At 72.5% G+C, this 45,310-nt stretch carries 37 protein-coding genes and 1 pseudogene; 15 read left to right on the forward strand and 23 right to left on the reverse strand.

The window, feature by feature from the left end:
* The 6 genes and pseudogenes from ABZ793_RS14310 to ABZ793_RS14335 all read left to right on the forward strand — a co-directional run.
* Positions 1 to 594, forward strand: a pseudogene (locus tag ABZ793_RS14310) (transposase); the annotation flags it as partial.
* On the forward strand, positions 510 to 746 hold the full coding sequence (locus ABZ793_RS14315; RefSeq protein WP_357457077.1) for a DUF4158 domain-containing protein: 237 nt from the start codon (positions 510 to 512) through the stop codon (positions 744 to 746). The pseudogene ABZ793_RS14310 and the gene ABZ793_RS14315, both read left to right, overlap by 85 nt.
* Positions 743 to 1,114 carry a DUF4158 domain-containing protein gene (locus ABZ793_RS14320; RefSeq protein ID WP_357456853.1) on the forward strand — a complete coding sequence of 124 codons (372 nt, stop codon included), beginning with the start codon at positions 743 to 745 and terminating at the stop codon, positions 1,112 to 1,114. Before ABZ793_RS14315 ends, ABZ793_RS14320 begins: the two co-directional genes overlap by 4 nt.
* Before the next feature lie 14 nt (positions 1,115 to 1,128).
* Entirely contained in the window at positions 1,129 to 2,373 is a 1,245-nt protein-coding gene (locus ABZ793_RS14325; RefSeq protein ID WP_357457079.1) for an SLC13 family permease, read from the forward strand.
* Positions 2,374 to 2,378: 5 nt separating this feature from the next.
* On the forward strand, positions 2,379 to 2,864 hold the full coding sequence (locus ABZ793_RS14330; RefSeq protein WP_357456855.1) for a universal stress protein: 486 nt from the start codon (positions 2,379 to 2,381) through the stop codon (positions 2,862 to 2,864).
* A 25-nt stretch (positions 2,865 to 2,889) separates the two neighbouring features.
* A complete protein-coding gene (locus tag ABZ793_RS14335) occupies positions 2,890 to 3,474 on the forward strand; it encodes a hypothetical protein (protein ID WP_357456857.1) in 585 nt (194 codons plus the stop codon).
* A 245-nt stretch (positions 3,475 to 3,719) separates the two neighbouring features.
* Here the strand turns inward: ABZ793_RS14335 and ABZ793_RS14340 are convergent, their stop codons facing one another.
* From ABZ793_RS14340 to ABZ793_RS14355, 4 genes are all read right to left on the reverse strand, one after another.
* On the reverse strand, positions 3,720 to 5,900 hold the full coding sequence (locus ABZ793_RS14340; protein WP_357456859.1) for an MMPL family transporter: 2,181 nt from the start codon (positions 5,898 to 5,900) through the stop codon (positions 3,720 to 3,722).
* 270 nt (positions 5,901 to 6,170) lie between these two features.
* Positions 6,171 to 7,739 carry a multicopper oxidase family protein gene (locus ABZ793_RS14345; RefSeq protein WP_357456861.1) on the reverse strand — a complete coding sequence of 523 codons (1,569 nt, stop codon included), beginning with the start codon at positions 7,737 to 7,739 and terminating at the stop codon, positions 6,171 to 6,173.
* Positions 7,736 to 8,218: a hypothetical protein gene (locus ABZ793_RS14350; protein ID WP_357456863.1), complete on the reverse strand. Its 483-nt coding sequence runs from the start codon at positions 8,216 to 8,218 to the stop codon at positions 7,736 to 7,738. Before ABZ793_RS14350 ends, ABZ793_RS14345 begins: the two co-directional genes overlap by 4 nt.
* 11 nt (positions 8,219 to 8,229) lie before the next feature.
* Complete coding sequence (locus ABZ793_RS14355; RefSeq protein WP_357456865.1) at positions 8,230 to 9,393, reverse strand: amidohydrolase family protein; 1,164 nt, start codon at positions 9,391 to 9,393, stop codon at positions 8,230 to 8,232.
* Between the two features lie 196 nt (positions 9,394 to 9,589).
* Here ABZ793_RS14355 and sigJ point away from each other — a divergent pair, with 196 nt between their 5' ends.
* The 4 genes from sigJ to ABZ793_RS14375 all read left to right on the forward strand — a co-directional run bounded on the left by sigJ (position 9,590) and on the right by ABZ793_RS14375 (position 14,394).
* Positions 9,590 to 10,507 (forward strand): RNA polymerase sigma factor SigJ, encoded by a 918-nt coding sequence (gene sigJ / locus ABZ793_RS14360; protein WP_357456867.1) that lies wholly within the window; start codon positions 9,590 to 9,592, stop codon positions 10,505 to 10,507.
* Positions 10,508 to 10,819: 312 nt separating this feature from the next.
* Entirely contained in the window at positions 10,820 to 11,848 is a 1,029-nt protein-coding gene (locus tag ABZ793_RS14365) for a helix-turn-helix domain-containing protein (protein WP_357456869.1), read from the forward strand.
* Between the two features lie 32 nt (positions 11,849 to 11,880).
* Complete coding sequence (locus ABZ793_RS14370; protein ID WP_357456871.1) at positions 11,881 to 12,468, forward strand: hypothetical protein; 588 nt, start codon at positions 11,881 to 11,883, stop codon at positions 12,466 to 12,468.
* A 3-nt stretch (positions 12,469 to 12,471) separates the two neighbouring features.
* Complete coding sequence (locus ABZ793_RS14375; RefSeq protein WP_357456873.1) at positions 12,472 to 14,394, forward strand: BTAD domain-containing putative transcriptional regulator; 1,923 nt, start codon at positions 12,472 to 12,474, stop codon at positions 14,392 to 14,394.
* A 58-nt stretch (positions 14,395 to 14,452) separates the two neighbouring features.
* On the opposite strand, the gene ABZ793_RS14380 is transcribed toward ABZ793_RS14375, so the two are convergent.
* From ABZ793_RS14380 to ABZ793_RS14395, 4 genes are all read right to left on the reverse strand, one after another.
* Positions 14,453 to 14,794, reverse strand: a complete 342-nt coding sequence (locus tag ABZ793_RS14380) for a hypothetical protein (protein ID WP_357456875.1) — start codon at positions 14,792 to 14,794, stop codon at positions 14,453 to 14,455.
* 8 nt (positions 14,795 to 14,802) lie between these two features.
* Positions 14,803 to 21,444, reverse strand: coding sequence for an RHS repeat-associated core domain-containing protein (locus ABZ793_RS14385; protein ID WP_357456877.1), 6,642 nt, complete (start codon positions 21,442 to 21,444; stop codon positions 14,803 to 14,805).
* 15 nt (positions 21,445 to 21,459) lie between these two features.
* Positions 21,460 to 25,713, reverse strand: coding sequence for a LamG-like jellyroll fold domain-containing protein (locus ABZ793_RS14390; RefSeq protein WP_357456879.1), 4,254 nt, complete (start codon positions 25,711 to 25,713; stop codon positions 21,460 to 21,462).
* Between the two features lie 381 nt (positions 25,714 to 26,094).
* Positions 26,095 to 28,944 carry a DEAD/DEAH box helicase gene (locus ABZ793_RS14395; RefSeq protein WP_357456881.1) on the reverse strand — a complete coding sequence of 950 codons (2,850 nt, stop codon included), beginning with the start codon at positions 28,942 to 28,944 and terminating at the stop codon, positions 26,095 to 26,097.
* A gap of 86 nt (positions 28,945 to 29,030) precedes the next feature.
* On the opposite strand from ABZ793_RS14395, the gene ABZ793_RS14400 reads away from it, so the two are divergent.
* Positions 29,031 to 29,804: an HAD-IA family hydrolase gene (locus ABZ793_RS14400; RefSeq protein WP_357456883.1), complete on the forward strand. Its 774-nt coding sequence runs from the start codon at positions 29,031 to 29,033 to the stop codon at positions 29,802 to 29,804.
* A gap of 60 nt (positions 29,805 to 29,864) precedes the next feature.
* On the forward strand, positions 29,865 to 30,581 hold the full coding sequence (locus tag ABZ793_RS14405; RefSeq protein WP_357456885.1) for a TetR/AcrR family transcriptional regulator: 717 nt from the start codon (positions 29,865 to 29,867) through the stop codon (positions 30,579 to 30,581).
* A 42-nt stretch (positions 30,582 to 30,623) separates the two neighbouring features.
* On the opposite strand, the gene ABZ793_RS14410 is transcribed toward ABZ793_RS14405, so the two are convergent.
* Positions 30,624 to 31,556 carry a diacylglycerol kinase family protein gene (locus tag ABZ793_RS14410; protein WP_357456887.1) on the reverse strand — a complete coding sequence of 311 codons (933 nt, stop codon included), beginning with the start codon at positions 31,554 to 31,556 and terminating at the stop codon, positions 30,624 to 30,626.
* Positions 31,544 to 31,708, reverse strand: a complete 165-nt coding sequence (locus ABZ793_RS14415) for a hypothetical protein (RefSeq protein ID WP_357456889.1) — start codon at positions 31,706 to 31,708, stop codon at positions 31,544 to 31,546. Before ABZ793_RS14415 ends, ABZ793_RS14410 begins: the two co-directional genes overlap by 13 nt.
* 165 nt (positions 31,709 to 31,873) lie before the next feature.
* Here ABZ793_RS14415 and ABZ793_RS14420 point away from each other — a divergent pair, with 165 nt between their 5' ends.
* On the forward strand, positions 31,874 to 32,008 hold the full coding sequence (locus tag ABZ793_RS14420; RefSeq protein ID WP_357456891.1) for a hypothetical protein: 135 nt from the start codon (positions 31,874 to 31,876) through the stop codon (positions 32,006 to 32,008).
* A gap of 136 nt (positions 32,009 to 32,144) precedes the next feature.
* Here ABZ793_RS14420 and tatC read toward each other — a convergent pair whose 3' ends face one another.
* From tatC to ABZ793_RS14445, 5 genes are all read right to left on the reverse strand, one after another.
* Entirely contained in the window at positions 32,145 to 33,095 is a 951-nt protein-coding gene (tatC, locus tag ABZ793_RS14425) for a twin-arginine translocase subunit TatC (RefSeq protein ID WP_357456893.1), read from the reverse strand.
* A gap of 17 nt (positions 33,096 to 33,112) precedes the next feature.
* Positions 33,113 to 33,400, reverse strand: coding sequence for a Sec-independent protein translocase subunit TatA (tatA, locus tag ABZ793_RS14430; RefSeq protein WP_357456895.1), 288 nt, complete (start codon positions 33,398 to 33,400; stop codon positions 33,113 to 33,115).
* A 198-nt stretch (positions 33,401 to 33,598) separates the two neighbouring features.
* Positions 33,599 to 33,847: a hypothetical protein gene (locus ABZ793_RS14435; RefSeq protein ID WP_357456897.1), complete on the reverse strand. Its 249-nt coding sequence runs from the start codon at positions 33,845 to 33,847 to the stop codon at positions 33,599 to 33,601.
* A gap of 10 nt (positions 33,848 to 33,857) precedes the next feature.
* A complete protein-coding gene (locus ABZ793_RS14440; RefSeq protein WP_357456899.1) occupies positions 33,858 to 34,922 on the reverse strand; it encodes a YafY family protein in 1,065 nt (354 codons plus the stop codon).
* Positions 34,919 to 35,917: a WYL domain-containing protein gene (locus tag ABZ793_RS14445; protein WP_357456902.1), complete on the reverse strand. Its 999-nt coding sequence runs from the start codon at positions 35,915 to 35,917 to the stop codon at positions 34,919 to 34,921. The genes ABZ793_RS14440 and ABZ793_RS14445 overlap by 4 nt, the downstream gene beginning before the upstream one ends.
* A gap of 123 nt (positions 35,918 to 36,040) precedes the next feature.
* Between ABZ793_RS14445 and ABZ793_RS14450 the strand changes: the two genes are divergently transcribed.
* Together ABZ793_RS14450 and ABZ793_RS14455 are read left to right on the forward strand one after the other, a co-directional pair.
* Positions 36,041 to 37,003 carry a cation diffusion facilitator family transporter gene (locus ABZ793_RS14450; RefSeq protein ID WP_357456904.1) on the forward strand — a complete coding sequence of 321 codons (963 nt, stop codon included), beginning with the start codon at positions 36,041 to 36,043 and terminating at the stop codon, positions 37,001 to 37,003.
* Between the two features lie 139 nt (positions 37,004 to 37,142).
* Positions 37,143 to 38,228, forward strand: a complete 1,086-nt coding sequence (locus tag ABZ793_RS14455; protein WP_357456906.1) for a DUF3866 family protein — start codon at positions 37,143 to 37,145, stop codon at positions 38,226 to 38,228.
* Positions 38,229 to 38,282: 54 nt separating this feature from the next.
* On the opposite strand, the gene ABZ793_RS14460 is transcribed toward ABZ793_RS14455, so the two are convergent.
* The 8 genes from ABZ793_RS14460 to dop all read right to left on the reverse strand — a co-directional run bounded on the left by ABZ793_RS14460 (position 38,283) and on the right by dop (position 45,123).
* Positions 38,283 to 38,831: a carboxymuconolactone decarboxylase family protein gene (locus ABZ793_RS14460; RefSeq protein ID WP_357457081.1), complete on the reverse strand. Its 549-nt coding sequence runs from the start codon at positions 38,829 to 38,831 to the stop codon at positions 38,283 to 38,285.
* 161 nt (positions 38,832 to 38,992) lie between these two features.
* Positions 38,993 to 39,178 (reverse strand): hypothetical protein, encoded by a 186-nt coding sequence (locus ABZ793_RS14465; RefSeq protein ID WP_350704269.1) that lies wholly within the window; start codon positions 39,176 to 39,178, stop codon positions 38,993 to 38,995.
* A 69-nt stretch (positions 39,179 to 39,247) separates the two neighbouring features.
* Positions 39,248 to 40,606: a Pup--protein ligase gene (gene pafA / locus ABZ793_RS14470; RefSeq protein WP_350685647.1), complete on the reverse strand. Its 1,359-nt coding sequence runs from the start codon at positions 40,604 to 40,606 to the stop codon at positions 39,248 to 39,250.
* Positions 40,607 to 40,959: 353 nt separating this feature from the next.
* The gene (prcA, locus tag ABZ793_RS14475; protein ID WP_357456908.1) at positions 40,960 to 41,790 is read right to left on the reverse strand and encodes a proteasome subunit alpha; all 831 of its coding nucleotides are present in this window, start codon (positions 41,788 to 41,790) and stop codon (positions 40,960 to 40,962) included.
* 62 nt (positions 41,791 to 41,852) lie between these two features.
* Positions 41,853 to 42,692, reverse strand: a complete 840-nt coding sequence (prcB, locus tag ABZ793_RS14480; protein WP_350704275.1) for a proteasome subunit beta — start codon at positions 42,690 to 42,692, stop codon at positions 41,853 to 41,855.
* Positions 42,611 to 43,228, reverse strand: coding sequence for an endonuclease VII domain-containing protein (locus ABZ793_RS14485; protein ID WP_357456911.1), 618 nt, complete (start codon positions 43,226 to 43,228; stop codon positions 42,611 to 42,613). Before ABZ793_RS14485 ends, prcB begins: the two co-directional genes overlap by 82 nt.
* Before the next feature lie 57 nt (positions 43,229 to 43,285).
* Positions 43,286 to 43,501, reverse strand: coding sequence for a ubiquitin-like protein Pup (locus tag ABZ793_RS14490; RefSeq protein WP_088993750.1), 216 nt, complete (start codon positions 43,499 to 43,501; stop codon positions 43,286 to 43,288).
* A 104-nt stretch (positions 43,502 to 43,605) separates the two neighbouring features.
* Complete coding sequence (gene dop / locus ABZ793_RS14495; RefSeq protein ID WP_350704279.1) at positions 43,606 to 45,123, reverse strand: depupylase/deamidase Dop; 1,518 nt, start codon at positions 45,121 to 45,123, stop codon at positions 43,606 to 43,608.
* Between the last annotated feature and the right edge of the window lie 187 nt (positions 45,124 to 45,310).

Raw genomic sequence — 45,310 nt, forward strand, 5'->3', positions numbered from 1 at the left:
TGGGTCGACGCGGCCAAGGTGTTACCGGTCATCGAGGGAACGGTCATCCGCCTGGAGGTCGAGCACCTGCCCAGCGGCGCGACCCCGAAGCCGGTATGGCTGTGGTGGTCCGGCGTCGACGCCACCAACGCTGATGTCGATCGGCTCTGGCAGACGTTCCTGCGCCGCTTCGACATCGAGCACACGTTCCGCCTGTTCAAGCAGACCCTCGGCTGGACCTGCCCAAAGATCCGCACCCCACAAGCCGCCGACCGATGGACCTGGCTGATCCTGGCCGCCTACACGCAGCTGCGTCTGGCCCGCGCCCTGGCCGTCGATCTGCGCCGGCCCTGGGAAAAACCAGCACCACCACAGCGTCTGTCACCCGCCCGCGTCCGCCGAGGATTTCGGCACCTCCGCGCCAAAGCCACCTGCCCGGCCAGCACACCGAAATCATCCCGGCCAGGACCAGGGCGGCCAATCGGCCGCCGCAACAGCCACCCCACCCCACGCCACGACGTCCACACCGCATCCGGCGCGACCAGCACCTCGACAGGAAAGGCGAAAACGAAACCGAAGACGACCCGCAAACCACGCCCAAGCCAAACAGGTTAAAGGCTGAGGCGTACGGGAAGTTCGCTGAGGAGCCGGCGAGGCCCGAGCTGGAGCGATTCTTCTTTCTCGACGACGAGGACCGGAAGCTGATCGCGAACCGGCGCGGTGACCACAACCGTCTCGGCTTCGCGCTTGAGATGTGCACGGGGTGAGGTACATCGGGCTGTTCCTGGAGGACTCCCTGGCCGTTCCGTGGCCGGTGGTGGAGCGTCTGGCCGAGCAGCTGGAGATTGAGGACGTCTCCTGCGTCAAGGAGTACACCGAGCGGCTGAAGACGGCGTATGAGCACGCGTGGGAGATCCGTGACGCGTACGGCTACCACCCGTACGAGGACCATGCCCAGGGCCGGCGGTTCAGGGCGTTCCTGCACGGCCGGGCGTGGACGGCGCACGCGGAGGGGCCGAAGGCGCTGTTCGATCACTCGGTGGGCTGGCTGCGCCGGAACCGGGTGCTGCAGCCGGGGGTGAGCGTGCTGGCCCGGCAGGTCTCCGAAGTCCTTACCATCGCGGAGAAGACCTGATCGTGAACTCCTCGCTGGCGGAGGCTGTCTCCGTCGTTCTGCTCCTGGCGGTGCTGGCGTGCGCCGTTATCCGCCCGTTCGGCTGGCCGGAGGCGGTCGTCGCCGTCCCGGCCGCAGGCGTGGTCATTGCCACCGGAGCGATCTCGCTGGACCATGCCCGCGACGAGGCCGCGCGGCTCGGACCGGTGATCGGCTTCCTCGCCGCCGTCCTGGTCCTGGCCCAGCTGTGCGACGACGAGGGCCTGTTTCACGCGTGCGGAGCATGGATGGCCCGTACCGCGGCAGGTCGCCCGCGCCGCCTGCTGGTCCAGGTGTTCGCAGCCGCATCAGTGATCACCGCGGTGCTCAGCCTGGACGCCACCATCGTGCTCCTCACCCCGGTGGTCTTCGCCACCGCCGCCCGGCTCGGTGCCCGGCCCAAACCGCACGTCTACGCCTGCACCCACCTGTCGAACACCGCCTCGCTGCTGCTGCCGGTCTCCAACCTCACGAACCTGCTCGCGTTCGCTGCCAGCGGACTGAGTTTCACCCGCTTCGCCGCCCTGATGGTCCTGCCCTGGCTGGCCGCCATCGGTACCGAGTACGTGGTCTTCCGCCGGTTCTTCGCCACCGACCTGGACGCCGGAGCCCAGGCCCCACCCACCGCCGAACCCCGTAAGCTGCCGGTGTTCGCCCTGGCCACCGTGGCCTGCACACTGGCCGGGTTCGTCCTGACCTCCGCGCTCGGAGTCAATCCTGCCTGGGCGGCCTTCGCCGGCGCCGTCGTACTGGCCGTGCGTGCTCTGGCGCAGCGCCGCACCAGGCCCACCGCCATCGTGCGCGCCGCCGCGGTCCCGTTCCTCGCCTTCGTTCTGGCCCTGGGCATCGTGGTCCGCGCGGTCGTCGACAACGGCCTCGCCACCGGCCTGGGCCATCTGGTCCCCGGCGGCACCGGCTTTGCGGCCCTGCTCGCTATCGCGGTGCTGGCCGCGGTGCTGGCGAACGTCATCAACAACCTGCCCGCCGTGCTGGTGCTGCTGCCGCTGACCGCACCGTCCGGGCCCGCTGCCGTCCTCGCGGTGCTGCTCGGGGTGAACATCGGACCCAACCTCACCTACGCCGGTTCCCTAGCCACCCTGCTGTGGCGGCGCATCGTGCACGAACACGACAGTGACGTCGAGCTCGGTGAGTTCACCCGGCTCGGCCTGTTCACCGTGCCTGCCGCCCTGCTGCTCGCGGTGGTGGCACTGTGGGCCTCGCTCACCGTTATCGGAGGCTGATCACCGTGAGAGTCATCGCCTGGATCACCGAGGGCACCTGGCCCTCCTGCATCGACGCCGCCCGCAGCCACGCACCCGAGGCCGCCGACATCGTGCTGCTGCATGTCACCGGCCCCGAAGCCCCCGGCGCCGCGCACGGCGCCTTTGCCGGGCTGCTCGGCCGTGGCCATCCCGAACGCGACCCCGGCACCGCGGTCGAGCACCTGGCCACCACCTCCGCCGAACGACTCCTCGCCGAAGCCGCGCAGCGCCTGGGGCGTCCCTGTAAGCGTGTTGAGCGCACCGGCCGCGTCGAGCGGGAGGTCGTGGCCGCCGCCGAGGGCGCCGACCTGCTCATCCTCGCCCGCGATGGCGGCCGTAACCACCTCGGGCCTCGCAGTATCGGCCCCGCCAGCCGCTTCATCGTCGACCATGCCCCCTGTCCCGTCCTGCTCGTCTGGCCCGAAGCCGCCCCCGGCGTTTCATCACCGAGTGGCTCTGACCGGCTATGAAACACGCCTTAGTAGGCTCGCCGGGGTGGAACCCCGCAACCGTCGAGCGACGCTGGTCCTGCTGCTGGGGGCGGCGGCCGTGATCGGTGCCGGCGCGGCCACCGGGACCCTCTTCGGCTACGGGCTCGCGTTCGCCTGGGTCGTGCACTTCGCGCTGATGGCCTGGATCGCCGGGTGGATGCAGCACGCGCAGCCTGCGCTGTCGGGCGGTTACTGGCGGGCTCGGCCCTGGGAGCCTGCTCTCCACCGACGGCTCGGCGTCTGGTGGTACGCGCGCCTGCTGCGACTGCTGGGCTGGGAACGGGTCATCCGCAACCAGCGTGCCTTCGACGGCAGCCGGTCCGGTCTTGCGGCGCTGACGCGCGACACCCGTCGCTCCGAGTTCGCCCACCTGGTGCTCGCCTTGATCGGGGTGGGTCTGGCCGGGGTTGCCCTGCTGCTGGGGGCCCGGGGCGCGGCGGGGTGGCTCGCGGTCCTCACCGGGTTGCTGCACGTGTACCCGGTCCTGCTGCAGCGGGCGTTGCGGGCCCGGGTCGAGCGGATCGCCACCGCTGCCGAGCGGATCGCCACCGCTGCCGAGCGGATCGCCACCGCTGCCGAGCGGGTCTGACGGCCTGCTCGGCCGGGCCCGCGCCGGATCGCACGTGGTCTCGCTTCCGGGCTTCTGGCGAGAGCCCGAGTTCGTCGAGTTCAGGCTGCGTGAGCGCGCAGACGTGAATGTCGACACCGGTGACGCGTAGCCCTGCCGAAGCACGCGTGTGCGGTGGACGGCGGCGCGCCGCCGGCGGTCTGAACGGGCAACAGGGAGACCGGAGAACGGCGTCGGCCGGTGTCCCCACCCGGCCGCGCGGGACGTCAGTGCTTTTCCAACTCCACCTTCGGCAGCAGCCTCGCCAGCGGCTCGGGCATCCACCAGGCGCGCCGGCCCATCAGCTGCATCGCGGCGGGCACGATCAGGCAGCGGATGATGACCGCGTCCACGAAGATGGCCACCGCCATGCCGAAGCCGGTCTGCTGGAGCAGCCGCTCCGGGCTGAGCATGAAGGCGCCGAAGACGACGATCATGATGGCGCCGGCGGCGCTGATGACCGAGCCGGTGTGGCCGAGGCCCTGACGGACGGCGAGTGCGTGGTCCCTGGTGCGCACCCACTCCTCGTGAATCCGGGAGACCAGGAAGATCTCGTAGTCCATGGAGAGACCGAAGACGACCGCAAAGATCATCACCGGCAGGTACGCCTCGATCGGGCCGGGCTCGACGCCGAACCAGCCCTCCTGGAAGACCAGGGTGATCGCGCCGAGCGCCGCGCCGATGCTGAGCAGGTTGAGCAGCGCCGCCTTGAGCGGGATCAGGACCGAACGGAACACGGCCATCAGCAGGATGACGGACAGTCCGACGACGATCGCCATGAACAGCGGCATCCGGTCGGAGACCTTGGCGGAGTAGTCCTCGGCGGCCGCGGTCGAACCACCGACCAGGTAGCTGGCGCCGGTGAGTTCGGAGACGCCGGGCAGTACGTCGTCGCGCAGGTGCGCGACGAGCGCGGAGGTGTCCTGGTCCTGCGGCGACGACTCCGGGAGCGTGATTATCGTGGCGACGCTGGGGTTCTTGGTCGGCATGGCCGGGGAGATGGCCTGGACGCCGGGGGTGTCGGCCAGGGCGTTGCTCACCGCCTCGGCGGCGCCGGCGGCGCTGCCGCGCGGTGAGTCGTCGACGACCACGATCAGCGGCCCGTTGAAGCCGGGGCCGAAGCCTTCGGAGAGCAGGTCGTACGCCTGGCGGCTCGTGCTGTCGGGGTTGTCGCTGCCCGCGTCGGCGAAGCCCAGCCGCATGGTGAACGCCGGCAGGCACAGGGCGCCGAGCGCGACCACGGCCACCAGCATGGCGGTGAGCGGACGGCGCTGGACGGCGGCGGCGAGCGTGCGCCAGAGCGTGCCCTCGGGCGCCTTGCCCTTCGCCTCGCGCCTGGCGGCGCGGGCGGTGAACTGGCGGGCGAAGCGCGCGCCGAAGATGCCCAGCAGCGCGGGCAACAGGGTCAGCGAGGCGGCCATGGTGACCAGCACGGTCAGCGCCACGGACAGGGCCATGCCCTTGAGCGAGCCGAGGCCGAGGGCGACCAGGCCCAGCAGGGCGAGGATGACGGTGCAGCCGGCGAAGAACACGGACCGGCCGGCGGCGTCGAGGGCGTCTACCGTGGCCCGCTCGGGGGTGGCGCCCTCGACCAGTTCGGCCCGGTAACGGGCGAAGATCAGCAACGCGTAGTCGATGCCGACGCCGAGGCCGACCAGCATCATCACGTACGGGGTGTAGGCGGCGATGGTGAACAGGTGCGAGGCGAGGATGATGATGCCGAGAGTGGAGCCCACGGCGAAGACGGCCGTGATGATCGGCAGCCCGGCGGCGATGACGGTGCCGAACATGAAGACCAGGATCACCAGCGCCGCGAGCAGTCCGGCGCCTTCGGCCGCGCCGCCCGAGCTCTGCCCGAGCAGCCGGGCCGGCGCGCCGCCCAGTTCGACCTGGAGGCCGTCGCCGGCCGCCTCCTGGGTCACGTCGTAGACGCGCTTGGCGTCCTCCTTCTCCATGTCCTTGGCGGGCACGTCGAGCATCACCGTGGCGTAACCGATGGTGCCGTCGGGCGCGATGGCGGCCGCATCCTCGTAGAGGCTGCGTACCTGCGCGACGTTCGGCTGCTCGGCGACCTCGGCCAGCATCGTCTCGACGCGCTGCCGGACGGCGGGGTCGCGCAGTCCGTCCTTGGCGTGCAGGACGATCTCCATGGTGTCCCCGGCACGGGCCGCGCCGCTGGCCGCCAGCAGGTCGGCGGCGGCCTGGGACTCGGTGCCGGGTAGGGAGAAGTCCTCGCGGTAGTCGTTGCCGGCCATGACGGCCGAGGTCCAGACGCCGATCATCACGGCGAGCCAGAGCAGCAGGGCGAGCCAGCGGCGGCGGTGGGAGAAGCTGGCGACGCGCGCGAACACGCCCGGCCGGCCGCGTGAGTGCGGTGCGGCCTGGGCGATCTCTTCGGTGAGGGTCATGCTCTCTTTCCAGGTCGGATCAGCAAGGGGAGTCGGTCGGTGCGTTCACCACGGGGTGGTTCCGGGTTCCGCGCGGCGGTCGCGCGGCGGGCCCGTCCTCGCGGGTCTGGCGGCCCGCCCGGGGTCGTTGCGGGCGCACATCCGGGTCGAAACCCCGCAGATTCACATACATCTGCCCGTCACGGATACGGTCATGAGCCTGGTGGGCCCGGTGTACCGCCAGTGCGGTCCTGACTCAGCCAGCCGCGTAAGGGGCGGCAACGGGCGTGGTCAGGTGGTGGTGAAGTCGGCCATCATGGCCATGTCCTCGTGTTCGAGGTTGTGGCAGTGCAGCATGAAGGTCCCGGCGTAGTCGGTGAACCGGATGGCGATCTCGACCGCTTCGGACGGGCGTACGTCGACGGTGTCCTTCCAGCCGGCGTCGTACGGGCCGGGTGCCCGGTTGTTGCGGCTGATCACCTGGAAGGGGTCGAGGTGCACGTGTACCGGGTGGTGGAAGTCGCTGATCAGTCGCCAGACCTCGGTGGTGCCGAGGCGCGGCCGGGCCAGCGGGCGGCCGGGTCGGTAGGGCTGGCCGTTGATGGTCCATCCGTGGTCGGGGCGCAGCTGGAAGTGGAACGTCCGCGTCACTGCGGCGCGGGCCGGGTCGAGCGGCTCGATGTGGCTGAGTCGCTCGGGCAGGCCCGGCTCGTCGTGGGTCGCGCCGGTGATGTCGAAGGCCATCACGTGGGCCGTGTGGCCGGTGCCGAGGCGGTTCACCAGCCGTACGCGGGTGCCGGGACGGTAGCGAGAGAAGTCGATGACCACGTCGAAGCGTTCGGCGGGTGCGATGTCGATGGTGTGGTGGGTCAACGGGCGGTGCAGCAGACCACCGTCGCCGCCGATCTGCACCAGGCCGCCGTCAGGGACCGGCGGGTCGAGTGCCAGCCGGTACCGCCGGGCGTTGGAGGCGTTGAGCAGCCTCAGCCGGTACCGGGCCCGGTCGGTCCGCAGCACCGGCCAGGGTGCGCCGTTGACCAGGATGACGTCGCCGAGCACGCCGTTCATGTACGGATCGGTGACGCCCGGGCTGCGCAGGTCCGGGTCGATCAGCGGGTAGCGCAGCGAACCGTCCGCGGCGAACGACCGGTCGGCGATCATGATCGGGATGTCACGGTCGCCGGCGGGTAACCGCAGCGCGTCCTCCTCGTCGTCGTGCACGAGGTGGAAGCCGGCCAGCCCGCGCCAGACCGCCACGCCGGTGTGCCCGTGCCGATGGTCGTGGTACCAGAGCGACGCGGCCCGCTGCCGCATCGGGTACGTGTAGTCCCGCTCGCCGACGCTGATCCGCCCCGGTTCGTGGCCGCCATGGTGGCCGGCGTGGTGGCCGACGTGCGCTGGGGTGCTTCCTCCGGCCGGCATGATGAGGTCCGCGGGGTAGCCGTCGCTGTCGGCGGGGGTGTGTCCGCCGTGCAGGTGGACCACGGTCGGGTGGGGCAAAGTGTTGCGGTGCCGGACGACGGTGCGCCGGCCGGCGCGGGAGCGGATCGTGGGGCCGGGGAAGCTGCCGTGGTACGTCCACGCCTCGGTGGGCAACCCCGGCAGGATGCTCAGCGTGGCCGGCCGTTGGGTGATCTCGTGGTAATCCGTCGTGGCGTCGGAGCGTACCGGCGCGAGCACCGGAGGAACGGGCAGCGGCACCTGGTACGGCCGGGGCAGCGGCACCTGGCTCGGCAGCAGCCGGCCCGGTTCGCCGGGACCGAGCAGCCCGCTGCGGGCGAGCCAGCCACCGCCGGCGGCCGCCGCCACGGCGGCCGCGCTCGTGCCGAGCAGTCGACGGCGGGTGATCCGTGGACTCATGCGGACTCCTCCGTGGTCAGGTCCGGCGTCCGTCGGGTCGGCGTGCCGGTCGCCGTCCGCGGGGGACGGGTGGGTGCCGCGCCCCATGACTTGACGAGCAGCAGCGCCACGCCCACGGTGAGTCCGACGGCGAGGGGAACATGGACGGTCAGGACCCGCTGCTCGCCGAGGGGGATCAGCGCGCCGGCGATCAGGAGTTGGATCAGGCTGGTCCGCACCGGCCAGGACGGGCCCCTGCTGGACCGCCACCAGACGACGGCGGTGATGCACTGCGCCAGCAGGGCGAGCGCCAGCAGCCCTCCGTTGAGGCCGTGGGCGGCGAGGGCGTCGTAGTGCCCGGAGAGGAACCCTCCGGCGAGGGCGGCCTGGCCGAGGATCAGCACGGCCACGCAGGTGGTGATCGCGCGGAAGAACAGCCACGACCGGGAGCGTGCGGCCCCCGGGGTGGGGGTGGGTGCGTGGTGGTCGAGGATCGTCACGTCACCCGTCCTCAGTTCTGGGCGTCGGCGACGGCCGGCTGCCGGTTCTGGCGTACGCCGCGCCGCCAGACGTCGACGATGTCGCTGACGGCGGTGATGTCGGTGGTCGGATCCCCGTCGACGAGCAGCAGGTCGGCGCGGAGCCCGGGCGCGATGCGGCCCCGGTCGGTCAACCCGAAGTGCCGGGCCGACACGCTCGTGGCCGCCGCCAGCGCTTCGGTCTGGGTCAGTCCGGCCTTGACGAGCAGCGCCAGCTCGCGGTGCATGGCGGTGCCGTGCTGCGGGGCGAACGGGGTGGCATCCGTGCCGGCCAGCAGCGTGACGCCGGCCCGGTGCAGCACGCCGGCGGCGTGCACCGCGTTGGCGGCGCTGCCCGCGGCGACGTGGTCCAGGGCGGCGCCCTGGCTGATCGCTTCGAAGTAGGCGAGCGTGGTGACCACGAAGACGCCGTCGCCGGCGATCCGCTCCGCGAGTCGCCAGCCGATCGGGTCGTCCGACCCGGCGTCGGCGTAGACGTGCGCGAGCCCGTCGACACCGGCGTCGAGGGCGACGGTCACCTCCCGGGTCGTGATGGCGTGCGCGATCACGGTCAGGCCGACGGCGTGTGCCGCCTCGACCATGGCGGACACGACGTCGGGGGTCAGCACGGGAAGGTCCGCGCCGTGCATCGCCCCGTCGTCGACAACGATCTTGATGTAGTCGGCGCCCTCGGCGACCCGGGCGGCGACGAACGGCGCGGCGTCCGCCACCGTCGCGACGGTGGGGAACGGGCCGGCGGCGTCGCCGAGCGCCGCCATCGCCTGCGCGTCGAGACCGGTCATCAGTTGGCTCGGGTGGCCGCCCGGAGCCGTGGCGAGCAGGCCGCAGCTGCGCAGGTCGGCCACGTCATCGCGGTCGGCCGCCAGCCGGCGCTGGCGGGCCAGGTTGTCCGGCAGGCAGAACATGTCCAGTTCGGTGGTGACGCCGGCGGCCAGGGCCTGGGCGAGGCTGCCGTCGAAGGTGTGGGTGTGGGCGTCGATGAGGCCGGGCAGCAGGGTCCGGCCGGCACCGTCGACCTGCACGTCGGCCGGCCGGCCGTCCGGTTCGGCAATCCGGTCGCCGTCGATGAACACGTCGGCTCGTTCCACGGTGCGCTGCCCGTCGAACACCCGGACGTCACGGATCACGGTACGCATTGCGGCCTCCAAGGCGGTGGGAGTGGCTCGGCCGGGACGGGATCGTCCTGACTCGGCAACCAGGAGGGCGCTCGCGTCGCCAACTGTGACAGCGGTGGTGCTCGGCTGCGGAATGGATCACATTTCGCCACCGGGGATGTCACACTTCGGCACGGCGGTGTCCTCTCAGAGGTGAACCCGACCGGAGGTGACACCCGTGTCCGACGACGTGCAGCCGGCGCCGACCGCCGACCCCACGACTACCTTCCTCGCCCACCGGGAGCTGCTGTTCTCGGTGGTCTACGCGATGCTGGGCAGCGTCGCCGACACCGAGGATGTGCTCCAGGAGACCTGGCTGGCCTGGGCGGCAAGGAACCACACCGACGGTGCGTCGATCGAGAACCCCCGCGCCTATCTGACGCGGGTCGCCGTCAACCAGGCCCTCGCCCAGCGCGCGGCCCTCGACCGGCGCCGCGAGTCCTACGTCGGCCAGTGGCTGCCCGAGCCCCTCGCCACCCTGCCCGCCGAGGACGGCGACGCGGGCGACGCCGTCCTGCGCGCCGAGTCCTCGTCGATGGCGCTGCTGGTGGTGTTGGAGACCCTCACTCCCGCGGAGCGGGTCGTCTTCGTCCTGCACGAGGTGTTCGGCTACCCGCACACCGAGATCGCGACCATCATCGGCCGCTCACCGGCGGCGGTGCGCCAACTCGCCCACCGGGCCCGTGAGCATGTGCAGGCGCGCCGCCCCCGGTTCCAACCCGATCCCCGACTCCAGCAGCAGGTGACCGAGCGGTTCCTCACCGCCGCGCTCGGTGGTGACCTGCGCGACCTGCTGGCCGTCCTCGCCCCGGACGTGACCCTGTGGACCGACGGCGGCGGCAAGGGCCCCGCCACCAGCCTGCACCCGGTGCACGGGCGCGACGAGGTGGCACGACTGCTCCTCGCGGTCGCCGCCAACGTTCCGGCCGGGCTCAACATCCGTTACCGGCCGGTCAACGGCGATCCCGCCGCGATCCTGTTCGAGCGCAATGTCCCGTTCGCGGTCCTCGTGCTCGACCTCGACCCCGAGCGGGAGGCGGTGCGCGGGGTCTTCTCCGTCACCAACCCCGACAAGCTCTCCCGGGTCGGCGGATGAGGCAGCGGAACGCGAGCCGGCCCGGTCGTGCCCACGAGCGGCCGTTGAGGACGCATTTGCCACACGTCCGCCGGGTCGTCGCCGGCAACGGCCCCTGCTGCAGGTCCTTCCTCTGGCCGACGTCCGTTCCCAGGCCAGGTGCCAGGCCGGCACTTTCCGCGCCGTTGTAAGCGGTCCAGGTCCACGGACCATCGGAGCGCCCCGCAGGACCGGCGGCGTCGGCAACGTCGTCGCCGGTCGTCAGGAAGGACCTGGCCCTGGCGCGGCCACCGTGGCAAGGTGGTGAGGCGTGCTCGACGCTGGAGCTTGATCATGCAGGAACGGGTAGTCGTCGTCGTCGGCTACGACGGCGCGGAGTTGTTGGACGTCGCCTGCGTGACGTCCAGTCTCCACCTCGCCAACCGCATCGGGGCCAATCCACCCTACCGGCCCCTGCTCGCCACACCCGGCAGCCGTCCCATCACGTGCGACTCGGGGCTGCGGGTGGACGCCCATGTCGCCGTGGAGCGGTTCAACGCCCCGCTGGACACCCTGCTGGTCTCCGGTGGCCTCGGCCACGAACGGGCTGCCGGAAGCACCTCCCTGGTCGGACACGTGCGACGCTTGGCCGCCCTCGCTCGCCGGGTCGCGGCGGTTTGTACGGGGTCCACCGTGCTGGCGGAGGCCGGTCTGCTCACCAACCGGCGCGCCACCACCCACTGGATGTACGCCGACCAGCTCGCGCACCGATATCCCGACGTGCAGGTCGACCCGGATCCGATCTACATTCGGGATGGAAGTATCGCGACCTCCGGCGGCGTCACGAGTGCCCTGGATCTGACCCTGGCGTTCATCGAGGAAGATCACGGGGTGGCACTGGCGCGCGGCGTCGCGCTGGGCACCGTCGCGTATCTGCAGCGCCCGGGCGGCCAGACGCAGCGGAGCATGTTCCTGACGCCGCACACCACCGACGATCTCGTGGTTCGCCGGGCGACCAACCACATCCTGAGCCACCTCGACGACGATCTCAGCACCGGCAGACTGGCACGGCTCGCCGGGGTCAGCGAACGCCACCTGTCCCGGTTGTTTCTCACCTACGTGCACGAGACCCCCGCGCAGTACGTGCGACGGGCGCGGACCGAGGCGGCGGCGCACCTGCTGACGTCGACCGCTCTGCCGCTGGCCGCGGTGGCCCGGCGGTGCGGCTTTGGCTCGACCGAATCGCTGCGGCAGGCGTTCCGCGACCGGTATGCCGTTCCGCCGTCGCAGTACCGGCGAAGCCGCCAGTCGTCCGGAACACCTGAACCCACGATATCGGCATCGCTTCACAGGAATCCGGACCCGACCCACCGCGGCTGCTGACCGGCCCTGGTGCGGTCGGAACGATCGGTGCCATGACTGAGAGGCTGGTGCCGCGTCGGGCGGGGCTCACCGATCGTTGGCCGACCGCGTTGGCGATCGTTTGCGGCTCAGGCGCGATCACCGTGATAGCGCTCGTGGGACGCGAGGCGGAGCTGTTCGGCCCCGCCATCGCCACGATGGCGGGAATCTATCTGATGGCGTACGCGGTCGGTCGTCCGTGGACGGCGTGGCCGGCCTTCGTCGTGCTGAGCGCGGTCGTGTCGGTGCTGCACGTCCTGCGGCAGTCGCAGCTGCTCCCGCTCGATCCGGCGACGGGGATGGCGTTCGTCCTGGTGCCGCTGTGGTTGTGGGCGGTGGCCCGCCGCCGGTTCACCGACGTCGGCACATTTCCGATCCAGACTGGCGGCGCGGTGGGCTTCGGTGTGCTCACGTTGCTGTGCGCAGCAGCTCAGCCGCAGCTGGGGGCCGTGCTGGCCGGTATCGGCTTCCTGGCGCACGGGGTCTGGGATGCGTACCACTTCACCGCCGGCAAGGTGGTGAGCCGGCCGTGGTCGGAGTTCTGCGCTGTGGTCGACCTCGTGGTGGGCGCGGCCCTGATCGTCGCCGCCACGGCAAGGTGAGCGATGTCCGACGTGGAGCCGGTGATCGGCGGCACCGGGCTGGCGGTTCGCGTGCTGGGGCCGCTCGAGGCATCGGTGGACGGGCGGCCCGTCACCCTGACGTCACCCCGGCTGCGCAGCCTGCTGGTGGTGCTGGCCCTGTCGGCGGGGGCGCCGGTGTCGATCGACCGGCTGGCGGCCGCCATCTGGGATGAGGACCTGCCCGAGCACGCCCGTCGCGCGGCGCAGGTCTACGTCACGCGGCTGCGGGCCGCTCTGGGGGCCGACCTGATCCGCACCGTACCGGGCGGATACCTGCTCGTGACCGCCCCGGAGCAGGTTGACGCGATCCGGTTCGGGCGGCTGCTCGACGCCGCGGCGGCGGTCCCGGACACCATCGTGGAGCGGACGCGGCTGGACGAGGCGCTGGCCCTGTGGCGTGGCGCTCCCTTCGACGGGATGCGCTCGGCGTGGCTGGCGACGGTCGTGGCGCCGGGGTTGGTCGAGCGCTACCTCACCGCCGTGGAGCGCCGCGTCGAACTGGATCTCGCTCAGGGGCGTCACGAGGAACTCGTGCCGCAGTTGCGCCAGTTGGCCGGGCAGTACCCGACTCGGGAGAGGCTGTGTGGCCAGCTGATGACCGCGTTGTTCCGGGCCGGGCGGCGGTCCGATGCGCTCGACGCGTACCAGCGGCTGCGCCGCATGCTCGCCGACGAACTCGGCCTAGACCCTGAGCCATCCATGCGTGAGCTGCACCGACACATCCTGACCACCGAGGCCGTGCCGGCCCAGCCCGTCGACCGGTGGCTCGCGGCCGCCCCGGTGCCCCGGCAGGTCCCGCGAGGAGTCACCGACTTCACCGGCCGGGCCGAGACGCTGGCGCGGCTCGACGCCCTGTTGACGGGGAGCGGCTCCGTGCCGCCGGCGGAGGTGGTGATCGCGGCAGTCATCGGCACCGCCGGGGTCGGCAAGACCGCGTTGGCCCTGCACTGGGCGCACCGGGTAGCCGACCACTTCCCCGACGGCCAGCTGTACGTGAACCTGCGCGGGTTCGACCCTTCCGGCCGGGTCATGGACACCGGTGAGGCCCTTCGCGGGTTCCTCCACGCCCTCGGTGTTCCGCCGCAGCACATCCCGCCCACCCTCGAGGCGCAGACCGGCATGTACCGCAGCCTTCTGGCCGGCAAGCGGATCCTCGTCCTGCTGGACAACGCCCGCGACGCAGACCAGGTCCGGCCGTTGCTGCCCGGCACGCCGGGCAACCTCGCGCTGGTGACCAGCCGCAGTCAGCTTGCCGGGCTGGTCGCCGCCGAGGCCGCCCACCCGATAACGGTCGGCCTGCTCCCCCACGCGGCGGCACGGCAGATGCTGGCCGCGCGGCTGGGCGCCGATCGTGTGGCCGCCGAGCCGGAGGCGACCGAGGCGATCATCACCCGCTGCGCACGGCTACCGCTGGCACTGGCCATCGTCGCCGCCCGGGCGGCCACGTACCCGGCGTTCTCACTCGCGGCCCTGGCCGAGACGCTGCGCGATCCCGCCGGCAGGCTGGACGCCCTGACCGCGGACGGCACCGCCATGAACATGCGGGCGTCCTTCTCCTGGTCCTACCGCAGTCTCACGCCGGACGGGGCGCGCCTGTTCCGGCTCCTCGGCCTGCACCCCGGCCCCGACACGTCCACGCCAGCCGCGGCCGGCCTCGCCGCGCTGCCCGTTCGCCGTGCGCGCGTCATCCTCGCCGAACTGACCTGCGCGCACCTGGTCGTCGAGCACCGCCCCGGCCGGTACGCCCTTCACGACCTGCTCCGCGCCTACGCGGGCGAACTCGCCAGGGACACCGATCCCGAGGCCGAGCACGAGACGGCGACGCTCCGCGCGCTGGGCCACCACCGGCACAGCGCGTACGCGGCGGCTCGGCCGATGCTCCCGACGGCGGCGGACGACGCATGAGACCTCACCGGCGGACGCCACCTGGCAAGCTCACCCGAATCATTCAACGACCAAAACGCTACGAACTCCCGCCAACCCTTCGCAGGATGCCGAATATTCCTTCCACAGCATCTCTCAACGCGCGCTCAAGAGCAGCAAGATACTCCGTCCTGTTCTGCGGGTAAGAGGCAGAGGTCACCTTCAGCCACGCTTCCCGGTAGGCGTCCTCCAACCCAATGACTTCTTCGACAATCTCTGCTCGCTGGTCGAATGAGAGACCAACCCGCCCCTGCAGGACCATGCTTAGTTGGGCTCTGGCCGAAATGACGTCCCCCACCAGGCGAATATGGACCAGACCAACCCTCTTACTCAGGAGAATCTCCGCAAGGACAGCGTCGTGATGTTCCTCTTGCTCCAGCAACCCAGCCCCTAGCCTAGAGTCCTTTTGAGTGCGATCATCCCGCGCGCCCCCGCCGGGATGTCCACTCCGCCAGCTCGCAATATCGCCACGCAGTATGTTACGCAGCTATTGTGAATGCCGTCATAGCCTCCGAGGTCCGCTCCAATTGATTTCCGCTGTGCCTGCATGGCCGCTCCCGGATCGGGAACATCGAAGGTTCGCTCAATAACGTTCGGACCAAGTGGCTGCGCTCGCGCACCTGTCGTTGGGAGACCGTTTGGGCTTCCCGCCCCATCCCATCCTGGGATTACCTGTTCGGTCTCCAGAGACTTGCCACCACCTTCTACCCGAATCGTGGCGTGCTCCATGTCGACATCCCAACGCACCGTTGCCGTGCCGTCGCAGTTGTGGACGAGGACCGGGGTGTCGCCGGCCATCACATGGTACGTGTGGACAGCGTCGACCGTGAGGTCGTACATGGTCTGAGCGCCGGTGTACGACCGGACACCGGTAACTGTCGCCACCCGGCCGTCGGTGGTGCGCAGCTCGTGCCCGACCGTCAGCTCGGCGGCGTTCACCCACGCCTTGGCCGTCTGGTCCCAGAACGGGTGGTGGTCGGTGGTGTGCAGGACCGTCGTGCCCGCGGCGAGCGCGCCCGCCGCAGCGAGCCCGGCCAGCGCCAGGCGCGGGCCGGAGGTCCGCTTCGCCGGCGCGCGCTTGTCGCGCACCGTCACGGTGACGTCGGTCAAATCGGTGTCGCGGTTGATGTGCAGCGCGGTGACCCGCTGGGCGGTGGTCCGCCCCGTCGCCGGGTCGGTGGCGAGCACCCTGTCGCCGAGTTTCACCTGGCTGATCGGCCTGCGTTCACCGTCCGCCAGCCGGACGTTCGTGTTCGCGCGGAAGCTGTGGAGGCAGCCGGCGGGTCCCCTGGGCGCGCTGCGGATCCAGTCGAGCACCGCCTTGGACTGCTTCTGTACGGCGCTGATGACGCTGTTCGCCCAGGCTTTCATCCTGCCGAAGTTGGTGACCGCGTGCCACGCCTTCTTCACCGCGCCGATGAGTTCGCCGACGCGGTGCAGCTTGCTCCAGGGGATGATGCCGATCAGCATGGATATGCAGGCGCCGAGGCTACCGCCGCCGAAGCAGGCTTTGATGTCGTTGATGCCGAGGACCTCCTGCAGGATCTCGCCGCCGGCTTCGATGACGACGTCGAAGAGGCTCTTGTTCTGGATCCGCTTGGCTTCCTCGTACTCCTCGCGGGTGTGGCCGCTGGCCTTGAACGCGGCGTCCTGGATCTGCTTGATCTTCTTGTTGTTGCGGGCGAACTTCGCGGCCTTGGTCGCCGCCCGCTTGATCTGCTGCTTGGTCGCGTATCGCAGCGACGGGATGTACACCGAGCCGTCGGCCTCGACGAAGTACTTGAGGCCGTCCGGGTCGCTCATGCTCGCCGGGTTGTTGTTCGCGTACGCGTATCCGTTGAGCTGTTGCGGGTCGCCGGGGTCGATGACCGGGTCGACCGAGATGAACCGGCCGAGCGCCGGATCGTACGCACGGGCGCCGAGTTGGACCAGCCCGAGGGAGGCGTCGCGCGTCCCGCCCACGAACTCGTGCTCGTCGGGCCAGGTGGTGGGCGCGGTTCCGCGTACCTCGCCGAACGGCAGGAACTGGCGCCGGGTGACGGCCAGGGTGTCGGCCTTCAGGGTGGTCATGGTGGTGCCGTGGTGGTCGGCGACCTGCCAGTGGGCGCCCGCTGCCGTGCGTACCCCGATCGGCGCGCCGGCGTGGGAGTAGAAGCGGGTCCCGGTCTTGACGCCGGTGGCGCGGTCGAGCCGGATCTCCTGGCCGCCGAGGTACAGGGTGATGGCGGTCGGGTCGCGGCGCAGCAGCCGGCTGCCGTCGGCGTCGTAGACGATGCTGGTGTCCTTGCCGTCCGCCGAGCGTGCCGAGGCCAGCCGCCCGCTGGGGTCCCAGTCCAGGGTCTGCGCCGAGCCGTTCAGGTTCCGGGTGACGGTGTTCCCGACCTTGTCGTAGGCGAACGTGTCCGCCCTGGATCCGGTCGGGCCGGTGGTGGTGACGGATTCGAGGGCGTGGCTGGCCTCGTTGTACTCGTAGCTGCTGACGGTGTCCGCGGCGCCGGCGAGTCCGTGCTTGCGCAGCTCGGTGCGGTTGCCGCTGGCGTCGTAGCGGTACGACGTCCAGTACGGGTCGTCGCCGCCGACGGTGCCGAGTACGCAGTCGGCCGCGGTCGTCCACGCCTCGACCATCCGGCGGAGGTGGTCGTAGTCGAAGCACTGGCGGTCGGTCGCCTCGCTCGACGGCACGTCCTCGATCTTGGTCATGTTGCCGGCCGGGTCGTAGGTGTATCGCAGGTCGTTGACCTTGACGCCGCTGGCCGCTTCCCGCTCCACGAGGTGCCGCGTCGACCGGCGGGTGGCGTAGTCGTAGAAGTGGGTGCTCCAGGCCCGCGCCCCTGCCGAACCGATCGCCAGCTGCCCCGGCTCGCCGAAGCGGGTGTACCGGGTGTCGTTGACGTACGTGCCCAGCTCGCTGGTGGTCGACCTCGGCAGGCCCAGGTCGTCGTACCTGACGGTCAGCGTCTCCTTGACCAGGTCACCGGCCCTGGGTAGCTCGGTGGTGGCGATGCTGCCGTCAACGCGGTAGGTGAGGTTGGTCTGGTAGGTGCCGGCGAGATCCCCCTCCGCCTGGGGGATCGTCACGATGGTGCCCGTCGGCCGGTTCGCGGGGTCGTAGCCGGCCACCTTCACGGTGTAGTCGTGGCCGTTGTCGGTCCGGGTGCTGGAGGTCAGCAGGCCCTTGCGCATGGTGTCGTACGTCCACGTCGCGCGCAGGGGGCCGGTCTGGGAGCCGGCGCGTTCCTCGGTCCTACGGCCGAGTTTGTCGTAACTGAAGGCGAGCGTCTCGCCCTCCGCGTTGGTGGCCGTCGTCAGCTGCCCCGCCGGGTCGAACGTGGCCCGGGACGTGCCGGTGTCGGGGTCGTGCGTCGCGGTGCGGCGGCCGAGCAGGTCGTACTCGTACCGCCACTGGCGCCCGTCCGGGTCGGTGACCGTGGCGAGCTGCCCGGTGTTGGTGTAGGTGTACCGGGTGACGTCGGCCGGGCCCTGCGGGTTCGGCCCGTGGTACTGGTACAGCGCGGTGGTCTTGCCGTCCGCGTCGACGTACGTCGTGGTCGCCGTGCCGCCCGCCGGTGGCGTCTGGTCGGTGCGGTCGCCGTGGTACGTGATCGTGCCGTGCCACTTCTCCTCGCCGAACGACTTCAGGATCGCCTGGGTGGGCCGCCCGACACCGTCGTAGATGATGACGTTCTGGGAGGGAACGTTGTTGTCGGCGGCCTCCACCAGCGTCGTGCCGGCCGCGCCTTCGGCGTAGTACCCGGAGTTGGTGGTGACGGCCAGGCCGCGGGAGTCGTAGCCGGTGTCGGTGACGACCCTGCCATCGACGACGCCGCCCTCGCCCCAGGCCGGAGACTGGGTCTGCCGGGGGCGCAGGAAGCCGTCGTAGAGCGCGTAGCTGGTGAGGTAGTTTCCGTTCGCCCGCAGGGAGTCGGTGGCCACCGCGCTGGCGCCGTCCCGGCGCAGGAAGTACCGGTACCGCAGGTTCGGCCCGTCGCCGATGTCCGCGTTGCGGCCGGGCAGCCAGACGCCGACGACGCGGCCGAGCGGGTCGTAGCGGACGTCGGTGCGGCGCCCGCCAGGGTCGACGGTCGTCAGCGGCTCGCCCCAGGCCGGCGACAGCTCGGTCGTCGTGGTGTGGTCGTCGGCCGTCGTCGTCGGGTCGAGCTCGTTGGTGACGGTGATCTTCGTCGTCAGGCCGGCGGTCTCGGTGTACGTGGTGGTCGTCTTCCGGCCCAGCGCGTCCCAGGTCTCCCTCGGACGGCCGTACCCGTCGAAGGTGGCCCGGTTGGTGACGACGTAGACCGGCTTTCCGTCCACGTAGTCGGAGACCTGCTCGGCCTTCTCGGGGTTACCCGCGGCGTCGTAGCTGGTCTTCGTGTCCGAGACGATGTCCCGCGGGTACGCCGGCGTGGCCGCGCACGCGACGGCGACGGTCTCGGTGCGCGCGGGGCGGGAGCCGTCGTACCAGGTGCGCGTGCACTCCTCGTCGCCGGTGACCGCGAGGTCGCCCTGGTCGTCGACCCGGGCGACGAGGCCGTCGTCGGTGTACTCCCGGTCGACCCGCGTGCGGCGCCAGCCGCCGCCCGACAGCGCGGTGTACTCGCGGACCGCCTTGACGTCCACCTGGTGCGCCCGCAGGTTCCCGGACGCGGCGGTCTCGCGTTGCCAGACGTCGTTGATCGTCGTGCTGACGACCGCGCCGCCGTCGCCGTCGTAGATGGTCCGTTCGCGCAGCTGCCCGCTGAGCTGGTTGTCGTCGGCCGCGGAGCCGCCCTGGCTGTCCGGCACGGCCGGCCCCTCCATGCCGCGGAAGTACCGGTACCCCGAGACGGAACGCACCCCGCCGCCGTCGCCGTGGCGCACCACGACCCTGCCGTAGCCGCGCCACTCCGACCAGGTGCGCCTCTTGGCCACGACCAGCTCGTTGTCGTTGTAACGCCAGGCGCCGCCGCCGAGGTACTGGTACGCCATGACCTCGGCCGGTGCGCCGCCCACCCGGTCGGTCTGGGTCACGCTCTCCACGACGTACTTGTGCATCCAGTCGGTGAACTCCACCCCGCCGTCCGGCTGCCACTGGACGGGGAAGCAGCGCAGCGTGTTGCCCTCCGGTCTGGGCAGGGCGGCCGCGGTGCACTCGGTCGGGGCGTAGTTGACGCTCACCACCCCGCCGTACTCGTTGTACACCCCGGCCAGCCGGAACTTCGACAGCGGCGGCAGGCCGTCGGACCCGGAGTTCACGCGGTTGTCGAACGCCTGCCCGCGGAACGTCACCTCGGGCGTCGGGGTGTCGGCACCCTGGTAGACCCCCGAGTGGCCGATGCGCTCCAGCCACAACGCCGGCCCGGCCCCGCCGCCGCTGTCCCCCGTGGCCGGAAAGCTGTGGGTGAACGTCCACCGGTCGACGTCCTCGCCGCCGACGTAGGTGGTGACGCTCGCCAGCCGCTGGGTGGTCCAGAACGTCGGGGACTGGGTCGTGCACCCGGTCGCGCACTTCTGGTCGAAGGGGACGTCCGGGTAGCTGTCGCTGTTCTCCAGCCCGCAGTTCTTGCCGGGGGCGCACCGGGGCGCGGTGCCGAAGACCACCTTCGCCGGCGGGGTGCCGGCGAGCTCGTTGCCGAGCCGGGTGCCGTACTCCGCCCGGCGCAGGAGGATGCCACGGTCGTACTCGACCGTCCGCCGGCCCTGGTTCGCGCCGTAGGAGTTCTTCTCCTTCTCGTACCAGTAGGTGATCGTGTTGCCGCGCGGGTCGACGACGTGGTCCAGGTTCCACCGGTACGCCTGGGCGCACGACGACTCGGCGAACGTGGCGGCGTGGCACGGCTCGTTCGTGTGGTTGCCGAACACCGGCACGGTCTGCACGGAGTTGGTCTCGGGCTTGCCCGCGGTCCAGCCCGGCAACCGGTTCACACCGAAGAAGTACTGGGTGCCCTCGCGGGTGGTGACCTTCCAGTGCTCGCCGTCGGCGTCGCCGTTCGCCCTCGTCGGGTCGGCCAGCAGCTCGATGCGCGAGCCGTCGTCCTGCTTGAGCCGCCAGACGTTGGTGCCGGCGGGCACCAGTTGCCCGGAGTGGCCGGCGAGCGAGAGCGTGGCGTTCTGGTTGAACCAGCACTGGTCGCCGGTGGCCTGCTGGCCGTTGTTGCCGCCGAGGTCGTCGGCGCACCCGCGGTAGGACCGCTCGATGTAACCGGACCACATGTCGAACCCGTCGCCGGCCCAGGACGGCTGGTTGTTGGTGGCCGCCGTGCGGCCGTCGATCGCCCCGGACGAGTACGCCAGCGACAGCTGCGGAGCCAGCCCGCCGGGCGTCTCCGGCATCCGCAGCGGGTAGCTCCAGCTGAAGTCGCCGGTGTGCGTCGACACCTGCCACGTGCCCGACAGGGCCAGCGACGTGGCGGCGTAGCTGCCCGCCGAGCCGGACGCGCCCGCGGTGACCGCGTACGCCGTGCTGTCCCCGCCGACGTCGACCTGTGCGCTCAGTGTCCCGGCCCGGTGGTCGTTGCGGCTCGGCACGGCCGACCGGTCGGCCAGGCGCACTAGCCGCAGGCGGCTCGCCCAGTCACCGCCGTACGCGTACCGGAAGGCGCTGTAGTCGACGGTGAGCGTGACCGGCCCGGCGGAGTCGGACCCGTCGGCGCGACGCAGGTCGAACACCACGCCCGCCACGCCGGCGCGCCGCGCCGCCGCCTGGTCGCGCATCTCCACCCGGACCGCGGCCGGTGCCGCGGGCCCGGTCGACGCCGTGCCCCGCGCCAGCCGCACCGGCAGCCTGCCGGCGGGCGCGGCCCTCGCCGCGAGCCGTACCTCGGCGGCCCCCGCAGCCGGCCACACCGGCGCCGGGGCGGTTGCCGCCACGGTCATGGTGGGCAGCGGGTCGTCCTTGACCGCCACCGGTTTCACCGGCACCACCGGCTCCTGCTGCGGTGCGGTGGGCAGCGTCACCGTCACCGCCGAGGCCGCTGGCGGCGGCACCGCCGCCAGCGTCGTCACCAGGACGGCGGCGAGGCCCGCCGCCAACCACCGGGTCGAGCGGTTGCGCATAGCCGTCGTTCCTTCCTAGTGGAGGCTCGTGATGACGTAGCCGAGCCGGCTGGCCTGGGTCGTCCTGCCCTCGCACTGCTCGTCCAGGGAGGTGAACCGGTCCCCGCCCTCGGCTTCGGTGAGGCGGCAGGAGTACAACGGCGCGGTCGCGGCGGCGAACGCCGGCGGCTGCGTCCAGATGCCACCCTCGCGGCGGCGCACCGTCTTGCCCTCGCAGGCGGGGTCGGTCGACAGGAACTCGTCGGTGCCGTCGACGCAGGAGTAGAGGGCGTTCGCTCCGGAATCGCCGGTCAGCGCGATGATCCCCTGTGTGCCCTCCGGCTGGTAGCCGGCGGGCAGGCGGGCGAGCGTACCGACGGTGAGGTGGTCGTGCCCCGGCGCGTCCGAGACGTAGCGGACCAACTGCCGGTAGGCCAGGGTGTACCCGAGGAGCCCCTCGTTGCGATGCAGCGGGTCCTCGCAGGCTTGGTAGGGCGTGCTGTAGTGGTCTCCGGTGGCCGGAACCACACAGCGGTAGATCGGCAACGACGGATGGTCCGGTGGCGGATTCTTGTAGGCCAGGCCGATCTCGCCCAGGAGCGTCTTGTCGGTTCCCTCGCACGTGTCGACCACCGCCATGTACCAGCCGCCGGAGTACCGGCAGGAGTAGAGCATCCGCGTGCCGGGCGTGTCCGGGGGTGCCAGCAGACCGAGGCCGGGCTCCCACAGCATCGCCGGCGGCACCGGACCGGTGCTCACGAAGTGTCGGCCGTCGTGGTTGACGAACCGGCTGAGCTGTCCGCCGTACGGGTTCGGCCGCGCGGTCACCTGGCTCTCGTTGTGGTCGACGATGAGTTCCTTGCTGAGCACGCCGGTGTAGACGTGCACGTCGTCGACGCGGCCGTCGAAGAACGCGGTCGCCTGCCCGGCCGACTTGGCCCGGCCGATCGTCAAGGGTCCGGGCACGTGCGCGCGCACGCCGCCCACCGCGACGGTCTCCACGCCCTCGACGTAGAGGCGGACCTCACCGGCCGCCGCGTCGTACACGCCGGCCAGGTCGACCCAGTAGCAGCCTCCGGAGGGGCCGGGGTCGCAGTCCTCGGCGTCGGCCTGCGCCTTGATCGGCGCGGCGCCGTCGGCCGGGGACACCGCGAAGACCCACTTGCCGTTGGCGTACCCCAGGGTGAATCCCGATGCGGTCGGCCCGTCCTGGCTCACCACCGTCTGGGTGGTACTGGTGCCCTCCGGGTCCCGCCGCGCCCGGGCCGTCACGCTGAAGCTGCCGTCGGTGCGCACCGCCTGCTCCGTGCCGGTGACCGCGTCGTCAACGCCGTCGAGTTCGATGGCGTGGTCGCCGACCGGGCCCGGCGGCCACGAGATCCCACCCGTCGCGGTGGCGTTCCGGTAGTTGCCGGAGACGTCACCGACGCGGGTGCCGGCGCCCTCGTCCAGGGGAAGGAACGCCTCCTCGATCACCGGCGTGTTGGCCAACGCCCGGATCTCGGTGGGCACGAGCGCCCGCTGCCAGACCTTGACGTCGTCGACGCGGCCGCGCCACGGTTCCGTGTACTGGCTGCGGTACCTCGAGCGCCCGATCTGCAGCGGCCCGGTCGCGTCCCAGGTCGCGTCCACCCTGGCCACGGTGTTCAGCGCGCCATTGACGTACAGCCGCAGCTCCCGTGTGCTGAGGTCGAAGACTCCGGCGAGGTGATACCAGACGCCGGCTATCGGCTCCCTGGTCGAGACCGCGCGGGCTATCGGCGCCTGCGTCGAGTCAGCCGACGCCATCCGGAACGCGAAGCGCTTCTGGTCACCGACGTAACCGAGATAGAAGCCGGAGGCCACGCTGCCGTCCTGCGAGACAGCGGCGTAGGTCCCGGTGTCGACGGCGCCGAGCGTCGCCCAGGTCGAGACGCTGAAGGTCTGGTTCGTGCGCAGTACGCGTTCGCGGGTGGCCGCGTAGCCGCTCCCGGCGCCGGTGAACTCCAACGCGTCGCCGATGCGCCCGCGCCTCCACATCGCGCCCGTCTCCGGGTGCATGCCGGACACGGTGGCGGGACGCCCGCCGGTGAGGTCCGGTGCGTTGTTGTTCGGGACGGCACCGATGCGGCCGTCGAGCGGCCAGTGCCCGATCTGCCCGGGAGCGTCGGAGCCGACGAGGAAGTGGTATCCGCCTCCCGGTGGCACCCCGCCGCCGTCGTCGTCGGGTGTCCGGTAGGGCGCGGACACGTTGAGCGCCCGGTCGACCGTGCGCACGTACAGCTCGTGCGGACCGTCGCTCAGTGGGGTGACCCGGATCGTGGCGACGCCGTTGACGGCCGGCACGAAGCGCGGCGAGTTGAGGGAGACCAGCGGGAAGTCCTGGAAGTCCAGGCTCCACTGGAAGCCGAGCGCGTCCCTGTCGCCGTCCGCTGCCGTCACCGTGACCGCACCGGTCTTACCCGGGTAGCCGCCGAACCCGTTCTCCGGGAAGTCCGTCGAGGTCAGCCTCGGCGCGCCCGGCTTCGTGGCGTCCACGGTCACCTGACAGAAGCGGGACCATCCGCTCCAGTTGACGCCGTCGAACGCCCGTACCCGCCAGGAAATCCGTTTGCCGTCGCCGAAGACGCCAGCGGGGATCGCGGCCCGGTGCCGTAGCCCGGGCTGCTGGGCCGCCGTCTGGGTGCTGCCGGCCGGGGCGCTGGCGCCGTACTGCCACCACTCGAACTTCGCCGACAGGTTCTGTGCGTCCCGATCGTCGAGGACGGCGGACAGCGCCAGCGCGCCCGTGGGAGAGAACGCCTGGTCCACCGCGCCCGCGCAGCCGAGGCTCGGTGCCGTCCGGCTGGCCGACGCGGAGAGCTGCCACGGCACGTCCGGCGGCCAGTTGTACTTGACGAGCAGCCTCGGCGCGAACCGACCGTTCGCGAAGCTGTTGAACTTCTTCCACTGGGCGCTCGCGCCCGTTCCCTCGTCATCCGCGCGAAGCATGAAGGTGGTCACGCCGCCGGGGCTGACCACGTTGCCGCCCAGGTCGAACCCCAACCAGTTCGCCGGGCAGGACGGGCCGTAGCCGTGGGCGGCGGAAACGGTCGTGAGGTGCCAGGGCTCCGTGCTCGTCCCCCAGCCCGGTTGCCCACGTCTCCACGTCATGCCCTGGCCGATCGGGTTGGTCCGGTACAGCCGCAGCGGCGCCGGGGCACACGACGGCGCCCAGATCTCCCGGATGTTCAACTCCGCGCCCAGCAGCGTCGCCCCCGCCAGAGCCCTCGTGTCGAACTGGAAGTACGACCGGGCCGTCCCGATGCCGTTGCAGCCCGCGAACCCGCAGTAGCCGACCTTCGCCTCGGGGCCGTCCATGCCGCCGTTCCAGTACGCCATGTCGGGCTTGCCCGCGAACACCTTGGCCCACCCGTACTGTGGCGCCGTCCACCACGGGTCGATCCGGACCGGATACACCGTCGTCGGGTCGTCCAGCAGAGCCTGGTCCGGGACGATCGTGAGGTCGCTGCCCACCAGCTCCAGCTCGCCCACCGCCTGGTTGCCCACCCCCACGGTCTCGGTCGGCTCGTCCTCGCTTGTCGTGGCGGCGGCCGGCGACGGCGTGTCCGACATCTCGACCCGGGACGAGGCGAAGACGACGTCGCCCGCCTCGTCCCGCGCCGCCAGCGTGCCGTCCGGTTGCTCGGTCACCGTCAGGCCCTGCGCCGACAGCTCGAAGTCGATCTCCGCGACGCGGGGGTTGTCGGCCGCCTCGCGGGTCTTGACCACGAGCACCGGCGCGAAGCCCTCCGCGTGCGCGGTGAGCTGAAGGTCCACTCCGGGCAGCACCTCGGGGTAGGTAGCGGTCTCCCCGGACAGCTGCGGCGGCGGTAGCGGGTCCGGCCAGCTCATCTCGATCCAGCGGTCCCCCTCGGACAGCCGCGCGAGCGGAGCCGCCGATCCCCCACCGGAGAACACCACCGCCGTGGCGGGCGCAACCGGCGCGATCGCGCCGTCGGCGCGCCGCACCAGTCGGGTGTCGGGGTCGACCCAGCCGTTGCCCCTGCGCACCCGCTCCGGCCCGAGGGACAGCTCCATGGTGAAGGAGCCGTCGGGGTTGGCGAACACCTGCTGCCGCTCGGTGCGGGACGCCACGACCTCGATCCGCTCGCCGGTGGCCGCCGCGGCGGCCGTCGCCTCCCGCTCAGGTGACAACTCTTCCGTACGCGCGGCATCCGGTGCCGCCTGCGCCGTCGATGCCACCGCCACACCGCCGCCCAGCAGAACCACCGCCACCGAGGCGGCGACCCACTCACGCAATCGGCCCACGCCGCCACGCTCCTCCCCGTCGCAACCGCGCGTGACCCCTCGGTCACGTACGTCGCGCACATCCTGGCGGTCGCGGACTTCAAGACGGCTTCGAACGCACTTCAGCGCCGCGGAGCGCCTGTGAGCAGGGAGGATTCGTCTGTCGACAGCCGACCGTCGACGCGCACGGCCCGATCCAGCCCACGATGGTCAACCCGCCGAAGGACGTGGAACCGCACCCGTCGCGGGCATGCCGAACGCCAGCGCCGGCCCGGCGAGATCGACCGGTCCGACCGGCGCTCAGTGGGCGGCGCTTCGGCCGCCGCGGCCGAAGATCGTCACCGGGCTGCAGACCCGCGACGACGCGCGGGATTCCGACGCGCCGCCACGGAGAGTGAAGGGTCAGGCCGGGGCGTGGTACGCCAGTACGCCCCGGTTGACCGCGGCGATCGCCTGCCTGGCGGTGGACCTCAGCTCCGACGAGGCGCCGCCGGAGTCGGCGAGCTGACCGAGCAGGTCCACCACCTGCCGGGCCCATCGGACGAAGTCGCCGGCCGGCATCTCGCCGTCGATCTCGTGGCCGCTCGCGAGCACCTTCGCCAGGGCCTCGCCCCGGGCCCACCGGTAGACCGGCCAGGCGAAGCCCAGATCCGGCTCGCGGGTGACCGCCAGGCCGCGGGCCGCCTCGTCCGCCTCGATCTCGCTCCACAGCTTGAGCGTCTCGTCGACCGCCTCGGCTACGGGGCCGCGCGGCAGCGACGCCCGCTCGTCGACGTCGCGGCGGGCCTCGAAGACCACCACCGACACGGCGGCGGCGAGTTCGGCCGGGGAGAGCCCGTCCCACACCCCCCGGCGCAGGCACTCGGCGACCAGCAGATCCGCCTCCGTCCAGATCCGGCCGAGCATCCGGCCGGCGTCGGTCACCGTGCCGTCGGGCGCGAGGTAGCCGCGGGCGGTGAGCAGCGCGACGATCCGGTCGAACGTGCGGGCCAGCGAACCGGTCCGGCCGGCCACCCGCTGCCGCAGCTCCTCCGTGTCCTTCTCCAGGCGGCGGCGCCGCTCCGCCCAGCGGGCGTGCTCCTCGCGGTCCGGGCAGGCGTGACAGGGGTGGCGACGCAGCTCGCTGCGGAGCTGGCTGAGCCGGTGGTCCTCGCCGACGGCCTGGCGGGAACGGCCGCCGCGGCGCCCGCCGTGCCGGTCCAGCCCGGTGCCGCTGACCTCGGCGGCCAGGTCGCGCCGGGCGGCCGGCGACCGGTGGTTGAAGTGCTTCGGCACCCGGATCCGCGCCAGTACCTCGGCGGGGGTGGTGAAGTCGCCGGGACTGACGCGGCCGGCCCAGCGGTCCTGGGTGAGCACCAGCGGCCGGGGCTCACCGAAGCCGCCGGTGGCCGGGTCGAGCACGACCGCCAGGCCGGCCCGCCGGCCCGACGGCACCCGGATCACGTCGCCGACGCGCAGCCGCTCCAGCGAGGCCACCGCGGCGGCCTTGCGCTGGCTCTGCCCCTGCCGGGCGATGGCCCGTTCCCGGTCGGCGATGGCGACCCGCAGCGCGAAGTACTCGTCGAAGTCGCCGTGGTGGCAGGCCGCCTCCACGCCGTACGCCTCGATGGTCTCGGTGTTGCGCTGCACCTGGCGGGCCAGGCCGACCACCGAGCGGTCCGCCTGGAACTGTGCGAAGGAGGACTCCAGCAGCGCCCGGGCCGGCTCCGCGCCCACCGTGCCGACCAGGTTGACCGCCATGTTGTACGACGGCCGGAAGCTGGACCGCAGCGGGTAGGTGCGGGTGGAGGCGAGGCCGGCGACGTGCCGGGGGTCGGTCTCCGGGGACCAGACGACGACGGCGTGCCCCTCGACGTCGATGCCGCGCCGGCCGGCGCGGCCGGTGAGCTGCGTGTACTCCCCGGGCGTCAGGTCGACGTGCGCCTCGCCGTTGTACTTGACCAGGCGCTCCAGCACCACGCAGCGGGCCGGCATGTTGATGCCCAGGGCGAGCGTCTCGGTGGCGAAGACCGCCTTCACCAGGCCCCGGACGAACAGCTCCTCGACGACCTCCTTGAACACCGGCAGCATGCCGGCGTGGTGGGCGGCCAGGCCGCGTTCGAGGCCGTCGAGCCACTCCCAGTAGCCGAGCACGGTCAGGTCCTCGCCCGGGATCGCGATGACCCGGGACTCGACGACCCGACGGATCTCCGCCCGCTCCTCGGGCGAGGTGAGCCGCAGCCCGGCGGCGAGGCACTGCTGCACGGCGGCGGCGCAGCCGGCGCGGCTGAAGATGAACAGGATCGCCGGCAGCAGGCCCTCCCGGTCCAGCCGGTCGACGATGTCGGGGCGCATCGGGCCGCGCCAGCGGGGGCCGCGCCGCCCGCCGCCCGGGCCGGCGCTGCGCCCCTCGCCCAGCTCCAGCCGGCGCATGGTGTCGCGGGTGTAGCGCAGCAGCTCGGGGTGCACGTCGTGCTTGCGGGCGGCGTCGGCGTCATGGAACAGGTCGAACATCCGCTTGCCGACCAGCATGTGCTGCCACAGCGGCACCGGGCGGTGCTCGCTGACCACCACGGCGGTCTCGCCGCGCACGGTGACCAGCCAGTCGGCGAACTCCTCGGCGTTGGACACGGTGGCCGAGAGGGAGACCAGGGTGACGGAGGCGGGCAGGTGGATGATCACCTCTTCCCAGACCCCGCCGCGGAACCGGTCGGCGAGGTAGTGCACCTCGTCCATCACCACGTACGCCAGGCCCTCGAGGGTGGCCGAGCCGGCGTAGAGCATGTTGCGCAGCACCTCGGTGGTCATCACCACCACCGGAGCGTCGCCGTTGATGGCGTTGTCGCCGGTGAGCAGACCGACCTGCTCGGCGCCGTAGCGGTCGACCAGGTCGTGGTACTTCTGGTTCGACAGCGCCTTGATCGGGGTGGTGTAGAAGCACTTGCGCCGCCGGGGCGCGGCCGGGGCCGGAGCGGCCTCGCCGCCGGCCGCGGGCACCACCTCGTCGCCCGCGCCGCCGGGACCGCCGGCCTCGCGTCCCGACGCGCCGCGCAGCGCCAGGTGTACGGCGAACTCGCCGACCACCGTCTTGCCGGCGCCGGTGGGGGCGCAGACGAGCACGCCGCTGCCCCGCTCCAGCGCCTGGCACGCCTCCCGCTGGAAGTCGTCGAGATCGAACCCCAGATCGAGGGCGAACTCGTCCAGCGCCGGGAACTGGGAGGCCTGCGCGGCCCGGCGGCGCGCCGCGGCGTACCGCTCGGCGGGGCTCGACATGTCCTCAAGATTAGTGCGTGCCGACGGCGGCCACGTGACAAGGCCAACCGACAGCGGGGTCGGGGGCGGTCGGTAGGGTGCACGACGTGCCGGACCATGCCGAACCGCCCCACGCCTCACCCGGGGCCGACGACGCCGTCGTCCCGGGCCCTTCCCGCCGCCCCGTGGAGGCGGTCCTGTTCGATTTCCACGGCACGCTGGCCCAGGTGGAGGAGCCCCGCGAGTGGGTGCTCGCCGCCGCGGCCTCCTGCGGCGTGACGCTGGAGCGGATGCGGGCCACCGCGCTGGCCGACCGGCTGTTGACGGCGGGCCGGGCGGGCGGCCCCCTGCCGGCCCGGGTGCCGCCCCGGCTGGCCGAGCTGTGGGCCGACCGGGATCTCTACCCGCATGCCCACCGCGGCGCCTACACGGGGCTCGCCGAGACGGTCGACGCGGGCATCGAGGGCTTCGCCGAGGCGCTTTACGAGCGGGTGCTGGTCCCCGACGGCTGGGTGCCGTACCCGGACACCGCGCCGACCCTGGCCGCCCTGCGCGCCGCCGGCGTCCCGGTGGCCGTGGTCAGCAACATCGGCTTCGACATCCGGCCGATGTTCGCGGCGTGGGGGCTGGCCGACCTGGTCGACGCCTTCGCCCTGTCGTACGAGGTCGGGCGCTGCAAGCCGGACCCGGGGATCTTCCTGCGCGCCTGCGGGATGCTCGGCGTCGACCCGGAGCGCGCGCTGATGGTGGGCGACACGCCGGCCGACGCGGGAGCCGTCGCGGCCGGGTGCGGGGTGCTGGTGCTGCCGGCCGCCGAGGCGGGGCGCGCCAACGGCCTGGGCACCGTGCTGGACGTGGCCGGCGTCGACCAGCACCGCTAACAACGAGGCGACAGCAGTGTTAGCCACCGTCGCTAACGCGAGCGCGTTATCGTCGTTGCCGTGATCACCGAGACGTCGCCCCGGGACCGGATCGTCCGGGCCGCCGCCGCCCTGCTCGCCGAAGGCGGCCGGGAGGCGGTCTCGACCCGCGCGGTGAGCCGGGCGGCCGGGGTGCAGGCGCCGACCATCTACCGGCAGTTCGGCGACATGCGCGGCCTGCTGGACGCGGCGGCCAGCTACGGGTTCGCCGCGTACCTGCACGCCGAGGCGTCCCGGGACCTCGCCGGCGACCCGGTCGACGACCTGCGCCGGGGCTGGGAGCTGCACGTCGGCTTCGGCCTGGCCAACCCGGCCTGCCACGCCCTGATGTACGGCGACCCGCGCCCCGGCGAGACCCCGACCGCGGCCCGGGTCGCGGCCGACATTTTGCGCCAGCTCGTGCACCGGGTGGCCGAGGCGGGCCGGCTGCGCGCGGGCGTCGACGAGGCCACCGAGATGCTGCACGCCGCCGCCTGCGGGGTGACCCTCGCCCTGATCCGCACCCCGCCGCCGCGGCGTGACCCCGCCCTGTCGACCCGGACGCGGGAGGCGGTGCTCGCCGCGCTGGTCACCGACTCCCCCGCCGCCCGGGCGACCTCCCGGGCCGGCAACCCGGTCCGGCACGCGGTGGCGCTGCGCGCCGCCCTCGACGGGCTGACCACCGACCTCTCCCCGGCCGAGCGCGCCCTGCTCGCGGAGTGGCTGGACCGCATCGTCCGCACCACCCCCACCCCCTGACCGCGAGGATGCGGGAGCGGACCGACCCGGCCAGCCTCACAGTCAGCGGAGCAGGTGGACGGCGGCCGGGACGGCGGTCACGATCACCGGGAGGTCCAGCGCCCGCTCGCCGTCGGCGTACGTGGTGATGCCCTCGGCGCTCAACTCGACCGTACGGGCGCGGTAGCTGCGCACCAGCGGGTGCGCCACGTGGGTGCCCTGGTAGATGCGTGGCTTGACCCGCATCAGGGTGCGCCGGTCGAACCGGCCGCCCACCACCACGTCGAGCAGCCCGTCGGCGGGGTCCGCGTCGGGGCAGATCCGCATGCCGCCGCCGTAGCTGGCGCAGTTGCCCACCGCCACGATCACGGCGTCCACCTCGTGCGCCACCCCGTCGAGCCGCAGCGTGTAGCGGCGCGGGCGCAACCGGGCCAACTCCACCAGGATCGCCAGGTCGTAGCGGCGCGGCCCACGCGGCCGGCGCATCCGGTTGGCGCGCTCGTTGACGATCGCGTCGAAGCCGGCCGCGAGCACCGCGCCGTACCAGCGGCGCACGCCGTCGGCTCCCGTCAGCCGCGCCAGGTCCACCGGCTGGGTGCGGCGGTCGCGCAGCGCTGCCGTGATCACGTCGACGGCGGCGAGCGGGTCGGCCGGGAAGCCGGTGTCGGCCGCGAAGTCGTTGCCGGTGCCGGCCGGCACCGGACCGAACGGCACCGCCGTGCCGGCGACCGCCTGCAACGCGCGGTGCACCGTGCCGTCGCCGCCCACCGCGACCAGGGCGGACGCGCCGTCGCCGACCGCCGCGTGGCAGGCCGCCTCGGCCTCGTCGGCGGTGTGCGCGTGCAGCAGGCGCACCGGCCGGCCGGCGGCCGCGAGCCGGTGCAGGACCTGCGGCAGCAGCCCCCGGTGCCGCCCTCGGCCGGCGGTCGGGTTGGCCAGCACGGCGACGGGTCCGCCGGCGGCGGAGGGGTGATCGTCTGCGGTCACGGCGAGCACCGTACCGCCACCCACCGGGGCGCCCGCACCGCCCGCCCCGGCGACGGCGACACCGCCCGCCAGCCGCCGGAGGTGGGCGGCGACGCGGTGGCGTACGCCGGCGAGGCCACGACCAGATCGCCGCCGGCCCGGCCGCCGCGACCGGCGAGCACCCCGGGCGCTCCTGACATTTGTCACGGCCGACCGTGCGGCACGCATCAACTGTCATGACTGATCGCACTGGATCCACCATGGCCCGAACGGACTAACGCCGGTCGGCGGCGTCCGCGCTGGCCGGGCACCGCGACGTGGTCGCCTGCGGCGCGCAGGACCGGGTCGTGGCCGGGGTCGCCCGGCGGGTCTCGGCGCAGGTCGACGCCGAGCGGACGCTGGCCCGGATGGCGGCGCTGCAGGGAACGTCGACACATCGTAATGACGCGATCACCCGACCGCATCTTGTGAACGCCTGGTGACAGATTGCCGACTGGATCGCTCACGACGGGGGTGGCGTGCGCAAGGCGCGCCGGGCGCCGGGCACCGGCCCGAAACGACACCAGCCCCCGGCGAAGGGGGCTGGTGTCGTGCGCGGGTGGTGCGGTCGAGCCGCGATCAGGTCATGTCGTCGTAGCGGCGGTCGATCGGCGCCGGCGCGGCGACCGGCTCCGGGGCAGCGACCGGGGAGCTGGCGTCGACCCGCTGCCCGGCCTCGACCGGCTCCGGCTCGAACTCCAGCGGCGACACCTCGTCGTCGTCGATGCCGGCGTAGATCTCCTTGCCGCGGCCCTTGCGCTTGTCGTTGAGGTACGCGACGCCGACGGCGGCGAAGTAGAGCGCGCAGAGGCAGATCGCCAGCGCCGTCATCCCGAACGGGTCGGGCGTCGGGGTGACCACCGCGGAGAAGGCGAAGAAGACGAAGACCGCCACCCGCCACCAGCCCAGCAGCCGCTTCGCGCTGGCGATGCCGACGAAGTTGAGCATCAACACCAGCAGCGGGAACTCGAACGCCACCCCGAACAGCAGGATCAGGTTCGTCACGAACGAGACGTACCTGGTGATGTCCAGCGTCGTGTTGATGTCGCTGCCGGAGATGTCCAGCAGGAACTCCAGGCCCTTCGCGGTCACGAAGTACGCCAGCACCGCCCCGGCGGCGAACAGCGGCGCCGCCAGCCCGGTGAAGACGTACGCGTAGCGCCGCTCGTGCCGGTGCAGGCCCGGCGCGATGAACGCCCAAAGCTGGTAGAGCCAGACGGGCGCGGCGATGATCAGCCCGACCCACAGACCGATCTTCAGGTTCAGCAGGAACAGGTCGGCCGGGCCGAGCTGGACGAAGTCGCACGCGCCGTTCGTCGTCTGCGCCTGCGGCAGGTCACAGTACGGCCGCTTGAGCACGTTCAGTACCGGCACGGCGAGCCAGATGCCGAAACCGAACCCGACCAGGATCGCCAGGGACGCCTTGAACAGCCGGTTACGCAGCTCGCGGATGTGCTCGACCAGCGTCATCGAGCCGTCGGCGGCCCGCTCGAAGTTGCTCGGACCGCGCTTACGGAGAGCGAAGGCCACGGTGTTCGGGCCCTCGGTCAGTTGTCGCGGACGCGGTGCACCGGGTCAACGACCGGCTGCTGCTGCGGCGGGGCCTGGTGGGGCGCCTGCTGACCGGCGTGCGGCGGGAGCGGCTGGTAGCCGGCCTGCGCGTCGGCCTTCTCGGCGAGGTTGCGGTCGTCGTCGTGCAGGCTCTTGGTCTCGGCCTTGATGATCCGCAGCGACCGGCCCAGCGAACGGGCCGCGTCGGGGAGCCGCTTCGCGCCGAAGAGCAGGATCAGCACGACCACGAGTACGGCGATGTGCCACGGCTTGAGGGCACCCATGGGAAGCTCCAGTCGCTCTGTGTCGTCGTGAGGGGTGTACCGCAGCCATCGTACGTGCGCCGACGGCCGTTGCCACCTGCCGGGTTCGTCCCGGCCGGTGAAGTCTTGACCAACCCGGGATGTCCCGTCAACACTCCCCCGACGGATCGTTCCTGCGCGGTACCGGACCGGATCGCGCAGGGACGCGACACCGATCGATCAACCGCCGCGCTTGGCCTTGATCAGCTCGACTCGCCGGTGGGTAACGTCGAGCTGCTGCTGGAGGGCCTCGGCCCGCTGCTGGAGGGCCTCCGCGGTGTCCCGCAGCGCCTCCGCCTCGGTCGCCCGGCGTTGCAGGGCGACGGCCGCGCGGCGCAGCCGGGGCAGCCGCGCCAGCACCGGCCGGACGGCCAGGGCCAACACGACGAGCGCGAACAGCACCACCGCGAGCACGATCCACTTCACCACGGCGGCCAGCCTACTGGGTGCCCGCGGTCACCGCCGGGTCGGCCGAGGGAACCGCCGGCGGCGTGTCCGACCCGTTCGCCGGGCGACGGGGCGCGGCCGGGGTCGGCGTCGCGTACGCGTCGAGCGCGGCGGTCGCCGCGGCCCGGACCTGCTCGGCCAGCTCGGCCGGGGCGACCACGGCGACGTCCGGCCCCAGCCCCAGCACGAAGCGGCGGGCCCAGCCCAGGTCGGTGACCCGCAGCGAGACCAGCCACTGGTCGCCGCCGCCGGCCTCGACCCGCTCGCACGGGTAGTACTCGGTGATCCACCGCTCGCCCCGGCCGACCCGCAGGGTGATCAACGGCAGGTCCGGCGAGGGCCGGAACACGCCGTCGGTGAGGTCGTGCGGGCGGGCCTGCGGCGGCACCGTCGCCGGCTCGTCCAGCTCGGTGACCGCGTCGATCCGGTCGGCCCGGAACAGCCGCACCGCCTCCGCCCGGCGGCACCACGCCTCCACGTACGCCCGGCCACCGACCATCAGCATCCGCAGCGGATCGACGACGCGGTCCGTGCTCTCGTCCCGCGCCGCCGTGTAGTAGGTGATGCGCAGCGCCCGGCCGCTCTCGACGGCGGCCCGCAGCTCCTGCACCCGACGGGTGTCGGCGGGCAGCCGGACCTCGACGGGCGCGGCCACCAGGTCGCCGGCCGCATTCTCGATCTTGGCGAGGGCCCGCTCCACGGCGTCCCGGTTGGCCACCCCGGGCGTCTCGGCGAGCATCCGCAGCGCCACCACCAGCGCGAGGGCCTCGTCGGGGGTGAGCCGCAGCGGCCGGTCGATGCCGGCGTCGTAGGTGATGGTCACCCGGTCGCCGTCGAAGGCCATGTCGATCAGGTCGCCCGGGCCGTAGCCGGGCAGCCCGCACACCCACAGCAGCTCCAGGTCCTCACGCAGCTGCCGCTCGGTGACGCCCAGGTCACCGGCGGCCTCGGCGATCTCGATGCCGGGCCGGGCGAGCAGGTAGGGCACCAGGTTCAGCAGCCGGGCCAGCCGGTCGGCCGACGCGCGGGAGCCGCCACGGGCGGCCGGCCGGGTCACCGGGCACCCCCGGCGACGGCGAGGTCGTCGTGCCGGGCCGCGATCTCCTTGAGCCGCTGGATGACCGCTTCCCGCACCTCGGGCGGGTCGAGCACCCGCACGTCCGGACCGTAGCCGACGAGCTGGCCGGCGAGGACGTCCACGTCGGCGTACGGCAGGACGAGCCGGTCGCCGTCGGGCCCGGTGGTGACGCCGACCGCCCAGCGGCGCAGCCCGGCGGCGCGGCCCGGGGCGGCCAGCACGGTGGCCCGCCCGGTGCGCTCCACCGGCCCCGACCAGCGGGCCACGTGACTGATCAGGTCGACCCCGGCCGGCGGCTCGTAGCCGCCCGGCGCGCCTGTCACCCGGACCGCGCCGACCACCCGCGACAGCCGGAAGCAGCGGGTCGCCTCGCGGTCGAGGTCGTGGCCGACCACGTACCACCGGCCCCGCCAGCAGACCACACCCCACGGCTGCAACCGGCGGCGGTTCGGCTCGTCGCGGTCGGGCACCCGGTAGTCGAAGGTGACCTCCCGCCGGTCCCGGGCGGCGGCGGTGAGCGGCGCGAACGCCGGGTCCACCGTCACCATCGGCTCCAGGCCCAGCGTGGCCTGCGGGTCCACGTCGACGCCGGCGGCGCGCAGCTTCGCCAGCCCGGAGGAGGCGGCGGCGGCCAGCCCGGCGTGCTGCCACAGCCGCGCGGCGATGCCCACCGCGGCGGCCTCGTCCGGTTCGAGGGGAATGTCCGGCAACGCGTACTCGCGGTGGGCGATCCGGTAGCCGGGCTCCGCGTCGAAGACGCTCGCCGTCCCGGTCTCCAGCGGCACGCCCAGCTCACGCAGCTCGGCCTTGTCCCGCTCGAACTTACGCTGGAACGCCTCGTGGTCGCGCGCGTCCTCCGGATCGTGCTCGTAGCCGGGCACGGTCGCGGCGATCTGCGCGGCGGTCAGGAACCGTCGCGTGGACAGCAGGCAGATCACCAGGTTGACCAGGCGTTCGGTGCGGGTCCGCGACACGGGTAGACGCTAGCAGCCCGCGCTCCGGGCACGTGCACCCACGCGGGCACCACGTGGGTCGCGTCGCACGGCCCCGCGTCCGGTCAGCCCGCACGGCACGTCCGGCGGTCATACAGTGGCCTGGTGGCGCGGCCGGAAGTCAAGACGGAAAGCGTCGGCACCGTCGTGGTCGCCGGGGCCGCCAACCTCGCCATCGCCGTCGCCAAGCTGATCGCCGGGCTGATCTCCGGATCGGCGGCGATGCTCTCCGAGGCCGTGCACTCCGTCGCCGACACCACCACCGAGGTGCTGCTCTACCTCGCGCTGCGGCGCGGGGCGCGCCCGGCAGACGCCCGCCACCCGTTCGGGTACGGGAAGGAGAGCTACGTCTGGGCCTTCCTGGCGGCGGTGTTCACGTTCGTCGCCGGCGCCGGCTTCGCCATCACCCACGGCGTCACCACCATCCTGGTGCACGAGCACAGGAACGACTACCTGGCCGCGTACGTCGTGCTGGCCGTGTCGTTCGCCATCGAGTCGGTCTCGCTGGCCCGCGCCGTACGCCAGATCCGCACCGAGTCCCTGCAGTTGCACACCACACCGCGCCGGTTCCTGCGGCTGACCGCCGACCCCGCCGTCAAGGCGGTGTTCTTCGAGGACGCCGCGGCCCTGATCGGGTTGGTGCTGGCCGCCGTCGGGCTGGCCCTGTCCCAGCTCACCGGCGAGGAGCTGTGGGACGGCCTGGCCTCCATCCTGATCGGGGTGCTGCTGCTCGTGGTCGCCACCGTCCTGGCCCGCAGCAACATCTCGCTGCTGGTCGGTCGGGCGGTGCCCGAGCGGGTGCACCGCGAGATCGCCGGCGAACTCGCCGGGCTGGCCACCGTGCGCCGACTCGACACGCTGCTGACCATGCAGCTCGGCCCGGCCGACGTCCTGGTCGCCGCGAAGCTGGACTTCGACGACGAGGCGAGCGGCGCGACCATCGAGGCCGTTGCCGACGAGGCCGAGCGCCGCCTCACCGCCCGCTACCCGCAGATCCGGTACGTCTTCCTCGACCCCACCGGCGCCCCACGCGGCGACGCCCGGCGGCCGGACGCCCCCACCGACTGACCGCCCTGCCCTCCCCGGGCCGCGCCGACCTGCTCGCCCCGAGCCGAGCCGCCCTGCTTTCTCCAGCCGCCCCCACGGCGCCGTTGCCCGGCCGCCCCCGGGCGCGGCCGGCCGGGGCGGCGACGCTAGCGTGCCGGGCATGGTGCGATGGCGGTCCGGAACGGTGACGGCGCTGCGGCGGCAATGGACCGGGGCGGTGGAACTCGACGTCGACCTGCCCGACGGCGCCACGATCCGCGCCCTGGCCTACCCCGAACTGGTCGGCCGACCCGAACCCGGCGACCGGGTGCTGCTCAACGCCGGCGCGCTGCTGATGGGCCTCGGCACCGGCGGGTACGCCCTGGTCGTGGCACTGCCCGACCGGCTGCCGCCGGACCCGCCACAGGCCCTCGACACCCGCGACGCCGGTCACCTCGTCAAGGCCCGCTACACCCCGCTGCAGCCGATCCTGCTCGGCGTCGACGAGGAGGCGTCCCCGCACCGCGAGGTCCTGGCCGCCGCCGACGACCTGGGCGGCCTGCCGGTCGTCACCGCCGACCTGCACTCCGCGCTGCCGGCGATCCTGGCCGGCATCCACGCCGACGCCCCGGACGCCCGGGTGGCGTACGTGCTGACCGACGGCGGGGCGCTGCCGGCCTGGTTCTCCCGCACCCTCGCCGGGCTGCGCGACCACCTCGCCGGCACGGTCAGCGTCGGCCAGGCGTTCGGCGGCGACCTGGAGGCGAGCACCGTGCACAGCGGTCTGCTGGCCGCCCGCCACGTCCTAGGCGCCGACGTGGCGATCGTCGCCCAGGGGCCCGGCAACCTCGGCACCGGCACCCGGTGGGGCTTCTCCGGCGTCGCCGTCGGCGAGGCCGTCAACGCCGTCGCCACGCTTGGCGGGCGCCCGGTCGGGTCGCTGCGGATCTCCGACGCCGACCCCCGGCCCCGCCACCGGGGCGTGTCGCACCACAGCCTCACCGCGTACGGCCGGGTGGCCCTCGCCCCCGCCGAACTGGTGGTGCCCGACGGGCTGGACCCGGCGCTGGCCCGCGAGGTGGACGCCGCGCTGGCCCCCCTCGCGGTGCGGCACACCGTCGTCCGGGTGCCCACCGACGGGCTCGACGCCGCGCTGCGGGCGACGCCGGTGCCGCTGTCCACCATGGGCCGGGGCCTCGACGCCGACCACGCGTACTTCCTGGCCGCCGCCGCGGCCGGCCGGCACGCCGCCCGCCTGCTGACCTGACCCGGCCCGCGCCCGACCCGGACGCCCGACGACCGACGTGCCCGGCGGCCGGCTTCAGGTCGCCAGGTAGCCCTGCCGCACGATGCGCTCGGCGGCCTTCTCGTACACCGCCGGGTCGTCCGGGACCAGGGTGCCCAACCCGTCCACGTAGCGGTTGTACATGCAGAACGCCGCCGCGATCAGGACCGTGTCGTGGATCTCCAGGTCCGTCGCGCCGGCACCCCGGGCGGCCTCCACCAGGTCCACCGTCACGTCCCGGCCGCTGCGCTGCACGGCCTCGGCGATGCGCAGCAGCGCCCGCAGCTTGTCGCTGACCTCCGCGTCCACCGGATCGACGAGGACCCGGCCCACCAGCGGCATACCGGAGGGGAGCTGCGCCGCCGCGAAGGCGGAGTGCGTCGCGCAGCAGAACCGGCACTCGTTCAGCCCCGACACGTACGCCGCGATCAGCTCCCGCTCCCCTGGCGTCAGCGTCGGGTGCGGGGCGCGCAGCAGCGCCTCCGCCAGCGCGTTGAGGGGCTTGGCCGTCTCCGGCCGGAACCGCATCGGGCCCCGGATGCCCGGATGCTCCCGCTCGTCGATACCGAGGTCGATGTGTGCGATGACGTCACCATCCCTTGCCGCCGCGGCGGGGCGTGCCCGGTCCACGGACCGACAACGCCGAACGGGACGATCGTCCCAGCACCGCCGGGCCGAGGCCACTTCGAGCTTGCGGTGCCGCCGGGGCCGCGTCAGGCCGTGACGACCAGCGCCGCCGGGCCCGGTCAGGCCATGAAGATCAGGGTGAGCCAGGCGCCCACGATCAGCACCAGCGCGAGCGCCAGCACCCAGGTCGGCACCGTGTACTCGCCGCGCCGGTTGCGCTCGATCTCGGCGCGGATCTTCTCGCGGCGGCGCTCGACCCAGTTCTGCCGCGCCCGGCCGCTGTCAGGAGGTTCGGAAGTCGTCATGGCGCGGTCAGCCTACCGGGCCGGCCGACCCGGCAGGCGGTCACCACCACACCGGGCCGGCCCGCACCGTCACATGCTGGCGATCAGCCGCTCCACCCGCTCGTCGTACGCCCGGAACGGATCCTTGCAGAGCACCGTGCGCTGCGCCTGGTCGTTCAGCTTCAGGTGCACCCAGTCGACGGTGAAGTCACGCCGCTTCTCCTGGGCGTGCCGGATGAACTCGCCGCGCAGCCGGGCCCGGGTCGTCTGCGGCGGAGTCTCCTTCGCCTCGAAGATCTCCGGGTCGGTGGCCACCCGGTCCACCTCGCCGCGCCGCTCCAGCAGCCCGTAGAGGCCCCGGCCCCGACGCAGGTCGTGGTAGGCGAGATCCATCTGGGCGACCCGCGGGTGCGACAGCGGCAGGTCGTGCTTGCGCTGGTAGCGCTCGATCAGCCGCAGCTTGGTCACCCAGTCGATCTCCCGGGCCACCGGCTCCAGGTCGCCGGTCTCCACCGCGCGCAGCACCCGACCCCACAACTCCACCACCCGCTTGGCGGTCTGGTCGCCACCGCGCCGCTCCACGAACTCGGTCGCCTTCGCCAGGTATTCCTGCTGGATCTCCAACGCGCTGACCTCCTTGCCGGAGGACAGCCGCACCTTGCGCCGGCCCGTGATGTCGTGCGACACCTCACGGATCGCCCGGATCGGGTTCTCCAGCGTCAGGTCCCGCATCACCACCCCGGCCTCGATCATCCGCAGCACGATGTCGGCGGTGCCGACCTTGAGCAGCGTCGTGACCTCGTTCATGTTGGAGTCGCCGACGATCACGTGCAGCCGGCGGTAGCGCTCCGCGTCCGCGTGCGGCTCGTCCCGCGTGTTGATGATCGGCCGGCTCCGGGTGGTCGCCGACGAGACGCCCTCCCAGATGTGCTCGGCCCGCTGCGACAGGCAGTAGACCGCCCCGCGCGGCGTCTGCAACACCTTGCCCGCGCCGCAGATCAACTGCCGCGTGACCAGGAACGGAATCAGCACGTCGGCCAGCCGGCCGAACTCGCCGTGCCGGGAGACCAGGTAGTTCTCGTGGCAGCCGTACGAGTTTCCGGCCGAGTCGGTGTTGTTCTTGAACAGGTAGATCTCGCCCGCGATGCCCTCGTCGTGCAACCGCTTCTCCGCGTCGACCAGCAGCCCCTCCAGGATCCGCTCGCCGGCCCGGTCGTGCGCGACCAGGTCCACCACCGAGTCGCACTCCGGGGTGGCGTACTCCGGGTGCGAGCCGACGTCGAGGTAGAGCCGGGCGCCGTTGCGCAGGAACACGTTGCTCGACCGGCCCCAGGACACCACTCGGCGGAAGAGGTACCGGGCGACCTCGTCGGGGGACAGCCGCCGCTGCCCGCGGTAGGTGCAGGTGACGCCGTACTCGGTCTCAAGGCCGAAGATTCGCCGCTCCATGATGAGACATTAGCCGCCCGAGGCCCCAGATGGGCAGCGCTCACCACGTCGTCTCACGCCGGGAACACCCGCCGGCCCGCCGGGGGCCACGCCGGCGCGCCGGCCCCACCGTCACCCGGGCACGACCCTCGCCGTACGCCCCGCCGGCGCGTCCCAGGTGGACCATGCCGCCGCACGGGGCGCAGCGGCACGAAGGGGACGGCGTCACGCCGGTGCGCGCAACCTCCGGACCGGTTGATCCACGCGGGTCGGTCGGGACCGGGCCCGCCGCGGCCGGAGCGTCGAACTGCGGGCGTACGACGACCGCGCGGGCGCCCGGGCCCACGGCCCCGACGCCCGCGCGACCGACTCCGCTACGCCTCGGGGGCCTCCGGCTGCTGGCCCTCCAGGTCCGCCGAGCCGGCCGACGTGGTGGGCTTCCCCGCCTCCCCGGTCGGCGCGGTCGGGGTCTCCGGACGGACCGGCACGACCGGCTCCTCGGCCGTGCCGCCGTCGAGCAGGGCGGTCAGCGCCGCCCCGGTGATGCGGCGGAACGTCCGTCCCACCCGGCGCCGGTCCAGGACCGCCACCTCCAGCTGGTTCGCGGCGATGGTGCGGGACGCGCCGCCCTCGCCCCCGACGCTGCCCAGCGCCTGCACCGCGACCTTCACCGCCTCGCCCAGCGACATGTCCGGACGGTGGTGGGACTTCAGCACGCCGGTGATCGCCTCGGCCTGCCCGCCCATCGCCATCCGGCCCGGCTCGTCGTTGACGGAGCCGTCGTAGGTGAGCCGGTAGAGCTCGTCGTCCTCGGCGCTGGCACCGACCTCGGCCACGCAGATCTCCACCTCGAACGGCTTCGACTGCTCGGTGAAGATGGCGCCCAGGGTCTGCGCGAAGGCGTTCGCCAGGGCCCGGCCGGTGACGTCGCGCCGGTCGTAGCTCAGGCCGTTCAGGTCGGCCATCCGCACGCCGGCGCGGCGCAGGTTCTCGAACTCGTTGTAGCGACCGACGGCGGCGAAGCCGATCCGGTCGTAGATCTCACTGACCTTGTGCAGGGCGCTGGAGAGGTTCTCGGCGACGAAGAGCACCCCGCCCTCGTAGCTCAGGACGACCGCGCTGCGGCCCCGGGCGATGCCCTTGCGGGCCAGCTCGGAGCGGTCGCGCATGATCTGCTCGGGCGAGGCGTAGAACTGCATGGCCACGGCGGCGGTTCTCCTTCAGGGCGCTGTGCTGACGGCTGCTGACTGGTGCGGGCGGGAGCGGATCAACCGCCCGGGTTCTCCATCCGGCCGGAGACCACGCTCTCGGCGATCGCCGACATCTCCTCGTCGGTGAGCCGGTGGGTGCCCTCCGCCGTCGCCGTCATCACCACCGGGTAGATCCGGCGGATCAGGTCCGGCCCGCCGGTGGCGGTGTCGTCGTCGGCCGCGTCGTAGAGCGCCTCGACCGCGAGCCGGACCGCCTCGTCGATCGAGAGACCCGGCTGGAAGCGCTTCTTCAGCGCGGAGCGGGCGAACAACGAACCGGAGCCGATCGCGTCGTAGCCGGTCTCCTCGTAGGGGCCGCCGGTGACGTCGAAGCTGAAGATGCGGCCGGCCCGCGCCGGGTCCTTCGCGGCCAGGTCGAAGCCGGCGAAGAGCGGGATCACCGCCAGGCCCTGCATGGCGGCGCCCAGGTTGCCGCGGATCATCGAGGCGAGCCGGTTGGCCTTGCCGTCGAGCGAGAGCATCGCGCCCTCGATCTTCTCGTAGTGCTCCAGCTCCACCTGGAACAGTCGCATCAGCTCGATGCCGATGCCCGCCGTGCCCGCGATGCCCACCAGGGAGTACGCGTCGGCCGGGTGCACCTTCTCGATGTCGCGCTGGGCGATCAGGTTGCCCATGGTGGCCCGCCGGTCGCCCGCCATCACGACGCCGCCTACGGCCGAGATGGCCACGATGGTCGTCGCGTGTGGCGCCATGTCGGCGGCCATGCCCGGCGGCAGCGGCCGTCGGCCGGGCAGCATCTCGGGGGCCACCTTGCTCAGGAACGAGGTGAAGGAGGACGTCCCCGCGTTGGTGAACACATCTGGTAGACGCCCGGATGGATCAAAACCCGCTGCCACGTGGTTCCTCTCAGATATGTGATCGCCCCGGCCAGTCGCGACTGATCGTCACGGAACTGGCCGAGACCACCGTTGCAGTTGAAGCACAATATCCCGCGCACCCAGCCGGTGCGATGATCGTGGTCCAGATGTCGGGGGTCCGGCGTGCCGCAGATCGCGCAGACGCCGCCCTGCTCGGCCAGGAGCTCCTGAAACTCCTTCTCACCGATCCCGTAACGCCGCCGCAGGTGGTATTCCCGCGTGCCGCCGTAGAGCCGCTGGGCGGTCTCCCTGCCCCGCGCGTTGTGGCACGGCTTGCAGTAGCTGTGCCGCCCGCTGCCCTTGGTGGCCCTCGGGAAGTCCTCCATCGGCTTGACCTGCTCGCAGTCCGGACACCACTTCAGGCCCTCACCGACCGGCAGGGTGGAGCGCTTCTGCGGCGCGATGCCGCGCTTGCGGCGGCTCGCCATGGAGCGGGCCGCCGCGCAGGACTTGCAGTAGTAGGCCAGACCGTCCACCCGCCGCCGGTTCCGATGGAACTCGGCGACGGGCAGCAACCGGTGACACTGGGAGCACACCTTGTCCGACGCGCTAGGCGTATCGGACATAAGGTATCACTCCCCCCCTTTCTGGACATAGCCGCGCACGAATTCCTCGGCGTTCTCCTCCAGGACGGAGTCGATCTCGTCGAGCAGGTCGTCGACGTCCTCGGTGATCTCGGCGTGCCGCTCGGCGACCTCCGGGTTCGCCTCGGTGGTGACGTCCTCGATCTCCTCGCCCTGCCGGGACTTGCCCGACTGCGACTGCCCGCCGCTGTCACGAGTGGCCATTGCTGCCTCCTCCACGATCGCCTGCGATCAACTTACCTCGCGGAGGCGACGAAAAGCCCGCCGCGCGCCGGCTTCGGCACGCGGCGGGAATCCGTCCACGCCGATCAGCCGCCGGTGAGGGTCTCGAGCAGGTCCTTCGCGCTGGGGCAGCGGTCGAAGAGCGCGCCGACGTGCTTGCGGGTGCCGCGCTCGGGCTCCATCATCGGCACCCGCACCAGCGACTCCCGGCCCACGTCGAAGATGACCGAGTCCCAGCTGGCCGCGACCACCTCAGAGGCGTACTGGGCCAGGCAGCGGCCGCGGAAGTAGGCGCGGGTGTCCTCCGGCGGCTCGGTCATCGCGGTGCGGGTCTGCTCGTCGTCGAGCAGGGTCTTCATCGCTCCCCGGGAGACCAGCCGGTGGTAGAGGCCCTTCTCCGGGCGGACGTCCGAGTACTGCAGGTCGACCAACTGGAGCTTGTGCGAGCCCCAGCCGAGCTTCTCGCGCTCCCGGTAGCCCTCCAGCAGCCGTAGCTTCGCCACCCAGTCCAGTTCGTCGGCGCAGAGCATGACGTCGCGGCCCAGCCGGTCCAGCACGCTCTCCCAGCGGGCGAGCACGTCCAGGGTCTGCTCGTCGGCGTCGGCGCCGTATCGGTCGTCCACGAAGGACCGCACCCGCTCGTAGTACGCCCACTGCACGTCCAGGGCGGTGAGTCGCCGCCCGTCGCGCAGCCGCATCAGGTGGGTGAGCGACGGGTCGTGGCTGACCGCGCGCAGCTCGCTGACCGGGTCGGCGATGCCCAGGTCGGAGCCGAGCGCCTTCTCCTCGATCATGGTGAGGATCAGCGCGGTGGTGCCGACCTTGAGATAGGTGGAGATCTCCGACAGGTTCGCGTCGCCGATGATGACGTGCAGCCGCCGGTACTTGTCGGCGTCGGCGTGCGGCTCGTCGCGGGTGTTGATGATCGGCCGCTTGAGGGTGGTCTCCAGGCCGACCTCGACCTCGAAGAAGTCGGCGCGCTGGGAGATCTGGAAACCGGTCTGCCCGCCGTCCTGCCCGATGCCGACGCGGCCGGCGCCGCAGACGATCTGCCGGGTCACGAAGAACGGCGTCAGGTACGCCACGATGTCGGCGAAGGCCGTCTGGCGGCGCATCAGGTAGTTCTCGTGGGAGCCGTAGCTGGCGCCCTTGTTGTCGGTGTTGTTCTTGTAGAGGTGGATGGGCTGGGTGCCCGGGATGGTGGCGGCGCGGCGGGCCGCCTCGGCCATCACCCGCTCCCCCGCCTTGTCCCAGCGCACCAGGTCCCGCGGGTTGGTCACCTCGGGTGTGGAGTATTCCGGGTGGGCGTGGTCGACGTAGAGCCGCGCGCCGTTGGTGAGTATCACGTTGGCCAGCCCGAGGTCCTCGTCGGCGAGCGCCTCGGCCGGGTCGTACGCGGCGCCGGAGTAGGTGAAGCCGCGCGCGTCCCGCAGCGGCGACTCCTCCTCGTAGTCCCAGCGGGCCCGGCCGCCCCGGTTGAGTTCCGGGCGCGCCCCGTAGGCGTTGACCACCTGGGAGGAGGTGACCATGGGGTTGGCGCCGGCCTGGCCGGGCACGGAGATGCCGTACTCGACCTCGGTGCCCATGATCCGTCTTACGCTCATCGACCTACCTGCTTCGCTCGCCCGACCCGGTCCCCCGTCACGTCGAGCGTAGTCGGCCGCGCGGCGGATGGGGGCGCGCCGGACCGGGGCGGCAGGCGCGGGCCGGGCGGGGACGGGTGGGTGCGGACGGGACGGGGCCCGCGGCGCGTCGCGCCGCGGGCCCCCGGCGGGTGTGGGTCAGAGGTAC

The organism is Micromonospora sp. NPDC047465 (assembly GCF_040643125.1).
Lineage (GTDB): Bacteria > Actinomycetota > Actinomycetes > Mycobacteriales > Micromonosporaceae > Micromonospora.

What these genes read in the sequence shown, in the direction of transcription:
- pafA (WP_350685647.1), bottom strand. Translation starts at nt 40,606, where the DNA reads ATGGAGCGGCGAATCTTCGGCCTTGAGACCGAGTACGGCGTCACCTGC.
- ABZ793_RS14370 (WP_357456871.1), top strand. Translation starts at nt 11,881, where the DNA reads ATGACTGAGAGGCTGGTGCCGCGTCGGGCGGGGCTCACCGATCGTTGG.
- ABZ793_RS14345 (WP_357456861.1), bottom strand. Translation starts at nt 7,739, where the DNA reads ATGAGTCCACGGATCACCCGCCGTCGACTGCTCGGCACGAGCGCGGCC.
- ABZ793_RS14490 (WP_088993750.1), bottom strand. Translation starts at nt 43,501, where the DNA reads ATGGCCACTCGTGACAGCGGCGGGCAGTCGCAGTCGGGCAAGTCCCGG.
- ABZ793_RS14455 (WP_357456906.1), top strand. Translation starts at nt 37,143, where the DNA reads ATGGTGCGATGGCGGTCCGGAACGGTGACGGCGCTGCGGCGGCAATGG.
- ABZ793_RS14465 (WP_350704269.1), bottom strand. Translation starts at nt 39,178, where the DNA reads ATGACGACTTCCGAACCTCCTGACAGCGGCCGGGCGCGGCAGAACTGG.
- ABZ793_RS14385 (WP_357456877.1), bottom strand. Translation starts at nt 21,444, where the DNA reads ATGCGCAACCGCTCGACCCGGTGGTTGGCGGCGGGCCTCGCCGCCGTC.
- ABZ793_RS14355 (WP_357456865.1), bottom strand. Translation starts at nt 9,393, where the DNA reads ATGCGTACCGTGATCCGTGACGTCCGGGTGTTCGACGGGCAGCGCACC.
- ABZ793_RS14395 (WP_357456881.1), bottom strand. Translation starts at nt 28,944, where the DNA reads ATGTCGAGCCCCGCCGAGCGGTACGCCGCGGCGCGCCGCCGGGCCGCG.
- dop (WP_350704279.1), bottom strand. Translation starts at nt 45,123, where the DNA reads ATGAGCGTAAGACGGATCATGGGCACCGAGGTCGAGTACGGCATCTCC.
- ABZ793_RS14365 (WP_357456869.1), top strand. Translation starts at nt 10,820, where the DNA reads ATGCAGGAACGGGTAGTCGTCGTCGTCGGCTACGACGGCGCGGAGTTG.
- ABZ793_RS14340 (WP_357456859.1), bottom strand. Translation starts at nt 5,900, where the DNA reads ATGACCCTCACCGAAGAGATCGCCCAGGCCGCACCGCACTCACGCGGC.
- tatA (WP_357456895.1), bottom strand. Translation starts at nt 33,400, where the DNA reads ATGGGTGCCCTCAAGCCGTGGCACATCGCCGTACTCGTGGTCGTGCTG.
- ABZ793_RS14375 (WP_357456873.1), top strand. Translation starts at nt 12,472, where the DNA reads ATGTCCGACGTGGAGCCGGTGATCGGCGGCACCGGGCTGGCGGTTCGC.